This is a genomic window from Geodermatophilus sp. SYSU D01186, from assembly GCF_054050215.1.
In genome coordinates this window covers 1-57,671 of record NZ_JBJGYW010000009.1, presented here as the reverse complement: position 1 = coordinate 57,671, position 57,671 = coordinate 1, and the positions used below count along the sequence as shown (strand labels likewise).

Below are 57,671 nucleotides of genomic sequence, written 5' to 3'. Positions count from 1 at the left end.
CCGGCGCATCAGCGCGATGCTGAGCGCGGCCCGCCGGACCCGCTCCCGCGCAGTCTCCAGGACGACCCCGCGCAGGTGCCCGCCGGACGGGTAGATCCCGGGGGCGTTGCGCACGCTGTACTTGAGGTGCACCGGTGCGGCGAGCCGGACCAGGTCGGCGGCGTCGTAGTGCCGCACCGTCCCGCCGAGGTCGTCGGGAGCCTCCACGTACACGTCCAGCGGCACGTCGACCGCTGCCCGGATGGCCGCGATCTGGGCCAGTGACAGGTCGACCGGCAGGTTCAGGGTGTTCGCCCCCAGGTCCTCGAGCACGCGGGCGGCGGCCGGGTTGGCGGCGGGCAGCATCACCGACGTCTTCACCACCAGGTCAGCCGGCAGGTCGCCGGAGGCGCGCAGGTCACGGACGACGGCGAGCAGCCCGAGGTCCCCGATGAGGATGCTGCGCACTCCCAGTTCGCACCCGCGGACGATGTCCTGCAGGGCGAACCACAGCTGGTCAGCTCCCCGCAGCGAGCCGGCTGCCACCCGGCCGTTGGTGCTGGACACCTGGATGCCGGTGTCCCACCCCGCGCGTGGGCCGACGAACAGGCTGACCTCCACGTCGTTCGCGACGCCGAGGGACACCATCTCGGTGATCTCGGCGTCGCTGAGCAGCATCATCCCGCTGCCCTGGCTGACCCGGTGGACGCGCAGGTCGTGCTCGCGCGCGGCGTCGAGGACCATGCCCAGGGCCTCGGGTCCCTCGACGGAGGCGATCTCGATGTGGAAGGGGGCACCATCCGGGAACCGGCCCAGGGCGGCGCCGTCGGGGTGCTGCTCCCGCACGGGGAGTCCGGCAGCGTGGAGTGCGGCGGAGATGCGGTCGGGCACGGTCGCTCCTATCAGACGAGGGGGGCCGGGACGCGCCCGGTCAGCAGGTGGAGGCACTCGAACAGGAAGAACGAGCCGAAGATCAGTTCGGCGGAGGTCACGGCGTCCTGCGGCCGGGCTTCCGGGCGCGGGTTGAAGCAGCCGTCGAGCAGCCGGCCGGGTGACGTCGCCGCCCCGGCGCGGTGCGGCGTCAGGTGGTGGTCGACCAGGGCCTCGACGGTCCGCCGGCCGGCGTCGGTGTAGCGGCTGCCGGCCTCGCCGAGGGCGGCTCCGAGCCGCAGCAGCCCACTGGCCACGATCGCGGTCCCGGAGGTGTCACGGTGCGTCTCGGGGATGCGGGGGTCGTCGAAGTCCCAGAAGGCGACCAGGTCGTCAGGAACGGACTCGAGCCACCAGTCGGCAACGCGCACCGCGATGGGTGTCCACACGTCATCCCCCGGCATCCGGCACGCGGCCACCGCGGCATAGAGGACGGCCCACGCCTGGGCCCGGCACCACGTGCTCGTGTCCGAAAAGCCCTTGTGGGTGTGGGTGTGCAGGACCTGACCGGTCGCGGCGTCGAGTTCACTGGACTGCACCACCGATCCGTCCGCCCGGACATGGATGTCCAGGACACGGGCGGTGTGTGCGCGGGCCACCTCGGCGTACCGTGGCTCACCGGTCACGTCGTACGCCCAGATCAGCAGCGGCGTTGCCTGGAGCGAGTCGATGCTGGACGAGGCCGTGCCCACGGCATGGGACTCCTCCGCCTGCGGACCGAGGGGTATGAGCCCGAGCGCGGGGTCGTACATCTCGACGAGGCTCTGCGCCGCCTCGAGAGCGAGTGCGCGGGCGGATTCGTCGCCGGTCAGCACGTCGCCGAGGGCGACCCCGTGGAAGAACCCGAAGCCCTTGAAGGCGGTGGCCCGTCCGGCCCGGCTGCGCATCCGCTCGCACCAGTGCCGGGCCTCGGCTGTGTAGCGGGGGTTGGCCGTCGTCCGCGCGGCGTACCACAACATCCCCGGCCACGCGCCACCGGTCCAGTCGCCGTCCTCGGTGCAGAGCCACTCCCCGGTCGCGGGGTCGGCCCAGTGGGGAAAGCCCGGCAGATCCGCGGCGAGCATCTCGTCGACCCGCTGGAGCATGAGCCCGCGCGCCTCCTCCAGTCGCGCCGCATACCCAACCGTAGATTCCGTATTCTGGAAAAATGACTCCACGTGAAGGAACTGTAGTGACGTCGGCTGATGGTGACAAGCGCCACGGCGGTGAGGCGAGGGGTGCCCGGTGTCCACCCCGACGACTGCTGCGTCTGGCCCTGGACGTGGCGCACCGCCACCGACGAGCCGGGGTCGTGGCCCAGGGTCAGGGGTGCGACCTGGGCGGCCGCGGGCCGGCGCGGGACCGCCCGGCTCGGGTGGACGTCCGTGCGTTGACGGATGGCCGAGTCGCGGGGGAACCTCCGTCGCGCAATCGGTCGATCGGACGGGTCCGCCCTGCGGACTGGGGAAGGACCACCTCCACCATGGCAACCATGCGCGCGCTGCGCGGCGTCATCCCGGCCCACCTGCTGCCGTTCACCTCGGACCTCGAGATCGACGAGCCCAACCTCCGTCGTCACCTCCGGGCACTCCTCGATCTCGACGGGATCGGCGGCATCACGACGAACGCGCACGCCTCCGAGGTCGCCACGCTGACGGCCGACGAGCAGCGTCGGCTCCTGGAGATCGTCCTCGAGGAAGCCGGCGGCGACGTGCCGGTCATCTCCGGCGTCTACCAGGACGGCTCGATGAAGGCCGCCCGGATCGCAGTGGAGGCAGAACGGTCAGGCGCGGATGCTCTGCTCGTCTTCCCTTCGACGGTCTTCGAGGGCGGATCGCAGCTGCGGCCCGAGATGGTCTTCGCTCACTATGCCGAGATCGCATCGGCGACGGCGCTGCCGATCATCGCGTTCGCCTACCCGGCGACCTCCGGCCTGCGACTGACCACCGACACCCTGGTCCGGATCTGCTCCGAGATCGACAACGTGGTCGCGGTCAAGGAGTGGTCGAACGACATCGTCGTCTACGAGCGGAACCTCCGAGCGCTGAAGAGCTTGGACAAGGACGTCGCCGTCCTGTCGAGCTTCAGCCGCTCATTGCTGACCTCGCTCGTGCTCGGCGCAGACGGCATCCTGTCCGGCCACGGCAGCATCGTGGCCGACCTCCACGTCGAGCTGTGGCGTGCGGTCGAGAAGCAGGACCTGACGGAGGCCCGACGCGTCTGGGATCGCATCCAGCCGCTGGCCGAGCTCTGCTACGACGCCCCCATCCTCGACATGCACAACCGGATGAAGGTCGTCCTGGCGACGCTCGGCCGGATCGATGCCCCGCACGTCCGACCGCCGCTGCAGCCGATCCGCGACGTGGAGGTTGCACGCATCGAGTTCGTCGTGGCCCAGGCAGGCCTGCGCCACGGCTGAACCCCACAACTGTCTCGAGACGGAAGCCGGTCGGGGTACCGGACGAATCATCGGCCAGACCACCGACCACCTGGTCGTGCTCTGCGCTGACCGCTGCAGATGAGGAGACGACGTGCCACGGCAGGACTGGTCTTCAGGGGCATGGCTGAACGAACCGCTCCACCACATCGACGCACTCGGCCGCCTGGTCGTGAAGACACGAGACGGTAGCGACTTCTGGCGTCAGACCAGCTACGGGTTCACTCGCGACAGCGGTCACGCACTGCTGTGGCCTCTACCGCCCGGATCTGCCGTGGAGGTCTCGTTCGTCGGCGACCTGACGCAGCTCTACGACCAGGCCGGGATCCTGGTCCGCGTCGACGAGGCGACGTGGACGAAGGCCGGCCTGGAGTTCACCGACGGAGCAGCTCACCTGGGAGCCGTGGTCACCCGCGCGGTCTCCGACTGGTCGACCTCTCCGGTGCCGACCTGGTCGGGACGGGAGGTCACGCTCCGAGTCAGCCGCGCAGGCGATGCCATCACCATCCGCGCTCGGGTGGAACATGAGCCCTGGATCATGATCCGACTCGCGCCGCTCGACGCCGGGGCGGACGCGTTCGCCGGCCCGTACTGCTGCTCCCCTGAGCGGGGAGGATTCGAGGTGACGTTCACCGGGGCGTCGACGGGGCCGGCGGACCCGGGACTGCACCAGCCTCCCGACTGAGCCTCTTCGCACTCGGCGGAGGGTGTCCCGTGCCTTCGGGGCATCCCGCCGTCCAGCTGGATGGAGCCGGTCCGGGCTCGCCACCGGGCAGCGGGGCCCAGTCCCGAGTCCGCACGGTAGGCGGCCTGCTGCTGCCAGGCGCGACGTCGTCCACCACCCTTGTCGCTCACGGGACAGTCGGCTGTGGGTCCGCCCCGCCCAGGCGTGGGCGTCGCGCCCGATCGCTTCGCCGAGCGGTGGCCTGGAGGTGGCCGCGCCGCGACCACACGTGGCCTTGACACGCTCCAGGCGGCCTCCTAGCGTCCGTCTTCCGAGATACGGGTGGATTTTTCCGAGCTTCGGAAACGCGCCAGGAGTGGTCGGCGTGCCTCTCCTCGTCGGCGCACCTCCGGCCGACGGAACACAGGCCGGCTCCGCCGGACAGCGCCCAGCGTCTGCCGTCTGATGAGCGAAGGTGAGGAGCGCGTCGTGAAGGTGCGTGGAGCCGTCTGTCACGAGGTCGGGTCGGAGTGGTCGGTCGAGGAGCTCGAGCTCCATCCGCCCAAGGACAACGAGGTCCTGGTGAAGGTGATGGCGTCGGGCCTGTGCCACTCCGACGAGCACCTGCTCACCGGCGACCTGCCCAGCGTGTACCCGGTGGTCGGAGGGCATGAAGGCTCCGGGATCGTGGAGGCGGTCGGGCCGGGGGTGACCCGGGTCAAGCCCGGCGACCACGTCACGACGGCGTTCATCCCGGGGTGCGGCACGTGCGACTGGTGCGCCCGCGGATGGCAGTTCATCTGCGACTCCGGCGCGGACGTCTACGAGGGGAAGATGCTCGACGGCAGTCCGCGCTTCCACCTGGCGTCCGGAGAGGGGATCGGGGCGATGCAGCGCCTCGGGACCTTCTCCAACTACTTGGTGACGCACGAGTCGCAATGCATCAAGATCGACGATGACCTGCCGTTCGCCGAGGCAGCGCTGGTCGCCTGCGGCGTCACGACCGGTTGGGGCTCCGTGGTCTACGCGGGCGGGGCGCAACCCGGCGACGTCGTTCTCGTCCTCGGAGCGGGCGGGGTGGGCATGAACGCCGTGCAGGGGGCCGGGCATGCCGGGGCGCGCCTGGTGATCGTGGTCGATCCGGTCAAGCTGAAGCGCGACGTCGCCGAGACCATGGGTGCCACCCATACGTTCGCTTCCCTCGACGAGGCGCTGCCGTGCCTGCAGCACGAGACGAACGGCCAAGGTGCAGACGTTGTCATCATCACCATTGGGCGCGTCGATCCGCAGCACGTGAGCGACGCCTTCGACGCCACGCGCAAGATGGGCACCTGCGTGCTCGTGGGTGTCGGCGAGAACGACGCGCTCGTCCCCCTCAAGCTCATTCAGATGCAGGCGTACGCCAAGGTGTTGCGCGGCACCCTGTTCGGGAACTCGAGCCCGACTCGCGACATCCCTCGACTGCTCACCTACTACAAGGCCGGGAAGCTCAAGCTGAGCGAGCTCATCACGAACACGTACAAGCTGGACGAGGTCAACCAGGCCTACGAGGACCTGCGCAACGGGCTCAACGTCCGCGGTGTCATCCTCCACGATCACTGACGCGAACGGCGATCAACCGAGGGCGGCAGAGCCGGCTTGTGCGCGGGCGAGTCCCGTGCGTGACGAACATGGCGGTAGGGACGCACCCCCTCCTGTCGGCGTGCGTGTGGACCAGGCCCCAGACGGGCCGGCCGCGCCCGACTGCGTACGCCTTGAGAAGCGCGGCGATCTCCTCATCGGTCAGGATCGGCCCCGGCTCATCAGGCGGCCTGGAGATCTCGATGCCGTCGGTGGGGGCCTTCTCCAGTTCTCCTTCAGTGACCAGCCAGCGGTAGACCCGGCGCATCCCGGGCAGTCGCGTGCCGACGTTGGAGGGCTCGCACGTCTCGGTCAGCTCGGCCAGCCACGCGGCGACCGCGTGCCGGGTCAGCTCGTCCAGCGTTGCCGCCCGGCCGCGGTCGGTCAGCCAGCGGCCGTAGTACCGGACTGACTGGGAGTACAGCCCGATGGTCCGCGGCGCCTTGGCGGCGGCCCGGAGGTGCCGTCGGAACGACACCAGCAAGTCTTCCCGCCGCACGGCCACGGCGGCAGGTCATCGGGCGAGTCAGCGCTGTGCTAGATCGTCGACGGCGCCCGGATCATGCATCGTCACTGGTCACCCGCCTGGCGCGGCTGGGCTGGACCCGCATCGGCTCGCCCGGCATCTTCTGCTGCATGAGTGGTGCCCACCTGGCTCTCGGAGAGTACCTGGGTCATCTTCAGGGACACCGAGCTTCGTGACCGGCGTCGCGGAACGTCCCTGACTCGCTTTGTGTCCACCCAAAGACGCGCCCGAGCGCGGGAGAGGACTACAGCAGCCCGAACAGCAACGCGATACGAATGAGGCCGTACCGGGCCGGACGACGGCGAACGCCGCAACTGTCTGGCCTGCGCGAACAGCACAGCCCCGGATGCCGGTGAACTCCGGGCACGTGACTGGCAGGTGTGAAGGAGGTGTTGCGTGAGGTCGAGCGGTGGCCGGGGTGGGGGGTCGACGGTGGGCGCCTGGTCCACGGGCCGCTAACCGTCGGGGCCCGGGGCCGGGGTGGAGCAGCCGCGGATCCCTCCGACCGAGGAGGTGGTGACCGAGCTCGAGCCGAGCCGATCATCCACCTGTGTGGCAAGTGGCCCGGTCGTCCGCGCCCCGCTCGGAGCGCGTCGCCGCGGGACCACGGCCAGTCGCAAGGCCCGGTCGAAACGTTGGACAGTCGCCGTGCGGTCCGTCGTCCGTGCTGGTGGCCCGGGTTCTCGCCAGCAGGTGCGTTCGTCGCGCTCAGACGATGAGCGGGAGTCGCGGGTCGGGATGCGCCTCGCGGCCAGAGGCGGCGCGGACCCAGGCGACGGCGTCCCCCAGGTCCGTGGGCCGACCGGCGACGGTGCGGCGGGCCAGCACGTCGTCGAGGATCGCCGCGGTGACGTCGATGCCCTCGGGGGTCGCCACCATGGGTCGGTCCAGGGCGTCGGTGAGGTCGATGCCGTGGACCACCGCCTCGACGACCCGGGTCGGCACCCACTCGTCCAGGCGCATGAGCGCGAAGAAGCCCGAGCCGATCGTGTCCGGCGGGTGCTGCCGGATCCCACGCAGGCTGGCAGCGAAGGTGGCAAGGGTCCGCTCGACCAGGCTGGCTTGGTCGTGTGTGGCGGCGTGCCCGACGGCGTACGCGTAGACGACGGGGGCGACCTGGCTGCGGTCGGCGATGAAGAAGCTGGCCCGGTCACGGCCGGGCTGGCCCGCCTGGATGCTGTCGAGCAGCCCGAGGGTCAGGCCTATGGAGATGTCGATGTGCGCCACCAGGTCGGCCACCCGCCACCGGGGGACACCGTCGCCCTCCGGGATCAGCCGTGTGGAGCGTTCCCAGTCGGCATCGGAGAGCGCCTCCAGGAGGCTCCCCACGGCGTCGAGTTCACGGCGGAGGATCTCGACGGCGTCGACCTGACCGTGGCTCATGGCATCCTCCGGGCCCTGCGCTGGACCGTCGCGGCGCACTGTCTGCCCATCCGGGGTCACTGTCAAGGCAGAGCCGGGTCAAGCCCGCGGCGTGGGCGTCAGCGCCGGATGTCGGACCGGTAGCCGATCGGAACAGCTCCACCCACCCGCGCGTCAGGGTCCACGGGCCGCCGGGGGCCAGCAGCGTCACCACGATGGTGACACCGCCCACGACGACGAGGTGGCAGCTGCCCAGGTCGGCCAGGCCGTCCTGGAGGAGGTGGAAGACGAGCGCCCGAGCAACGGCCCCTCGATGGTCCCGATGCCGCCGATGACGACGATGACGATCATCATCGCCGAGTAGTCGACGCTGCAGATCGCGCCCGGCTGGACCCGCAGGGTGTTGGCCACGGACATCGCGCCGGCCAGCCCGCGGCCGCGTTCCGCAGCGCAGGTCAGCAACGACTGACCCGATCGGCGTGCGCATGCCCTGCCGACCGGGTTGCTGGTCGGGGGAGGGGCCGTGCCGACAGGAGCGTCGCCGGGGGCGGGTGGTGCGGACGGGACACCGGGCGATCTCAGCCTGTGGTCGGCCGGCGCGCTGACCGCCGCGGCCCCGAGCGCGTCCACCGCGTGCGCAAGCCGGCGGAGGGCACCGGCTCTGGTGAACGCAGTAGGGCGGCCAGGCGGCCGGCCACGAGATGCATGCGGTCAACACCGGGCTGAGCGGCGGTCTCGTCGCTGCCTGTGGTGACCTCCCAGAGTTCGCCGAGCTCCGCGCTCGGTCCCGGCAGTCGGCGCGACACCGCGGCGCAGGACCCGTCGACCGGCTCGGCCGGTCGTCGGGTCGGACCGGTGACCGGCCCCCTCAGCCGACAGCGTCGGAGACGTCCTCGGACGGCGGCTTCGGTGCACTCAGGCGTGACTCCCAGTCCGCGCCCACCTCGTCCTTCAACTGCTGCACGAGTTCGAGGCCGCGCTCGGCCCACTCGATCTCGGCCTGCGCCCGTCCGATGAGGCCGCTGTACACGTGGGTCTTGTAGGCGACGATGGCGTCGTGGGCGCTCTCCGGTGCCCGCCGCAACCGTTCCCGCATCAGGACCGTGTTCCGCCGCCGCAGGTCCTCGGCGTGGGCTGACCACTGCCGCTCCAGCCGCTGGTAGTGCCGCAGGTGCTCCTCGAACTGTGCGCGTGCCGCCTCGAACGAGGCGTACTCCAGGTACGTCGCCTTGAGGTAGGCGGCGTTCCGCTCCAGCACCGGGGCCTGGACGTCCTCGAGCCAGCGCTGCAGATCGGCGCAGCCGGCCGGCGTGATCGAGTACGTCCGCTTGGTGCCCCGGTTGCCCCGGGGAGTGGAGACGGCCTCGACAAGGCCCTCGTCCTCCAAGCGCTTGAGCTCGGGGTAGATCTGCGGGTGGGAGGCGTGCCACACCGAGGAGACCGACGCGTCGAAGTGCTTCGCCAGCTCGTATCCGGTCATGGGGCGCACCTCGACCAGCGCCAGCAGTGCGTGACGGAGCGACAAGGCCCGACTCCTCTCCTGCCCAGCGTGGCCGATCCGCGTGGAGTGCGGCCTCTCGGGACGCTAACGCACCGCGGGCTGCTCTAGAAGGACTTAGTAAGGATTTATGTCAGCGTTGACATACTTGTGTGACCGTCGTTACGTTCCTCGGCGTCGCACTGCCGGCGCTCGGGACGTTCGCGAGCGACCGTCCGGCGGCCCGGCGGAGGCCTCGGGCACGCGGATCCGGCGGCGGCTCGACCTGCGTCTGGCACTTCCCGGGCGCCCGACATCGGGGCGCCGTGCACCCACCGAACCCGGCCCGCCCGGCCACACATCTTGAGGAGTCGGCAATGCGCAAGGCGCTCACAGTTCTCGGGGCAGCGATGGTCGTGGTGGTGGCCGCGTGCGGCACCGAGGGAGAGTCGGCCCCGGCCGGGGAAGGGGGATCCGGGCTGCAGGACGTGACCGTGGGCGTCAGCACGGTCGTCGACGTGGCCCCGGTCTACCTCGGGATCAGCGAGGGGATCTTCGAGGAGCACGGGCTGGAGGTGACCCCCCAGACCACCTCCGGTGGCGGTGCCGCGCTCCTCCCGTTGGTCCTCAACGGCGAGGTGGACTTCGCCTACGGGAACGTGGTCTCGCTGCTGAAGGCACGCGAGGAGGGGCTCGACGTGCGGGCCGTCACCCATGGCAGCTCGTCGCCGGGCCGGCAGGCCGGCACGGGCCTGATCCTGGTCGGCGGGGACAGCCCCGTCCAGGACGCTGCCGACCTCGAGGGCAAGACCGTCGCGGTCAACTCGCTCGCCAGCCTGACCGAGGTCATGGTCCACGCCGCCATCGAGCGGGCCGGCGGTGACCCGGCGAAGGTCACCCTCGTGGAGCTCCCGGTGAGTGACATGATCCCCGCGCTCGAGCGCGGTGAGGTCGACGCCATCACCGAGTACGAGCCCTTCGGGACGATCGCCAAGCAGGCCGGTGCGCGGCCGGTCGCCTACACCTTCGACCTGACGGAGACCGACACCCTCATCGCGTCCTACTTCACCAGCGGGACGCTCGCCGAGCAGGACCCCGAGCTCGTGGAGACCTTCAAGGCCGCCATGAACGAGGCCCTGGACTTCGCGCAGGACCACCCCGAGGCGGTCCGGGAGGCCGTCGACTCCTACATGGACCTCGATCCCGCGGTCACGGCCGAGCTCACCCTGCCCGGCTTCGGGTCGGACCTCGACCAGGACGCGCTCCGGGAGATCGCCGGCATCGCGCGGGAGCGAGGGCTGCTCGAGGAGGAGCCCCAGGTCGAGCAGCTGCTGGTCGAGGACCAGTGACGGTGTCCACCACCTGCCAGGACACCGCAGTCCCGGCGCACGTCGACGAGGGGTGGATCGAGGCCGGCGGGATCACCACGCGCTACCTGGAAGCCGGCTCGCGTGCCGCTGAGCCGGTCGTCCTCCTCCACGACGGGACCTGGGGCGGGGCCAGTTCGGTCACCTGGGCGAACGTCGTCGCCGACCTGGCCGAGGAGTTCCACGTCCTGGCCCCGGACACGCTGGGGTTCGGGGGGACGGACAAGGTCGTCTACGTCGACCGCGCCCAGTACGGGCCCCGCATGCGTCACCTGGCGGCGTTCCTGCGCGCCAAGCAGGTGGAGCGCCCGGCCCACCTCGTGGGGAGTTCCTTCGGTGGGTCGCTCGCGCTGCGCATCCTGGGGGAGCGCTTCCTCGACCTGGCGTCCGTCGTGAGCATCTGTGGCACGGGCGGCCCGTGGCGCACGGCGCTGTCGCGGGCGGAGCTGGGCCGGTGGGCCGGCACGGAAGCCGACCTGCGGCGCATCGTCGACCTGCTGATCGATCCGACCGACCGCTACGAGGCGCAGGTCGCCGAGCGGCTGACCTGGGCGTCCGACCCCGGGCACTACCGGGCGCTCGCAGCCGTGTCCGCTCCGGTCCCGGAACCCCTCGTGCGGAACCGTGAGGACGACGGCTGGCCGGGTCGGCTCGCCGGGGCGACGACTCCGGTCCTGCTGGTCCGTGGATCCCGTGATCCCTTGCTGGAGCCGGACTGGCACGAGCGCCTGACCGCGGTCCTGCCGCACGCGCAGGTGCGGACGCTGGACTGCAAGCACGCGCCGCAGATCGACCACCCCCAACTGCTCATGCCGGTGCTCACCGGGTTCCTGCGCTCGTGCCGCCACCCGGGAGCCGGCGCCGGGGGCTAGGTCCAGGCGGCCCTCGATGTGCACGGATCGCCGGCGGCCCGTGCACCACCCACGGAAGGAAGGTGTTGCTTCGATGGCGATCGCGAACAGCAGGGCTGGGCTCGAGGGTGCAGTCGACGCCGAGAGGCTGGCCGAGTACCTGAAGGACGCACACCTGCCGAGCCTCATCCCCGCACTTGCGTTCGCCAGCGGGGACCTGTCCCTGCTGCGTGAGGAGTTCCGACCTGGCTCGGTCTCGGCGGCCGTGGGTCTGGGGGTCGAGGAGGACCTCTCGTGGGAGATCCAGGCCGCGGCCCGGGAGATGTGCGCGGAGGCCATCGTGCGGCTCCGCCAGCAGTCCGGCGCAGCGGCGGACGGACTGAGCGACGCCGACGTCAGCCGGATCATGGAGTACATGGTCGGGCCGGTCCCGGAGGGCTACCTACCGGTCCTGCTCCACCAACTCGGCCACCCCCGGGACGTGAGCGCGCCGACGTGGACCAAGCAGGAGCTCGCCCCCGACCGCCCGTTCCGCGTCGCCGTCATCGGGGCGGGGATGTCCGGTCTGGCGACCGCCCACCGGCTCACGCAGGCCGGCATCCCCTTCGTGGTCTTCGAGCGGCAGTCCGAACTCGGCGGCGTGTGGACGGCGAACGACTATCCCGGATGCCGTCTCGACACGAGCAACTTCGCCTACAGCTACTCCTTCTACCAACAGGGTGACTGGAAGGACAACTACTCCCGGCGAGAGGAGATCTGGGACTACCTCAAACGCTGCGCCCGAGATCTCGGGCTCGAGGAGAACATCCGGTTCCGCACCGAGGTGGTGTCGGCCCGGTGGGACGACGACACGAGGACGTGGGTGGTCCGGGTCCGCACGGACGGCCGACCGGCTAAGGAACTCCGGTTCCAGGCCGTCATCAGCGCCGTCGGCCAGCTGAGCGAACCCAACATCCCCACCATCGAAGGCCTCGACCGCTTCGAGGGCGCCACCTGGCACACGGCGGAGTGGGACAAGGACGTCGACCTGACCGGGAAACGGGTCGCGGTCGTCGGTACCGGCGCCAGCGCCTTCCAGGTCATCCCGAAGGTCGCCGAGGTGGCCGAGACGGTCACCGTGTTCCAGCGGACGCCCCCCTGGGTGGTGCCCAGCCCGGGGTACAACAGCTCACTGCCCACGGGTCAGGCGTGGCTGTTCGCGAACGTGCCGCACTACCACCGGTGGTTCCGCGTCCACCAGTTCTTCACCAGCATCGACAGCCGGCGGCCGTACGCCGTCGTCGATCCGGAGTGGGACCACCCGGTGTCGGTGTCGGCGAAGAACGAGGCGCTCCGGCAGGGGCTGCTCGCTCACCTCGAGCGTTCGCTCGGGGACCGTCCGGACGTGCTGGCCAAGGTGACGCCCGCCTACCCGCCGTACGCCAAGCGGATGCTGCGGGACGACGGCCTGTGGATGGAGACCCTCAAGCGCGACGACGTCCACATCGTCACCGAGGCCATCGCGCGGGCCAACCCCACCGGTCTCCAGACCGTGGACGGCACCGTTCACGAGGTGGACGTGATCGTCTTCGGCACGGGTTTCCGGGCGTCGGACTTCCTGTCCTCGATCAGCGTGACCGGCCGTGACGGCATCGACCTGCACGAGCAGTGGGGCGGTGACGCGCGCGCCTACTACGGGATCAGCGTGCCCGACTTCCCGAACCTCTTCTGCCTCTACGGGCCCAACACGAACCTGATCGCCAACGGCAGTCTGGTCATGTTCTCCGAGGCGGCGATCGACTACGTCCTGGCGTGCATCCGCATGCTCTTCGATGAGGGGCGGGACGCCATCCAGGTGGACCGGCGCGCGTTCGAGGAGTTCAACGAGCGCATCGATGCCGCCTGCCGCTCGATGGCCTACGGACTGTCGTCGGTGAACAGCTGGTACAAGAACGCGACCGGCCGCGTCTCGCAGAACTGGCCGCTGCACAGTCTCGAGTACTGGAAGGGCACCCACCAGCTCGACCGGGAGGACTTCGAGCTCCTGTAGTCGGTCGCAACAGCCGTGGCCGTCCCTACGCACGTGAGGACCCGACGTGAGCATCCCGACCCCCGTGGCCTGTGACGTGGTGCGGCGGACGGCGGCGTGATCACTGGAGAGGGCCGACGGGCGGAGGGTGCGGTGGGGACGGCCGGCGGAACGGCCGTCCGCGCAACCCCGGACCTCGGTGCGGCGCTGCTCGTCCCTTTGTGCGTCGGCGCAGTGCTGAACCCGGTCAACTCCACGATGATCGCGACCGCGTTGTCGCCGATCGGACGGGAGTTCGGCGTCGGCGCGGCGGCGACGGCGTGGCTGATCTCGGTCATGTACCTGTCCAGCGCGATCGGCCAGCCGGTCGCGGGCCGGCTCGCAGACCAGTTCGGCCCACGGCGGGTGTTCCTCGCCGGCGCCGTGCTCGTCGCGGTCGCCGGAGTCATCGGTGCCCTCGGGCCGACCTTCGGCTGGATCGTGGCCGCCCGTGCCGTCGTCGGCCTCGGTACCGGGGCGCTCTACCCGGCCGCCGTCAGCCTGGTGCGGGAGCAGGCCGACCGGTTGGGGATCCAGGTCCCTGCCCGGGCCCTCGGCCTGCTCAACACCACCGGCCTGGTGACCCTCGCGGTCGGCCCCCCGCTCGGCGGGATCCTGGTGGACACGGTCGGGTGGCGTGCGGTGTTCGCCATCAACGTCCCCCTCGGTCTCCTCGTGACGGCGCTCGCGCTGCGACACCTGCCGCGGTCGCGCCGGCGGGAGAGGCAGGCCGCCGCGTGGCGGATGCTGGACCTGCCCGGCGTCGCGCTGTTCAGCGGGGCGGTGACCCTGATGCTCCTCGTGCTCACCGAGCTGCCCCGCCCCCGGTGGTGCCTCGCCTCTGGGCTCGCGGTCTGCGTCGTCCTGCTCGTGGTCGTCGAGCGGCGATCCCGTGTCCCGTTCCTCGACGTCCGGATGCTGGGCCGCAACCCGGCGCTGGTCGCGACCTATCTGCGGGTGGCCCTGACGTTCGTCGTCGTCTACGGCGTGCTCTTCGGGTTCACGCCGTGGCTGCAGGAGAGCCGGGGGCTGTCGGCGAGCACGGCCGGGTCCGTCCTCCTCGGCATGTCCGCCGTCGGCGCACTCGTCTCCCTCTTCGGGACACGCGGCTCGCGGCCACTGTGGCCGTTGCTCGGCTCTGCCGTGGGACTCCTCGCCGGGAGCCTGGCCATGACGGTCCTGGGCTCCGCCACCCCGATCGCCGTCCTGGCGTGCGTGGCCGCCGTCTTCGGCCTCCCCAACGGCATGGGGCTGGTCGCCAACCAGGTCGTGGTCTACCGGGTGGCCCCAGCCGCGCAGGTGGGCGCAGCGACCGGGCTCTTCCGCACCGCGCAGTACACCGGGGCGATGGTGGCCACGAGCATCACTGGCCTCGCCTACGCCCGTTCGGTCAGTGACGCCGGGCTGCACGCCATGGGCTGGGTCTTCAGTACCGCCGGTCTGGTGCTCGTGGCCGCCACCGTGGTTGACCGGACCCTCCGCCGCAGAGGGTGACGGCGAGCCGACCGCGTGGTCCCAGCGTGGAGGGCGAGGTCGCTCGCCCGCCGTGAGATCACCAGCCCGCGGTGGGCGAGAGCGGTCGGTGGAACGCAGTCAGCGACGATGCCGGCGACTCGCCGGGCCACGATCGACTCCGTACTCGGGAGTGCCAGACGGGATGCAGGCTGCGCCTGCATCCCGTCCGGGCTGTCCTGTTGGCGTTCGAGGGGGCTGGGCGCCCTTCCCGGCGAGCAGGGCGGTGCGTGCCGCGTGGAAGACGCGTTTCGGTCGTGGTGCGCCGCCGGACAGCCGTTGCCGGTGAAGTCCCCGTGTCCCTGTACGGGGTGCACGATGGCGAAGCCGCCGGTCCTTGATCAGCGGCTGGTCCGTCCAGCAACTCCGGCGATCGCTATCCGGCGCTACGCCCCGTCACGAGTCCGCGGAACTCGGCTGCGGTCATCACGTGGGCGGTGGAGAACGCGAGGATGGACAAGGTCGCACGGTGGACGTCGTCGGCCGACATGGCACCCCAGCCGACGTCCGGGTAGTCGAAGGTGCCCGTGGCGTCGGACAGGAACGCCACCTTGTAGTTGTGGAACATCGCGTCGCGTGCGGTCGCGTGGCAGCAGTTCTCCGTGGTCGTCCCCGAGATGACGACCGAGTCGATGCCCCACTCGCGGAGGATCAGGTCCAGGTCGGTGGCGAAGAAGCCGCTGTAGCGGTGCTTCTTGATCACGTGCTCGCCGGGCGCCGGGGCCAGGGCCGGGAAGATCTCGGAGCCGGGGGTGCCGTCGACGAGGGCGGCCCGCTGGTCGATCGGGGGGTAGAGGTCGTCGTACAGCCCCATGTCCGACCCGTCCTCGCGGTGGACATGGGCCGTGTAGATCACGCGGATCCCGTTGTCCCGGCAGAACGCGAGGGTCTGCGCCAGCTCGTCGGCCATCGCCAGGGCCTGCTTGGACTGCAGGGCAGCTCCTTCGGCGACGAAGTCGTTCTGCATGTCGACGACGATCATCGCCGTCCTGGCGGGGTCGATGTGGTCGAAGGTGTAGGGCACGGGAGCCTCCGGGGTGGTCGGTGGGAGGGAGCGCGGCCGGGCGGGCGAGGTGCTGGAGCCGACCGTCGGGTGTGTCAGTTCTGCTTCGCCCGTTCGGAGTCTGACAGGGATCTGACCACGAGCAAGGGCCCCAGATCCCGGATGTGGCGATCGGCGGCTCAGCCGGAGGCGAGGCGCGCGGCGATGTCCTCTCGCAGCGCCTTCTTGTCGATCTTGCCGACCTTGGTGGTGCGCAGTTCGTCGACGATCTGGAGGTGTTCGGGCCACTTGAAGGTGGCGACACCGGCCCCGGCGAGGGCCTGCCGGATGTCGTCCAGGGTGAGAGTGGTGCCGGGCTTCAGGACGGCGTACAGGCAGACCCGCTCGCCGAGCACGGAGTCCGGCATGGCGACGGCGGCGACGTGGGCCACCTGGGGGAGGAGCTGGTAGGCGAGGTTCTCCACCTCTTCGGCACTGATCTTCTCGCCGCCGCGGTTGATCATGTCCTTGTCCCGGCCCTCGACGACGAGGTTGCCGTCGGGCCGGCGGCGGACGATGTCGCCGCTGCGGTACCAGCCGTCAGGGGTGAACGCCCGGGCATTCTGCTCGGCCGCCCGGAAGTAGCCGCGCGGCGTGTAGGGGCCGCGGGTGAGCAGGGCACCCGGCGTGCCGTCGGGGACGTCGTGGTCCAGTTCGTCGACGACGCGGACCTCGTCGCCGGCGCTCATCGGTCGGCCCTGGGTCGTGCAGATGACGTCCTCGGGGTCGTCGAGGCGGGTGTAGTTGAGCAGCCCCTCTGCCATGCCGAACACCTGCTGCAGCGTGCAGCCGAGGACCGGGCGCACGGTGCGGGCGACCTCGTCGGCCAGCCGGGCGCCGCCGACCTGCAGCAGCTGCAGCGACCGCAGCTGCTCGGAGCCGTTGTCGGTGGCGTGCGCCAGCCAGCGCTGGGCGACGGCCGGGACGGCGGTGGCCACGGTGACGCCCTCGGCCGCGATGGTCGCGAACACACGCTCGGGTTCGGGGGACGGCAGCATCACGACGCGGCCGCCGGTCAGCAGGGTGCCGAGGATCCCGGGGCAGGCCAGCGGGAAGTTGTGCGAGGCCGGCAGGGTGCCGAGGTAGACGGTGTCCGGGCCGAGGCCGCAGAGCTCGGCGCTGGCGCGGGCGTTGTAGGCGTAGTCGTCGTGGGTCCGTGCGATCAACTTGGGCAGACCGGTCGTGCCGCCGGAGAGCAGGAAGACCGCCACCGACCGGCTCGACGGCTGGTCGGCGTCCCACCGCGCGCGGACCGCGGCCGGGTCGTCGGGCTCGGCGCACAGTGCGGTGAGGTCGACGTGGCCTGGGCGCACCGGGGCGCCGACCACCAGGACGTGCTCCAGGGTGTCCGACCCAGCGCGGAGCTCCTCGGCCATCTCGGCGTGGTCGAACCCGCGCAGTGTGCCCGGCACCGCGAGCGCCGCCGACTCGCTGTGTGCGGCCAGGTACCCGAGCTCGTGTTGCCGGTGGGCCGGGAGGGCCATCACCGGCACGATCCCGGCGCGCAGGCAGGCCACGGTGAGGACGACGAACTCCCAGCAGTTGGGCAACTGGACGACGATGCGGTCCTCCCGCTCCAGGCCGAGGTCGTCGACCAGGCGGCCGGCCAGGGCGTCGGCGCGCGCGGCCAGCGATCGGTAGGTCAGCCGGACGTCCCCGTCCACCAGGGCGACCGCGTCGGCGTGTGCGTCGGCGGCGGCGAGCAGTTCCGCGCCCAGAGCGGCCCCGCGCCACCAACCCCTCTGGGTGTAGACGTTCGCGAGGTCGTCCGGCCAGGGGACGACGCCCTCGGCGATCGGGGTGATGGCGCGGGTGCGGGTCATGGACGGGCCTCCTTGCCCAGGGTCAGGACGGCGTCGAGGGCGAGCAGCCCGTCGGCGGTCACGCGCAGCGGGTTGATCTCCACGGCCTCGATCTCGGGGTGGCTGACCAGCAGGTCCCCGAGGGCGGCCAGCGCGGCGCCGAGGGCGGTGCGGTCGGCGACCGGGCCACCGCGGAAGCCGTCCAGCAGGGCGCGGCCGCCGAGCTCGTCGGCCAGCGCCCCGGCGTCCGCGGCACTCAGGGGAGCGGGGGCGATGGCGACGTCGGCGAGCGCCTCGGCCACCACGCCGCCGAGCCCGACGAGCACGATCGGCCCGAAGACGGGGTCGCGAGAGGCCCCCACGATGAGATCGATCCCGGAGGGCGCCATGGACTCGACGAGGAAGCGGCTGACCCCGATGCCCTCCAGCGCGCCGAGGGCGGCGTCGAGCCCGGCGGCGTCCCGGATGCCCAGGTGCACGCCCCCGACGTCGGACTTGTGGGTCACCGTGGCGTCGAGCAACTTGACGGCGAGCGGTCCGGGCAGCTCGGCCAGGGCGCGATGCGCCTCCGCCCGGTCGGCACAGGCCCGCCGGGGCGGCGTGGGGATGCCGAGCTGTCCGAGCAGGGTCTTGGCCTCGTCCTCGTCGAGATCCCGGTTCGGAACGGCCACCGCCACGGGCGCCGGCGAGTTCGAACGGAGCCTGCGGCCCTGCGCGCGGGCGTCGTCGACCAGCGCCGCGACCGCGACGGTCAGCGCGGTGGGGCCGTCGAGGGCGGGCACGCCGAGCTTGCGCAGCGCCTGCCGCTGTGGCGTGACCTGCTCGGGCGGGCCGCCCAGACCGACGACCACGGGCCCGGCGCCGGAGGCCAGGGCACCCTCCACCGCCGCCGGGAGGTCGAGTGCGTCGGGCTCGGAGAGGGCGTAGACGCTCACGAGGTCGACCGCGGGGTCCGCGGCGACCGTGGCCATCACCTGGCCGAAGCCGGGGCCGGGGCGGCCGGTGTCCACGGGGTTGGCCTGGTAGGTGAGCGGCGGCAGCAGCCCACCCACCGCGTTCTGCGTCGCCTGGGCCAGCGGCGGGACCGCGACGCCGCGGCCGCGCAACCCGTCGACGTGCAGCAGGGCGGGCCCGGCCTGTGCGGTGACGACCCCGACCCCGGGGTCGGCCACGGCGGGGAGCCGCAGCGACGAGAGCGCGGTGACCGCGTCCACCAGCTCGCGCTCGTCGTCGACGAGCACGGCACCGGCCGAGCGGAGCGCGGCACGGGTGGTGCGCCAGGAGGTGGCCAGCGCGCCGGTGTGTGAACGGGCGAACTCGGCGACGTCGTTGCGCCCGACGACGAGCGCGGCCACCGGAACCCGTGCGGTCAGGGCCTTCACCGCGGCGATCAGCGCTGGGCCGTCCGCGACGGACTCCACGTGCAGGGCCACCGCCCGCGTGCTCTCGTCGTCGACCAGGTGGGTGAGCACGTCGGCGGCGGTGACGTCGACGGCGTTGCCCAGTCCCACGGCGAGCGAGACGCCGATCTCGGCCTCGGCGAGCAGGAAGGCCAGCGCGTGGTTGACCCCGCCGCTGGCCGCGACCACCGCCACCGGGCCGGCCGGTACCGCGCCGGCGCCGGGCACGAAGGTGGCGGTGAGGCCGCGGGCAGGGACGAGGAACCCGGACGTGTTCGGACCCAGCAGCGCGATGCCGTTCTCCCGGGCAGCTGCCACCAGGTCCTCCTGATGGCCGACGCCCGGGCCGCCGGCCTCGGCGTAGCCGCCGGAGCTGACCAGGGCCGCCCGCACGCCGGCCCGGGCCGCGTCGGCCAGGGCCCGTGCGGAGACGGCCGCGGGTACACAGAGCACCGCCAGCTCGATCGGGTCGGGGGAGGCCGCCGCAGCATCCGCCACGGTGGCGAACCGGCCGGCCGCCGGGTCCACGTCGCGGGAGTTGACCCCCACCACGGTGCCGGGGAAGCGGCTCAGGGAGCGGGCCATCACCGCGCCGAGCTTGCTCGGGTCGCGGGACGCCCCGATGACGGCGATCCCGCGGGGCGCGAACAGCGGGTTCAGACGGCTCACGAGTCGACCTCCTCGACGGGTGCGCTCACCAGGTCGGTGCGGCCGGAGAGCACGGCGGTCACGGCGACATCCGCAGCGAGCCCCGGGTCGACCTCCTCGACCAGCAGGCTCACCGTGTGGTGCTCCAGCCGGGCCGCCTCGCTCAGCAGCCGGCGGGTCAGCGCGGTGCCGCCCCCGACGGCGACCAGGGCGGTTCCGGCGGCCACGCCCTTCGCCACGGCGTCCAGGGCGGCGGGCAACTGGTCCTCGCTGTCCGGGGCGGCCACCCACAGACCCCAGGGGCCGCCGTCGTCGGTGGGTCCCGGCCGCAGGGGGAGAGGGCCACCCGGCAGGTGGGCCGCTCCGTCGCTCACCACGACGACCCGCCCGTCAAGCCGCTGACCGGCGACCTCGAGGGGGCTGTCGAGCGGCTCGGCCTGATGGACCTCGCGCCAGCGGTCGTGGGCCCCGGCGACGAACGCGTCGTCGCGGCGGCGCAGCTTGGACTCGGTGAGGCTGCGGGTGAAGAAGTGGTAGGCGAACTGCCACGCCGGGAGAGCGTCGTGGGAGCGGCCGAAGTGCTCCCACCACGACAGGCTCGGGCGCGCGGAGTCCTGGATCTTCGCGACCTGCGGCTGCCGGATCGTCTCGTAGGTCGCCAGGGCGGCGTCGACGTCGTCCCCGTGCTCGTCGAGCGCGGCCACCAGCGCGACGGCATCCTCCATGGCCATCTTCGTGCCGGAGCCGACCGAGAAGTGCGCGGTGTGGGCGGAGTCGCCCAGCAGCGCGATCGCGGTCCCTCCCACCCGGTGTCGCCAGCGGCGGGCGCGGCGGGTGCGGAAGTTGCCCCACCGGGAGTTGTTGACCAGCAGCGGGTGTCCGTCGATCTGCTCGGCGAACAGCTCCTGCAGGTAGCTACGCGTCTTCTCGTCGCTGGGGCCGGGCGGCTGGGTGACGTCGAACTCGTCCAGGCCGGCGGCGCGCCAGGAGTCCTCGTCGGTCTCGACGATGAACGTGGACACACCGTTGCCGATCGGGTAGCCGTGCACCGCGAACACTCCGTGCGGCCCCCGCTCGTGGACGAAGGTCAGCCCGCTGAACGGGTACGTGGTGCCCAGCCAGATGAACTTGGCGGTCGCGGTCTCGGCGGAGGGGCCGAAGACGTCGGCGAACCGGTCCCGCAGGCGGGAGTTGGCGCCGTCGGCGGCGACCACCAGGTCGTAGCCGGACGCCAGGAGCTCGTCGGGTTCGACCTCGGTGGAGAAGCGGACCTCGACGCCGGCCTCGAGGGCGCGCCGCTGCAGCAGGTTGAGCAACGTCTTCCGCTCCACGGCGGCCATGCCGTTGCCGTGGCACAGGAGCCGCTCGCCGTGCAGTCGCACCTCGATCGGGTCCCAGTGCACGCCGTGCTCGGTGAGCGCGTCCCGGACGACCGGATCGGCCGCGTGGATGCCCTCGAGCGTGGCGTCGGAGAACACGACGCCGAAGCCGAAGGTGTCCTCGGCACGGTTGCGCTCGAAGACGGTGACCTCGCGATCAGGCGCGCTCGCCTTCGCGAGAGTGGCGGCGAAGAGCCCTCCGGGGCCGCCTCCCAGTACCGCTATGCGCATCGCGCGTCCCCCTCGGGCATACATGTGTCACTCCCGGTGTGGAGCAACGCAAGATTGACACACTTGGAGTGGCCTGGACAACCCCGTACCGGCGCTTCCGGCCGGGTGCAGGATCGAGACGGCGGGCACGACGGCCGACGCCTCCCGGTCGACCGCTCTGGTGGAGGACGGCGCAGGCCCCGGATCCCGCGGTGCGCGGGTGCCCAGCGGTGGGGTACCTCTCGAGAGGCACCCCACCGCTGCGCGCAGGCGCTCCGAGGTCAGTTCCTGACGCCCAACGACTCGCCGTGCGGGGTCGCCGGGACGGGCGCGATCGGCCGGCGGGGCACGGCGACGATGAGCACCGCCCCGAGCACCGCGAAGGCTGCGAACACGTAGAAGTTCCACTCGAACCCCAGCGAGCTGCCGACGACGAGGCCACCGATCACCGGCCCCAGGATGGCGCCGAACCGGCCGATGCCGAGGGACCAGCCGAGTGCGGTCGCGCGGCTGGCGTCGGGGTAGTGGGTGGCCACGAAGCCGTTGACGAGGATCTGGGTGCCGACGCTGCCCAGGCCCGCGACGGCGACGAACAGGAACAGCAGTGCCGTCGGGAGGCTGACCGACAGCAGGAGGATGGAGACGGTGGCGGCGAGGAAGGCGGCCGTGGTGACCGGCTTGGGGCCGATGCGGTCGGCCAGCCGGGAGGCGCCGATCGCGCCGACGATCGCCCCGGCGTTGAGCACGAGGAGGAAGGCCAGGGAACTGCCCAGCGCGTAGCCGGCCTCCCGCATGATCTGCGGCAGCCAGGTGTTCAGGCCGTACACCAGCAGCAGCCCGCAGAAGCTGGCCGCCGCGAACAGCAGCGTGGCGATGACGTAGCGGCGGGTGAAGAGGGTCCGGATGCCGGTCAGCCGGTCGGTCGAGGTGCCGGCCGGCGCGGGGGTCACCGTGACGTCGTCGAGCACCACGCCGTAGCGGTCGGCGAGGGCGCGTGCCTCGTCGTGACGGCCCTTGGCGGTCAGGAAGGCGATCGACTCGGGCAGGTACTTCCAGGCGATGGGGACCACGGTGACCAGCGGCAGGGCGCCGATGGCGTACATGACGCGGAAGTCGGTCTCCGGCAGCAGGGCCAGGCCGATGAGCGCGGCGAAGATGCCGCCGAACGAGTAGCCGCTGTACATCAGGGCGTTGTTGAGCTGCCGGCGTCCCTTGGGGGAGTACTCGACGGTCAGCGCGATCGCGGTGGGCACCACTCCGCCCAGACCGAGCCCGGCGATGAACCGCAGGAGACCGAACGTCTCGACGTTGGGTGCCAGGGCGGTCAGGCCCATCGCGATCGAGAACCAGCTGATCGAGATGAGCATGATCTTGCGGCGGCCGAGGATGTCGGTGATGGCGCCGACGACGAGGGTGCCGATGAGCATGCCGATGAGGGCGTAGCTGCCGATGGCGCCGGCCTCGGCGGGGGTCACCCCCCACTCCTCGAAGGCGAGGATGGAGGGCACCGTCGTGCCGTACACGACGAGGTCGTAGCCGTCGAAGACGATCGTGACGAAGCAGACGAGCACGACGAACAGCGCGCTGCGCTGACCGACGGCCCGGCCGGTCGGGGTGCTGCTGGACAGGGACATCGACGTCCTCACTCGGGAACGGGGCGGGTCAGGGGCGGATGGCCGCGACGGGGAGCATCGACAGCCGGGGGCGGGTCAGATCGCCGAGCAGTCGTTCGGCCCGGTCTCGGGCGGCCGCGGCGTTGCCGGCCTTGATGTCCTCGTAGCCGCGGATCTGTTCGGGCAGCCGGGCCAGGGCGAGGACGGTCTCGCGGGTCAGCGGGCGAAGGGCGGCCAGTCCGGTGTCGAGCAGGCCCGTGTACCAGTCGATGAGCGCGCGCTCCTCGACACGGGAGCGCTGCCGGCCGAAGGGGTCGGCCTTGGTGCCGCGCAGCCTCCGGGCGCCGCGCAGGACGCCGAAGGCCGGGACGGCGGCCCACCCTGGGACGGCGACCTTGCGGTCGTACCCGAACCGACGGAGCGCCGGGGGTGCCAGGTGGAAGGTCAGCCGCCGGGCGTCGGTGAACGTGGCGGCGACCTGCTCCCGGAACGCCGCCTGCAGGTGGAGGCGGGCGACCTCGTACTCGTCCTTGTAGGCGAGCACCCGGTGCAGGTTGACCGCAACGGCCTCGGTGAGGTCGGTGGACCCCGGGAAGCTCTCCTGCTCGCGGGCGCGGACGGCCTCGATCCGGTCGAGGTAGCGCTCGGCGTGGCGGGCGTCCTGGTAGCCGATCAGGTCGGCGATCCGCACGGCCAGCAGGCGCCGGATCGGCTCCTCCCAGTCGGCGACACGGGCCACCAAGGTGTCGTAGTCGGCGTGCCACCGGCTGGGCAGGCCGGTCCGGCGGACCTCGATCTCCTCGTCGGCCGTCGTCGGCGGCGGCTCGATGATGCGGCGGACCCGCTCCGGGTCGGCGATCCACAGCCGCCCGTATCGGAAGGCCTGGGTGTTGGCCGTCACCGCCACCCCGTTGAGCGCGATGGCCTCCTCGATGGCCGCCGCACTCAGCGGCAGCAGTCCGGCCTGGTACGCCGCACCGACGGCGACCACGTTGGTGACCATGTAGTCGCCGAAGAGGGTCTCCGCGATACGCCGCGCGGGGACCTCCACCACGGGGTCGGGGCGGCAGACAGCCTCCAGGCGGGCCCGGACGCCGACGCGGTCCACGGTGGCGTGGACGTCGCGGACCATCTCGCCGGTGGGGAACAGGTCGGTGTTGAGCACCAGTGCGGTGCGCTCCGGGGAGCACAGTCGCTGATTGGCGGGGGAGACCGAGCCGACCTCGTCCAGGGCCAGCAGGAGGTCGGCGCGCCCGGCGCCCAGCACGTTGGACGGGGCTGCGTCGTCGGTGTCGTGCAGCAGGAGGGTGGACAGCACCGGGCCCCACTTCTGCGCGGCGCCGGTCTGGTCGTAGGTGCGCACCCGGTGCCCGTCGACGGTGGCGGCGGCCGCCAGCATCGCGTTGAGGGTGAGCACCCCGGTGCCCCCGACGCCCGGTGCCATGAGCCCGAACGGCCCGGAGAGGGCCGGCGGCGCCACCTCGGGCAGCTCCTCGGCGTCCAGCGGGATCAGCGTCGGCTTCCGGTAGCCCGTCCCCTCGGCCGTCCGCACCGTGACGAACGACGGGCAGTCGCCCTTGAGGCAGGCGAGGTCCTGGTTGCAGGAGGACGTGTGGATGTGCGTCTTGGGGCCGAACTCGGTGTCGACCTTCTGCAGTGACATGCAGTTGCTCGCCGCCCCGCAGTCGCCGCAGGCCTCGCAGACGTCGGGGTTGATGACGACGTACTCCTCCGGCGGCGGGGCGATGCCCCGCTTGCGCTGCCGGCGGCGCTCGTTGGCGCAGGTCTCGTCGTAGACCAGCACCGTCACGCCCGGGACGCGCTCGAGCTCCCGGCTGACCTCGACCAGCTCGTGCGCCCGCCGGACCGTGGTCCCGCGGCCCAGCCGCTGCCGGCGGTACCGGCGCGGCTCCTTGGTGACGACGGCGCAGGCGGCGACGCCCTCGGCCTCCAGCAGCCGGGTGAGCGCGGCGACCCCCCGCTGGCCGGGGGCGGATTGTGCGCCGGTGTTCGCGACGGCGCCGTTGTAGAGGATCTTGAACGTGATGGTCGTGCCGGTCGCCACCGCCCAGCGGATGTTGAGGTGGCTGGAGTGGTAGAAGGAGCCGTCGCCCACGTGCTGGGTGAGGTGAGGGCGGTCGGTGAACGGCGCCAGGCCGACCCACGGCAGTCCCTCGCCGCCGTACTGGGTCATCGTGTCGATGTGCCGCTCGGGCTGCTCGATGACCGTGCCGAAGCAGCCGCAACCCGGCGCGCCCCAGGCCTGCTGGCCCTCGGCCAGCACGGTGGAGGTGTTGTGCGGGCAGCCGGAGCAGAAGTTGGGCGTGCGCACCGCCGGGACGGGCGCGTCCCGCTCGGTGATGACGGCGAGCTCCTTGAGCCTGGGCGCGTCGGCTGTGCCGGGCAGCACCGGCTGCAACCGGCCGGCCAGCACCGTGGCCACCTGGTCGGCGCCGAAGGCGCCGTGTGAGGGCAGCAGCCGGGCGCCGGTCTCGTCGCGCTTGCCGACGACGCGCAGGGGCCGGCCCAGGGGCTGCACCGCGGCGCGCACCTGGTCCTCGACGACGGGGCGCTTCTCCTCGATGACGACGATCTCCTCCAGGCCGTCGGCGAAGTCGCGGATCGTCTCGGCGTCCAGGGGGCTGACCAGGGCCAACTTGAGCAGCCGCACGCCTGCCCGGCGCAGGTCGTCGTCCCCGATGCCCAGGTCGGTGAGCGCCTGGCGGACGTCGGTCCAGGACTTGCCGGCGGCGACGATCCCGATCGTGTCGGACGGAGTGGACACCTCGACGCGGTCCAGCTGGTTGGCCCGCGCGTACGCCTGGACGGCGACGTGACGCTCCTCGTACAGGTGCCGTTCGTGTTCGATGTTCTTGCCGGGGTAGAAGGAGAAGTCGGTGCGCTTGGCGAAGGGGACGCCGTCGATCAGCAGGTCGGGGACGACGGTCTCGACCGGCTGGTCGTAGTCGACGGTCTCCCCGCCGTCGCACAGCGGGTTGGTGAGCTTGAGCGCCACCCAGCACCCGCTGTACCGGCTCATGGCTGCGGCGTGCAGGCCCAGCGAGCGGAACTCCGTGACCGACGCGGGGTACAGGACGGGGATGCCGGCCGAGGCCAGCGCCGGCTCCTCCTGGTACGGCATGGTGGACGACTTCGCCTCGTGGTCGTCACCGACCAGCAGCACCACCGCGCCGAGGGGTGAGGTGCCGGCGAAGTTGCCGTGCTTGAGGGCGTCGCCACTGCGGTCGACTCCGGGGCCCTTCCCGTACCAGAACGCGGTGACTCCGTCGACCCGGCTGTGCGGGTAGTCCTCGAGCATCTGCGTGCCCATGCAGGCCGTCGCCGCCTGCTCCTCGTTGCCGGCGGGGACGTGCACGATCCCGTGCTCGGCGAGCAGCTCCGCCTCGCGTTCGAGGGCCAGGTCGTACCCGCCCAACGGCGAGCCGGGGTAGCCCGAGATGAAGACCCCGGTGCGCAGTCCGGCTGCACGGTCGCGGCGGGCGACGTCGAGCGGCAGCCGGACCAGCGCCTGCATGCCGGGGACGTAGTGCCGCCCGGAGGTCGCGGTCAGCCGGTCGGCCAGCCGGAGCTTCGTGGCGATGCCTGCGCTGTTGCCGGTCGGCCCGCTCTCGGCGGGCACGAGCGAGTCAGGTCGCGACGATGTCACAAGGTCCCCTCCGGTCGTCGTCTGTGGTGGGCGCCACTGTGTGTCATTCGTCAGTGCTCCGTCAAGTGGATGACACAAATGTTCGCGGCGCGTCATGCCGTCACGGCGCAGCGGGGTGGCCGACGGCCCCAGCCGCAGGTCGCCGCCGCCCGGCTGTTCCGGCAGGAGAGGGAGGCGCGTCCTGCTGCGCGCTCCCGCGACCGGCCCCGTGTGCCCACATCGGGTGCGTGGCCCGTCACCTCATGGCGCCGAGGCGGTGCGCTGGTCGGACAATGCCCACGAGCGGCGAGATCGGTCGCCGAGTGCACCGATGGGAGCTGGATGAAACCGCGGTCAGTGGTCTTCGACCTGTTCGGGGACCACCTGCGCTACCACGGCGGCGCCGCGCGGACTCAGGCGCTGGTCGACCTGCTGGAGGTGTTCGACGTCGGGGAGCCGACCGCCCGCATCGTCCTCGCCCGCATGCGCAAAGAGGGATGGTTCGACTCCCACCGCGAGGGACGCCAGGCCGTGTACACCTTGACGGACAAGGCCTGGCGGCTGCTGAACGAGGGGCGCACCAGGATCTTCGAGCGGGCTCACCCGCCGTGGGACGGACAGTGGCGCATGGTCATCTACGCGGTCTCCGAGCAGGATCGAGCCGAGAGGGAGCGGCTGCGCGGCACGCTGTCCTGGTTGGGGTTCGGGCCACTGGCGACGGCGACGTGGATCAGCCCCCACGAGCGACTCGACGAGGTGGAACGTTCACTGCCGGACACGACGGCCAGGCTGGACCTCCTGACCTGCCGGACCCGTGGCCGCGCGACCGATCTGGACATGGTCGAACGCTGCTGGGACCTGAAGGCGCTCGGCCGCGACTACCAGGACTTCGTCACCCGCCTGACGGAGCTGCCGGCGACATCCGAACTGGCCACGCTGTCCGGCCCCGACGCGCTGCGGCTGCGGATCGAGCTGGTGTCCAGCTACCGGCAATTCCCGTTCCGCGACCCCGATCTGCCGGTTGAACTGCTGCCGGAGGACTGGCCTGGCCTCCGTGCGCACGAGCTGTTCGTCGCCGCCCACGAAGCCCTGGCGCAGCCGGCCGACGCCTTCGTGACCACCGTGCTGGGGCGGCACGAGTCCTGAGCCGGCCGCGCCGGGCCCGCGCCGTCGGGCCGGGAGTGCACCCATCGCAGCGTCCGCCCCACCGGCTGTGGTGCTCGCAGCGTCCGCCGGCACGGGCCAGGGCGGCGATCTTGTCGGCCCGGGAGGACGTTCGCACAGCGTCGCGAGGACGCCCGGATACCGGGTCGCGGAAGGTGCGCTGACCAGGACCCGCTCATCTGGTTCGCCCCGACCGACCGAGGCGGACACCGAGCCATACGGCTGACGGTCTCCAAGGCCGCCCTCCCGGCGAGCCGGTCGGTGTCTCTGAGCGGCCCACTCTGGGACACACGCCCGACCCGTCAATGGCGAGTTCCGGCGCGCTGAGACATCACACTGGGGCGCCGTAGACGTAGGAAGGTCCAAGAGTTGTCTTCAGCCGTTGTCACCCTGGTTCACGGCACCGCCCTTCTCGGACGCAAGCCAACCTGGATCGAACCCTCCGCCGGCATGACGAGCAGATTGGAGAGTGCCTCGATCCCAGTCGAGGTCTTCAAGTGGTCCGCAAGTAACACACACCGCGCCCGCATCACTGCCGGAGAGCAGTTGGCGGCCTTCCTGAACGAGCAACACCGGCGCTTCCCGGCCCGGCTGCAGGTCGTCATCGCTCACAGCCATGGCGGGAACGTGGCGCTCTACGCCGTTCGGCAGCTCCAGAGGGACACCGCGGATGCGCGAGTCCGCGTCATCACACTTGCTACGCCGTTCATCCACGTGAGGGCCCGGGCAGTCCCCGCGACGATGATCCTGGGCTGGTTGACCATCGGCGCGCTGGCCGTCTCCTCATCCATCATGAGCGCACTCGTGGGCGTCTGGCAGGGCTCCGCTCTCGCCTTGTCCATCGGTTCGCTCGTTCTCGCCGCTGTCTTCTTGTCCACCATCTCGCCGGTACTGATGAGTCTGTGGCGGAGCGGCTGGCGATTCAACATCGACAAATTGCCTCACGTCGTCGAACAGGTCAGAGACCAATGGATCAGGGATGTTCAACCCCCCGAAGTCGAGCGAGCAGACGTCCTCGTGATCAGGGCGGCCGGGGACGAGGCGACCGGCATCCTGACCCTCGGGCACTTCATGTCATGGATCACGACCGGGGCGACCGCCGTGGTCAAGGCATGGCTCGTGGCGCTGGCCTTCGCCGCCGCTTGGTTGGGGTGCTACGTCCTGGTTCCCGACATCGAGGCCGCAAGCACGCTGCTGCTCGTTGTCATGTTCTTCTTGGCGCTCCTGTTCGGGATTCCGCTCTTCTTCGGGATGGCGCTGGTCATGCTGGCGTCACTTGCCTTTGGATGGGATGGTCCGTTGCCGAGCTTCTTCGCCTTTCTCTCGACGGAGTCCACTCCTCCCGGACACGTGGAAATCCTCCAACTCCCTCCCTTCGGCGCCGATACCAAGGGTCGCCATGGCTTGGCGCACTCGCGGCTCTTCAACGACCCCACCGTACTGGAGTTCATCTCGACCAATCTCGAGCGATGGGCGATCGAGGGCGCGAATTGAAGCCCTCCGCGTGCAGCCGCGTGCGAATCCGGCGGCATGGTCCCGTCGCCGAGCGGGACGAGACTGCGTTCCGTCGCCTCGTCAGGATGGCTTCCGTCGCGGAGCGCCGAGAACGCCCACGGCAGCGGCGAGATCGCTGCGAAGACCTGGGGCCTGAACGTTGCACATGAGACCGTCATCGGCCGTACGGCGTGTCCTCCATGACGCCTTCTGTCGCAGCTTCTGGTCCACTCGTCGTCGGCACCATCGGTTCGCTGGCCCGCGATGTTCTCCCCCAGGACCGATCCGGGGCACCATCCGCTGGCCGTCCTCGCTCCGGAGCGCATGAACGGCATGAGGTCGTGCCTCATGTAGGCACTGACACGTCCGAGCGCGGAGAAGTGCTACAGCAACGGATGCAGCAACGCGCCGCGAACGGCGACGGATCGGCGCGGACGGCAGGGAACGCCACAGGCGTGTGAGCTGGGCGAACAGGACGTACACGATCCCGGGTGGACACCACGAACGTGACCGGGGTCAAGGGGTCGCAGGTTCGAATCTCGTCAGCCCGACAGCGAGAAACCGCAGCTCAGGGGCCGTGTCCGGAGAGATCCGGAACGGCCCCTGACCCGTTCCAGGGGGGGACCACCTCAGAGCCGTTTCCCGGCGAGTCACCGCAGGTCGCGTGACTGTCGCGGGCGTGGTGGGTATGGCCGCGACGTCCACGGAGCCTGCAGGACTCAGACCGGCGGTCCGGCTCCCTTCTCTTCGGCCTCCGAGTTCGGCGGCCGGGAAGAGGACCGCATGAACGCTGGCGAGCGAGTCACCTGGGAGACCTGTCCGACGTGCGGCCTGTCAGCGGCTGTCGGCTGGCGCGACGGCGCTCTGGTCGCGGTCGACTGTCCGGGTGGCTGCCGGCTGGTCGCCGCGGACTTCTCTCGGCGCGGGGCGAAGGGGCTTCGGTTCCGGCCCCCGGTCGCGCCCCGGCCGACCGTCGATGAGGCCGCGCGGGTGGCTGCTGGTCCGCGCCCGTCCCGGCTGCGGCCGCATCGGTGAGCGCCGTCGTGGTGCAGTGTCCCCGGTGTGCCTCGCCGCGGGTCGACCACGTCTGGCGGACGGACATGGCGCGGCTGGCCATGATCGACCAGTGGAAGTGCCTCGACAGTCAGTGCGGGCACCGCTGGGACACGACGACGACCTACTCGCGGCTCCAGGACGCGGGGGAGTCCGGGCCGGAACCGCCCGACGGCGATGAGGAAGCCCCGCGCCAGTCGAACTCGGCGGTGGTGTCCGATCCCGGCTGAGGCCGGAGGCGACGGGGTCAAGCCGGCCCAGCGATCCGCCGGCACTCCGCGCACCGCGAGATGGCCCAGACGTCCTGCCAGTCCATGTCGGCGACCGCGGTGACCAGGACGCCGCAGGCCGATGCCGCGAGCCCGTCGACGACGGGCCGGGCGACCGCGTGGGCCAGCGTCACCGCGCGGCGCAGGTCCCGGCCGTCCCGGAGCGGGTCGCGCTCGACCGACGCGACGTGGGTGCCGGTCACGTACAGGCTTGCCGTCATGCCCCCAGCGTCGGCTCCTTGTATGACGCCGGTGCTACGGCCGCGCAGCGATCCTGCGATGGTCCGCGGGTCGTTGAGCGGGGGAGGCGCAGCCCGGTGAGCGGGATCGCGGTGCCGGCCGAGGCGCTCGCGACCAGGCGGTCCGCGCCGTGGACGGGGACCGCGTCGTGTCGGTACTTCTGATGCCCGCCATCCGCGGGCGCGCCTGGGGGACGAGCGCCGGCGGGTCCAACAGCCCCGGCGGGCCTGCTGGCGAGGATGAGGTGTCGAACGAGGTCAACGTGGAGCGCACGGCGGGCCGTCCACAGCGACCGTGCTGTCGCGCCGGCGCCGGAAGGTCGTCGAGCCCAGGGCGGCGCGGAGCCCCTCGACCGGCCGGCACGAGGCGGACGCCGCAGGAACGACCAGCACCTCGACGAGGTCGGCGGTGCGCGCGACCTCGAGGACGGTGATCGGCCCCAGCCGCCGTGCGTGGGCGGCGGTGGCGCGCTCGTCCGGCCGCCCCTGCAGGAGCGGCAGGGCCAGCGCGGCGGCATGGCAGAGCCCGTCGGCCAGGGCGTCGATCGCGTCGGCCTCGGGACACGTCGCCCAGCTCACCGCTCCGGCCGGCAGCTCCGCGGTGCGCACGTCCACCAAGGCCTCGGTTGCGGCCGATCGCCGTCCCCGCACGACGACGGTGTCCGGCGCGCACGGGGCGCCGGCGGCGGGCACCGCCAGGACGGCGGCCCCGGCGGGGAGCTCTCCGGTGCCGGCGGGGACTCGCAGCACCGCCTCCGCCTGCACGAGCGTGGTCAGCGCGCCGGCGCCGCGGGGCAGGGGGACGGCGACCAGCCGCTCCTCGGCGGTCCGCGGGTGGGGGATGCGGGCGAGCCGGACGCGGACGTGGTCCTCGACGTGCTCCGGTGACCGGAGCGCGACGGCCAGCCGGGCGGGGATCCCGCGCTCCGTGACGGGATCACACTCGCGACCCAGGAGCCGGTCCAGCATCGGCCGCACGAAGCAGGCGAAGGCCCGCTCGGCCGATCCCGGATACCCCGGCACGCCGACGACGGGCACGATCCGCTCGCACTCCAGCACCCCGAGGAGGACCGGGTGCCCGGGCCGCATCGCGACGCCGCGCACCGCGACCCGGCCCAGCCGGTCGAGAACTGAACCGGTGTGGTCGTCGCGTCCGGCACTGGAGCCGGCGATCACCAGGACCAGGTCGGCGCGTTCCGCGGCGTGGGCCAGGGCCGCGGTGATCTGGTCGGGATCATCCGGGATGACCGGCAGGGCCAGCGCCGTGCAGCCGGCGTCCTCGGCCAGGCCGGCGAGCATCAGCGAGTCGGTGTCCAGGATCTCGCCGGGGCGCAGCGGAGAGCCGATCGGCCTGATCTCGTCGCCGGTCGGCACGATCGCCACGACCGGGCGGCGGCGCACGCTCACGGTGGTGTGCCCGACCGCCGCGAGCGCCGCCGCGTCCACGGGCCGGATGCGGTGCCCGGCGGGGAGCACGACGGCCCCGGACTCGACGTCCTCGCCGACCCGCCGCACGTGCCGGCCGGGGGAGGGCCACGGGCCGGTCACCACCGCACTCCCGCCGGGCAGGAAGGCGACCTGTTCGCGCATCACGACCGCGTCGCGGCCGCCCGGCACGGGGTCGCCCGTGTCGACGCGGTCGAACTCCCCCGGGGCCAGCTCGACCGGCCCCTCTCGGGGGTCGGGGCCGCTGGTCACCGCGATGCCGTCCATGGCCGCGGCCCGGTAGGCGGGCACCGGGTGCCGGGCGCGCAGCTCGGCGGAGGTGACGCGGTCGCGGGCGGCGCCGACCGGCACCGTCTCGCTGCTGACGGCGGGATGCCAGCCCGCGGACAGGCACGTGCGCACCCAAGCACTGAACGCCGCGGCCACCGGATCGGCCGGGCCGGCGGCCGGCCTGGTGGCCCGGGGTGCGGCGCAGTCGCACGAGGGGTGGTCGTCGAGGGCCCGTGGCTGGGTGGCGGTCACTCGCGGTCCCCGAACACGGCGTCAGCCCCGGGTGATGCGGAGTCTCTCGAACGGCTCGGTGACCGTGCGGGTGGGGCGGGCTCGCCGCCGGCCGTGAAGGCCTCGTAGTTGTCGGCGGAGACGGCCGAACGCGCGTACTCGAGGGCCTGCGGGGGCGTGGGCATCCGGTGCTCCTGCGGGTCGGGGACCGAGCGGTGTGCACCGGGGAGGAACGGCGGTCGGAATGGCGAGCCGCCCGGTGCAACAGCCGTCAGGGTGCCATTGTCCGGTCGCTGGGTGAACCGCCGCGATGTCGAGGCCGGCCGGTGGCCAGCGCGCCGAGCTGCAACGACATCCTGGCGAAACGGCGCCGCCGCGGCGATTTTCGATTCATCCCCGCACCGTCGGGTGCCGCGGAAAGGGAAACCCAGGGACGTCGTTCCGGCGGCGCGCACATCTTCATTTCTCCGATACACCTCTGAAACGCCGGATCGGCTGGACTGACGACCTCGGACCCTGCCCACGCGCGGGCCGGTGGCCGCCCATCCCGTCTCATCCGTGGAGGTCCTCCCGATGACGCTCGCACCCGACGCCGGCCTGCGCGGCAAGGAACTGACGATCGTCCGAGGCGCGTGCCCGCACGACTGCCCGGATACCTGCGCCATGCTCTACACCGTCGAGGAGGGCCGGCTCGTCGACGTCCAAGGCGACCCCAACCACCCGATGACCAAGGGGCGCCTGTGCGTCAAGCTCAAGAACTTCCCGGAGCACCACTACCAGGCCGACCGGCTGACGCACCCCATGCGCCGGGTGGGCCCGAAGGGCGCCGGCGAGTTCGAACCGATCACCTGGGATGACGCGCTCGCCGAGATCAAGCAGCGCTGGACGGCGATCATCGACGAGTACGGCAGCCAGGCGATCATGCCGCACGCCTACCTCGGGCACCAGGGCGTGCTCAACGGCCTGACCTCCGGCGACGCGTTCTTCAACCGGCTCGGGTCGACGGTCGCGGAGAAGACGTACTGCGAGTCGGGTTCCTCGACCGCCTGGCACATGACGGTGGGGGGCACCGGCGGCCTCGACGTGGAGTCGATGGTGCACGCGAAGTACATCGTCGTGTGGGGCATGAACATGACCAGCACGAACATCCACGGCTGGCCGTTCATCCTGCAGGCGCGGAGGGAGAACGGCGCCAAGATCGTCGTCATCGACCCGGTCCGCACCCGCACGGCGAACCAGGCCGACTGGCACATCCCCATCCGGCCCGGGACGGACGGCGCCCTCGCCATGGGGCTGATCCACGAGATCATCGCGCAGGGGCTGACCGACACGGATTACGTCGAGCGGTACACGCTGGGCTACGACGAACTGGCCGAGCGCGCGGCGAGCTATTCGCCGGAGCGGGTCGCGGAGATCACCGGCATCCCCGCCGAGGACATCCGCACGCTGGCCCGCGAGTACGCGACCAGCCAGCCGGCGGCGATCCGCCAGGGGGTGGCGATCGAGCGCAGCCGCGGTGGCGGCCAGGCCATCCGGGCCATCACCTGCCTGCCCGCGCTGGTCGGAGCCTGGCGGCACGTCGGCGGCGGCACGATGGAGATGCCGATCTGGGAGTTCCCCACGCTGTTCGACCGGATCTGCATGCCGCAGTGGATCCCCGAGGGCACCCGGGTGGTCAACGAGCTCGACCTGGGCATGGCGCTGAACGGCGAGATGGCCCTGGACCCGCCGATCAAGTCGTTGTTCGTCTACAACTCCAACCCGGTCTCGCAGGGCCCGGCGCAGACGAAGACGATGCAGGGGCTGATGCGGGAGGACCTCTTCACGGTGGTCAGCGACCACTTCATCACCGACACCGCGCGCTTCGCCGACCTCGTGCTGCCCGCGACCATGCAGGCCGAGCAGCTCGACATCATGGTCACCTGGGGGCACCTCTACATCTCGCTCAACCAGCCGGCCATCGCCCCACCCGGCGAGTGCGTGCCCAACGTCGAGCTGTTCCGGCGGCTGGCCGCCACGATGGGGTTCGACGAGGACTACTGGAAGCGCACCGACGAGGAGATGCTCGTCGACTTCCACGACTGGGACGCCCCGGCGCTGAAGGGCATCACGCTCGAGACGCTGAAGCAGACCGGCTGGGCCCGCCTCGACGTCGGCCTACCGGGCGAGCGGGCGCCGCACGCCGAGGGCAACTTCCCGACCCCGTCGGGCAGGTGCGAGTTCCGGTCGAGCCTCGCCGAGGGCGGCAACTTCGTCGTCCCGGTGTGGCGGTCGATGTACGAGGCCATGCAGCCCGGCGGCTACGTCGACCCGCTACCGGACTACGTGCCGCCCTTCGAGTCGCCGGAGTCCGACCCGGAGCTGGCCGAGCGGTACCCGCTCAACATCGTCTCGCCCAAGCCGCACGCCTTTCTCAACAGTCAGTACGCCAACGCCTCGGACAAGCAGGCCGTGCAGGGCGAGCAGCGCGTGTTCATCCACCCGGCCGACGCCGCCGAGCGCGGCATCGTCGGCGGGGAGACGGTGCGGGTGTTCAACGACCGCGGCAGCTTCACCGGCCCCGCCGTCATCGAGGACACGCTGATGCCCGGGGTGGTCATGGCGAACGTCGGGCACTGGCAGAGCAAGAGTTCGGGCAGCACGGTCAACTCGATCACCGCCGACCGGCACAACATGCTGGGCAACGCGGGGGTGTACTCGGACAACCTCGTGGAGGTCCGGAAGGCCGAGGACGCCCCGGCGTCCGCCGCCCCGTGACCGCGGTGACGCTGCCGGGGCATGGCGCCACCGACGCCGAGCCGGCGCGCCTGGTCGCGGGGTGCTGGCCGGGCCGTGCTGATCGGTACTCCGAGTCGCGCGGCGCGCTCGCCGACGAGACCGGACCGGCGCCGGCCCGGATCGCGACGTCCTGCTCAGTTGGTTGAGCCGCCGGCCGCGGCGACCGATCCCAGCGGCGGGTTCGTCCGGGTGCGCGGTACCCGTGTGCACAACCTGCGCGACGTCGACGTCGACGTCCCGCGCGACGCGCTGGTCGCGTTCACCGGCGTCTCCGGGTCGGGGAAGTCGTCCTTGGCCTTCGGGACGGTGTTCGCCGAGGCGCAGCGCCGGTACCTGGAGGTGCTCGCCCCGCACGCGCGCCGGCTGATCACCCAGGTGGCGGCCCCCGACGTGGACGACGTCGGAGGTCTGCCCCCAGCGGTCGGGCTGCGTCAGCAGCGCGGCGGTGGGGTCAGCGACCGCTCCACGGTGGGCAGCCTCTCGACGCTGTCGAACACGCTCCGGTTGCTGTTCTCGCGCGCCGGCACGGCGGTGGAGGGCGCGCCGCCGCTGGACTCCGAGGCGTTCTCGCCGAACACGCACGCGGGTGCCTGCCCGGCCTGCTCGGGGCTGGGCCGCACCTATCGGACCACCGAGGAGACGTTGGTCCCCGACCCGTCTCTGAGCATCCGGCAGAAGGCGATCGCGGCCTGGCCGGGTGCCTGGCACGGCAAGAACCTCCGCGACATCCTCGGCGCCCTGGGGCACGACGTGGACCGCCCCTGGCAGGAGCTGCCGCAGGAGGAGCGGGACTGGATCCTGTTCACCGACGAGCAGCCGGTGGTCACGGTGACCCCGGTCCGCGACGCGACGACGGTGCAAGGTCCCTACGCGGGCACGTACACGAGCGCCCGCCGATACGTGCTGCACACGATCGCGACGACGAAGAGCGAGGCGCTGCGGCGACGGGCGCTGCAGTTCGTCGAGACGATGGACTGTCCCGCGTGCGCCGGCCGGCGGCTGCGGCAGGAGGCCTTGGCGGTCACCGTGGGCGGGTACGCCATCGACGAGATGACGGCGCTGCCGCTCGACGAGCTGGCCGCGCTGCTGACCGGCGCCGGCCTCGCCGCCCCGGTCGCCAAGGGTCTGGTCGAGGACCTGGTGGAGCGCATCGAGACGCTGACCGGGCTCGGTCTGGGGCACCTGACGATGGCCCGCCCGGTGCCCTCGCTGTCGTCCGGGGAACTGCAGCGGCTGCGGCTGGCGGCGACGGTCCGGGCCGGCCTGTTCGGCGTCGTCTACGTGTTCGACGAGCCCTCCGCGGGACTGCACCCGGCCGACACCGCCGCCGTCGTCGAGGTGCTCCGGCGACTGCGGACGGCGGGCAACTCGGTGTTCGTCGTCGAGCACGACATGGCCGTGGTGCGGCAGGCCGAGTGGCTGGTCGACGTCGGGCCCGGCGCCGGGGTCGCCGGGGGCCGGGTGCTGCACAGCGGGCCGGTGGCGGAGCTGGCCGGCGTCGCCGCGTCGATCACCCGCCGGTACCTGTTCGGGCGAGCCCCGGTGGCGCCGCGGCGGGCGCGCGTCCCCTACGGGCACGTGACGCTGCGGGGGCTGTCCCGCCACAACCTGCGGGGCATCGACGTCGACCTGCCGCGCCGGGTGCTGACGGTCGTCACCGGGGTGTCCGGCTCGGGGAAGAGCAGTCTGCTCGACGAGGTGGCGGTCGCGGCCGAGGGCGGCGGGTGGCGTGTCGTCCGGCTGGACCAGACCCCGATCGGGCGGACCCCGCGGTCCAACCTGGCCACCTACACCGGCCTGTTCGACGCCGTGCGTGGGCTGTTCGCCGCGACCGCCGAGGCGCGCCGCTGGGGGTACGACGCCGGTCGGTTCTCCTTCAACCGGCCGGCCGGCCGGTGCCCCGACTGCGAGGGGGAGGGGTACGTCAGCGTCGAGCTGCTCTTCCTGCCGTCGCTCTACGCGCGCTGCGCCTCCTGCGACGGGGGCCGGTACAACCCGGAGACGCTGAAGGTGACCTACCGGGGAGCGACGATCGCGGAGGTCCTCGACCTCACGGTGGAAGAGGCCGCCGGGTTCTTCCGTGGCGTGCCGGCGGTCGCCGGCCCTCTCGCGGCGCTCCGGCACGTCGGCCTGCACTACCTACGGCTCGGGCAGCCGGCGACCGAGCTCTCCGGCGGCGAGGCGCAGCGGCTGAAGACCGCCACCGAGCTCGCTCGGCCACGGCGCGGCGGCGCGGAGACCGTCTACCTGCTCGACGAGCCGACCACCGGCCTGCACCCGGCCGACGTCGAGATGCTGGTGACGCACCTGCACCGTCTGGTCGACCGGGGGGCCACGGTGGTGGCGGCCAGCCACGACCTTGCGGTGGTCGGTGCGGCGGACCACGTCGTCGAGCTGGGGCCCGGCGCTGGGCCCCGCGGCGGCACCGTCGTCGTCACTGGGCCGCCGGGTGCCCTCGCTGCACACCCGCACAGCCTCACCGGCCAGTATCTCGGGGCTGCGGGCGGGTGAACCGATTCGGCTTTCGCCCATGGCGGAGGTCGGGGCTGCGGGGCGTGACCCTCCCGAGCCGTCACGCTCAGCAACGACCTCAAGGGTGGGGGAGAGGGCGCGTCCTGCGGTACGACTGAGGTGTCGGGCAGCACCTGCCGACGGTGCCGCCGGAGCGACTGTGTGTAGTCGACCAAGACCGCGTCTGCCGCCTTCACCCTGAGCGGCTACGACTGCTGATCGGCATTCGACCTTGACGCGATGGTGGAGCTGGTCCACCGCTGGCCGGCCACCTCGAGCTCGCGAACCTTGAGCGACCCGATCTCGATCTCCTCGGCGCGCAGTCTTCGGATCACCGCGTTGGCAATCGCGAGCCGGCCGACGGCCATCGCGCCGACTGCGGTCACCGCAAGAGCAAGAGGCCCCATCGCCGACGGCCCAAGGATGCGGGCGCCGACAGCCATTGCGCCGGTGACGCTCGCCGGCGTCGCGCTGGGGCCGGTCGTCTGGCGACGGATGGTGATGACCCTGGACATGGTGCCTCCTCCGGCAGTCCGTACGACTTGGCAGGCCACGGTTGCGCGTTCGCGACGGTCGGGAATCGGTGGCCGGGCTGACTCCGAGCAAGAGCCGGGAACCGCTCGGCGCGCCTCCACCGCCTGTGCATGAGCGTGTGACGAAGAACGGGCGGCGCGGCGGCCGGTGACGCGATCACCGGGCGTCGGCCTCCCGCGGAGCCAGATCGGGATCGGCGGTCTCGGCGATCACCAGGACCAGGTCGTCAAGGGCGGCGGGGGACCGGATCCGCCGTCTCCGCGGGCGCGGGCTGCTGGAGCTCCTCTGCGTCCTGCACGAGCCGGCCGGAGACGACCCGCGGCCAACCGCATGGCCCGGTCGCCGATGGGCTGGTCGTTTCGTACGGCCGCGCAGAGCACGCCCTGCACCGTGCCGCGCACGATGACGAGGACGGCGAGGACGGCGGTGAGCCGCTCCTCGTCGACGACGACGCGGTCGTGGTCGTGGGTGATGGTCGTGGTGGTCGGCGACGGCGTCGCGCGGCACCCTCGAGTCGATGGTGACGACCGTGCGGCCCCGTGCGGTGGTGGCATTCGTTGACCTCAGCGACGCCGAGCGTGCAGTCCTGACGGCTCTCGGTGTGCGCACGATCGAGCTCGCCCGGGCGTCGTCGCGGCCCGGGGGCGGGAACTGGCTCATGGGCCGCCTGGAGGCCGAGCACCTCCTGACCCGCGGCTACCAGCGCATCGCCCACGCGCGGCTCGCCGAGGCCCGCGACGATGTCTTCCTCCCGCCCGTGAACAAAGCGTGCGCGACGCGTGCCGCGCCGCCGGTGTCCCGGACCCGGACGGCAGGTGTGAACGACTTCCATGTTGTCGTGCAAGGCGGATCCACCAGATCGGGTCGTCGCCTTGACGCGTCCGGGCGGCGTGTCGAGGATCCTCGTGCCGCGCTGTCGCGTGATCGGCGCCGTCCGTCACTGCTCCTCGCACGAGGGCTGTCCGTCAGCACCGAGCACGGCCCGCAGGAAGCCGCTGACCGCGGCCAGACTCGCTGGCTCTTCGAAGGCGGGGTCCTCGTGGTTGGCCCCGTGCAGCAGCCACAGGCTCGCCTCGGCGCCCTGGGCGCGCAGCGCCTCGTACAGGCGGCGGCTGTGCTGGGACGGGATGAGGCCGTCGCTGTCTCCGTGGACCAGGAGGAAGGGCGGCGCTCCGGCGTGGGCGTGGGTCACCGGGCTGGCCGCGCGGGCCTCCTCCGGCCGGGACGCCGCAGCCTCCACGCCCAGCAGCCGCGCCTCGTGCGGCGGCTCCGGCATCGGTCCGCTCAGGAACGGCGGTCGCGGCCCCTCGGGGACGTCGGTGGCCATCCGGAGCAGGTCCGACGGGGCGAACCACGGGACGACGGCCTGGATGGACGAGTCACCCAGTTCGGCGTCCCGTTCGTCGTGGACGAGGGCCACCAGAGAGGCCAGGTGGCCGCCGGCCGAGGCGCCCCACGCCCCGATCCGGCCGGCGTCCAGGCCGTACTCGCCGGCGTGTGCCCGAAGCCACCGGATCGCTGCACGGACGTCGTCGAGCTGTGCGGGAAAGACAGCCTGACCGCTGAGCCGGTACTGGACCGCGGCCACCGCGACGCCCCTGCGGGCCATGGGAACGAGGCGTTCCTGGGCCCGATCCGTTCGGGAACCACGCATCCAGCCGCCACCATGCAGCCACAGGCACAGTGGAGCGGGACGGGCGTCGGGGAGGTACAGATCCACCTGGAGGTCGAGCCCGGCCACCTCGGCGTAGACGACGTCGCGGTACACCGTCACCCCGTCGACCGGACGGTGACCCCCGGCAGGCTCACGCGGGTTGCCGGCCGAGGATGGCGTCTCGAGAGGGGACGCCGGGCGGTCGGGCGTCGTCATGCGTGTCCTCATCGCTCAGGCTGGTGCTGTCGATCTCGTGACGGAGCCCCGCCGGCAATCCCCGGAACTGCCTCATCGGGCTGGACGGCGGCAGCCAGTGACGGGGAGTGGGACGAATCTGTGTTCAGACGAAGGTGACCCCGCCGTCGACGACCAGCGTCTGACCGGTGATGAAGTCGCTCCGGCGGCTGCACAGGAAGGAGACCGTGGGCCCCAGGTCCCCGGGGACCATGGGGCGCGGGATGGCTCGTCTCCCGGCGGATGCGGCGAGGTAGTCGGGATCGTTGAGCGCGCGGGTCGCCTCGGTCTCCACCAGGCCGGGGGCCACGGCGTTCACCGTGATGCCGTCGACCCCCACCTCCCGGGCGACGCTCCGCGTCAGGGCGATCACAGCCCCCTTGGACGCGGTGTAGTGGGCGAAGTACGGGACGCCCATGTGCACGGTCGAGGAGGCCATGTTGACGATGCGCCCCCAGCCCTGCCGCTTCATCACCGGGTGGACGGCGCGCATCCCGAGCCAGACGCCGCGGGTGTTGACCGCCATGACCCGGTCCCAGTCCTCGACCGCGATGTCGGTGAAGGGGATCTTCCCGCCCAGGTCGTGGTAGACCCCGGCGTTGTTGACCAAGGCGTCGACGTGGCCGTGGCGTTCGACGACGGTGTCCACCAGATGGCTCCATGCCGCATCGTCACTGACGTCGGTCCGGACGGAGGACGCCTCGAGCCCGGCCGCGGTCAGTTCGTCCACGAGGGCAGTCCCGTCGGCCAGGTCGGCGACGACCACGACCGCGCCCTCCGCGGCCAGGTGCCGACACAGGGCGGCGCCGATACCGCGCGCACCACCGGTCACGACGACGACGGTGCCCGGGTCCACGGTCGCGGGGGATGGGTCGGTCACGGCGTCCTCCTGCTGGTCGTCCACGCTGTGGTGGTCACTCGACGGTCCTCCCGGTCGCCGTCGTCGACGACCGGCTGCGCGCTGCGTGTCACTCGGCCGGCAGGAGCGCGTCGAGGTCGGCTGGGGTCTCGAGGATCCCGTAGCGGGCACCGACCTCCGACATGTACTCGAACGACCCTCGGTCCAGTTCCTGCGGCCACGTCGCCAGGGTGATGGCGTCGGCGAGCTCGGGGCTCAGCTCGGTGTAACTGCCCAGGATCTCGCGCGCCTCCTCGGGGTTCTCGGAGGCGTAGGCGAACGACTCCTGCAGACCGGCCACGAAGGCCTCCACCAGCTCGGGGTCGGACTGCGCGATCTGCTCGGAGGTGAAGTAGGCGCCGATGAGCAGGGGCTCCTCCTGGGCCTCGGCGAACACGTTCGACAGACAGCGCGCCCCCTGCTGCAGCGCGATCGTCTTGAACGGCTCGACGGAGGTGGCAGCGTCCACCTGTCCGCCGGCGACGGCCTGCGGGACGTCGGGGTGGGCGATCTCGAGGAACTCGATGGTCGAGGAGTCGGCTCCGGCACGGTCGACGATGTCACGGATGACCGCGACGTTGATGTTGTTCAGCGTGTTGGTGCTGACCCGCTTGCCGGCCAGTTCGGCGACGGACTGGAGCGGGCTCCCCGGCGGCACCAGCACGCAGCCGAAGTCGTCCGAGGGGTCGCCGGTGGACGCGTTGCCCGGTGCGACGACGCGGATGGGGAGCCCGGCCTCCCGGCCGACCATCAGAGACAGGGTGTTGCTGAAGGCGAAGTCCTGCTCGCCACTCACCACGGCGGGCACCAGCGCGGCTCCGCCCTGGCCGGTCACCAGTTCGACGTCCAGCCCGCGGTCCGAGAAGAAGCCCTGATCGACGCCGAGGTAGAGGGGGGCGACGTCCGCGATGGGGATGACGCCGACAGTGACCTGGCGGGGGGAGTCGACGGTCCCGGCGCCGCTGGCTTCGCCGTCGTCACCGCCGCAGGCGGCGAGCAGCACCGAGCACGACAGTAGGACGGTCAGGCGCAGACGTGACATGGAGAGCCTCTCGACGGTGGGCGGATCGCATGGCGTGTGGTGCGGGTGACGGTCGAGCTGGGGTGGAGCGGACTCCAGCGAAGGCGTTCAGGCGGTGCCGGATGTGGAGTGCGTGAGGACGGCATCTCGCGCGCTCGCTGACCGGACGGCCGGGATGACCCGGTCGCGGAACAGGCGCACCGAGGAGAGCACCGAGTCGACGTCCAGGGAGCCCCACGCGAAGGCGCCGGCGAGGTAGTTGATCTCCCCGACGATCGTCGCCTCGGCGACCTGGGCGGCGACGGTCTCGGGGGACCCGATGAACAGCTTGCGCTCGGCCACGAGCTGGTCGAAGTCCAGCGGGCCGGTGAAGCGGTCGCTGCCGTGCAGCCGCCACAGGTGGGTGAAGCTCTCGTAGTGGGCGTCGAACGCCGGCCGGGCGATGGCGGCGGCCTGCTCGTCGGTCGGGGCGACGAGGACGTGGCGCAGCATGCCGAAGCGCGGCGTCACCCCGGGCAGGCTGTAGCGGACGGTGCCGCGCTCGGCGGACTCCCGGAAGTGGGTGAAGAAGACCCGGCTCTGCTCGCGGACGACGTCCAACGGCGGGGACGCGAAGCCGAACCCGAACAGCACGTTGTAGCCCTGGTCGCCCAGCCGGGGGATCGAGGCGGCGTTGGACGACGGGTACCACAGCGGCGGGTGCGGGCGCTGGTACACCGGCACGTGCAGGGGGATCTCCTCGCCCGCAGCTCCCTCGGCGCCGGGGCGGCGGAACCGGCCGGTCTCCATCGCCTCGACGATGGCCGGGAACAGTTCCTCGAAGCGCTCGGCGGTCTCCGGCGCGGTCAGCCCGAACATGGCCGCCTCGATGGGGGAGGAGCCCTTCCCGACCCCGACGTCCAGCCGGCCGTGGCTGAGCTGGTCGAGCATGCAGATCTCCTGCACCAGCCGCAGGGGGTCGTACAGCGGCACGATGAAGGTGGTCGGTGCCAGCCGGATGCGCTCGGTCTCGCGCGCGGCGGCGGCGATGAACACCGACGGGGACGGCGCCAGGCCCAGCGGCGTGCCGTGGTGCTCGGCGATGTGATAGGTGGAGAACCCGCTCCGGTCGGCCTCGGCGAGAACCCGCAGCCGGGCGTCGTAGACCTCGGCGGCCGTCATCCCGGGGTGTGCGTCGATCCAGTCGAAGAGACCGAACTCGAGGTCGTGCAGGGAGTCCTGGTCGGCCGGCTGTGTGGACATCGTCGTGGCCCTCCTGGGTGGGGACATGGACAGGCGCGCGAGCGGTCGAGCGGGGCTCGTTCGGGCAGGGCTGCTGACACTGCGGCAGATGGACCGGCCTGTCGGCCGCGTCTCATCAAGGGCCCGTTGTGTGACGCGGCTCATTGAACAGGGTCGAAGGTTCGTACGTCAACAAATCTCCAACCTCACGGAGCGGCGATGAACTCCTCGAGGAGCTCGAGGAAGACGGTGGTCTTCGCCGGAGGCAACCGTTCCCTGAGCGCCTTGGCGAGTTCCTGCACCCGCGGTTCGACCGTTCCGTACAGGACCCGGCCACTGTCGGTGAGCCGCAACTCGAAGCGGCGGCCGTCCTCGGTGGAACGCTGCATGGTCAGGTGGCCGGCTGCCTTCAACCTGTGGACGACGGCGTGCGTGCTCGCCGGGTCCAGCGCGGTCAGTCGGGCGACGCTGGCCTGGTCGAGAGGCTCGTGGCGAGCCAGGGTCGACAGGACGGCGTACTGGACCGACGAGACCGGGCCGGGCACATAGCGCGTCCACATCTCGTTGTGGACCTGACTGGCCCGGCGGATCAGGTGGCCGGGCAGGTGGGCGAGGTGAGGGGCGACGGTCTGTGTCGCCCGATCTTCGCTGATCGCCACAGGTCGAGTCTAAGGAGCGCCGGCGGCCGACTCCGTGGGAAGGCCCCACGAGGCGAGCAGGTCGGTGCTGGTGACGACCGGCCCGATGGTGGCGGCGAACTCGGCGCAGGCGGTGGCCTGCGGGATCACCCCGACCGTGGCCGTCGCGTCGCCCACGAGCACGGCCAGGTGGCCACGGGACACCGCATCGACGCCGGTGGCCCGGACGCAGACGTCGGAGGTGAGCCCGACCAGCACCAGCGTCGGGCGGGCCAGCGCGCTCAGCACCAGGTCCAGCGGGGTGAAGGCGAATGCGGAGTACCGGTGCTTGACGAAGGTGAAGTCCTCGGGGGCGACCAGGTCCCCGTACGGCTCGGCGCCCCAGCCCCCCGCCGCCACGATCGGGTCGGTCTCGGGCTCGATGGTCGTGCCGCCCAGTCCTCGACGGCGCCACCCCGGGGTGTCGGTCCACCGCGAGTGTTGGGTGTGCACGTGCAGGACCGGGATGCCGGCGTTCCGTGCCGCCGGCAGCAGTACCCCGATCCGTTCGACGGCGGCCAGCGCCTGCGCGCAGTCCACCCCGCGCCGGCCGAGCGTGCCCTCGGGGTGGCAGTAGTCGTTCTGCACGTCGACGACGAGCACCACAGCCTGATCGGGATCGGTGAGAGCAGTGTCCAACGGGGCTCCAGCCCTGGGAGGGAAGCTGATCTCCGGGCACCCTATGTCAGCGGTTCGCGACTACTCGGCTGGATCGACCGGAGCCGCGACCTGACCGCCATCGCTGCGGGGCTCGAACAGGGCCCTGGCAGCGGCGGCGCGCAGGGGCCGGACGGCGTTGCGGGGTCGAAGGGCTCGCCGAACTCGGTGGCGAACACGAAGCCGGTCTGCCGCCACGCCGCGCTGGCGAGCCCTCTCTCATCCTCGTGCTCGGGACGTTGGTGGCTTTCCGTGCGAGCGCTGCTGACGCTGCGTCGTTGGTCGGCGTCCAGCAGCCAGGGCTCGTCGGAGCCGTTCCGACGTCGGGGTGTCGGCGGTGACGAGTGTTGTCCGCGTCACACCGGCCCCCGTACGGTCGGCTCCTGCGTCCGGAGGAGCACCCATGCGTCCCGACCTCTTCTCGGCCCACACCACCCTGTCCCGCCGCTCCGCACTCGGGGTGGCCGGCGCGGCCGCTCTCGGCGTCGTTGGTCTGACCGGCGCGTCGTCGGCCGCTGCGGCGGGACCCGGCGATGCCATCGGCGGCGGCGACTACGACGATGAGATGTTCGACGTGGCTTTCGCCGAGGGCGGCGGCTGGGCGCCGTCTCGCTACGGCCCGACTGACCAGCGAGGCACGTTCAACGAGGTGACGGCCGGCAAGACCGCTTCCGCCCTGCGGCTGCTGGCCGACGGCTCGCCGGTGAAGACGTACAACCTGGGCGAGCTGATGACCAACGGTTTTCCGGCCTACCAGACCACGCCGCCGCGGGTGTACGAGCAGCGGCTCACGGTCCTCGGTTACGAGCCTCCCGCCGGCTTCGCCGAGGGCGGCGGAATCCTGCAGAGCACGGAACCGCTGGGCCCCAACCGGGTCAGCATCCACGAGGAGCGCTTCCCCCAGGGGCACACCTACCAGATCGTCACTCAGCTCGACGGGCTGAACCACGTCGGCGTCGGGCCGACCTTCTACAACGGCTTCCGGGGCCCGGACATCGCGACGCCCAGCGGGACGACCAGGCTCGGCAACGAGCACATGGGGCCGATCGTCACCCGCGGCATCCTGCTCGACGTGCTGGGCCTGAAGCTCGCCGAAGGAGCCAGCGAGGCACTGTCGCGCAGCAAGGACGGCGACCCGGTCCTGCGCGACAACTACCGGATCACGATCTCGGACCTGAGGGCCGCGGCGACTCGGGGCGGCATCCGACACATCGACCCCGGCGACGTCGTGCTGCTGCGGACCGGCTGGAACAAGATCGCTCGAAGCGAGCCGGAGCGCTTCCTGGCCCAGGAGCCGGGCATCTACCTGGCCGAGGGGCGTTTCCTGGCTGATCGGCGCCCCGCCATCATCGGCTCGGACTCCTGGGGGCTCGAGGTCCTGGGCAACCCGGTGGTGCAGGCCGCGTTCCCGGTGCATCAGGAACTGCTCGTCAAGAACGGCATCCGGATCGGCGAGGGCATCATCACCGACGGGCTCGCGGCGGACGGCGTCTACGAGTTCGTCTACCTGACGACGCCGCAGTACGCGAAGGGTGCGACCGCGGGCAACGCGCCGCCGGCCGCGCTCGGACAGCCGGGGCGCGGCCAGGGGTGACGAGACAGCGCGGCGCGATCGGCGCGGAGGGTGCTCGTGCCGATGGTTGCAGAGGGTCGGGCCGACAGGATCTCGAGCTGCGACCCTTGACCCAGCCGTCGGCCGCGGGCCCGCGGCCGTTCACCGGAGTCCATCGGCCCGGGTCGACCGGTGAACTCGCCGTGGATCTGAGGGCCGCTTCAGTGGGACTGGAGCGATCGGGCCGGATCGCGCACCGCCATAGCACCGGTCGTCGTCGACGAGGTGGACGACCTCCGGGGCGTCAGCGGCCGACGTCGTCGTGAGCCCCGGGCAGGGCCGGTCCCGAGGGACGAAGAGCACTGGTGCGGGCCAGGACGGGCCGGGACGATCCGCGCGAGGACCCCGGTGGCAGCAGTGCGAGGCCGACACGACCAGCAGCCACCGCGGCAGGGGCGGTTCCGAGGCGCAGGGATCGCGCTGCTGAGGCCCTCGTCAGCTCCCAGCACCCGACCGGAGGAGACTCGTCATGGCATCGACGTCCACGCGGGAGATCCGGGAGATCGAGGCCGCCAACGCCTCCGGCGAGACCCCAGTCGTCTTCATCCACGGCCTCTGGCTGCTGCCGAGCAGCTGGGCCAACTGGGCGGACCTCTTCCGGCAGGCCGGCTATGCACCGCTCACGCCGGACTGGCCGGACGATCCGGACACGATCGAAGCCGCCCGGGCGGAGCCGGAAGTCCTCGCCGGGAAGTCCCTGAGTCAGATCGCCGACCACACCACCGAGGTCATCAAGGCCCTGGACAGGAAGCCGGCCCTCATCGGGCACTCGACCGGGGGTCTGCTGGCGCAGATGCTCGCGGGCCGGGGCCTCTCGGCGGCCACGGTGGCGATCGACCCCGGGATCTTCCGCGGCGTTCTGCCGCTGCCGGTCGCCACACTCCGGTCGGCGGGCCCGTTCCTGATCAACCCGCGCACTCGCGGCCGGGCGCTCACGCTCACGTTCGACCAGTTCAAGTACAGCTGGGCCAACGCGCTCGACGAGAAGGAAGCGAGGGAGCTCTACGACAGGTACCACGTCGCCGGCTCCGGGCTCTCGCTCGTGCAGATGGGCAACGCGAACCTCAATCCCCGGACGGAGGCGAAGGTCGACACGAGGAACCCCGACCGCGGCCCCCTGCTGATCATCGAGGGCGAGAAGGACCACACGGTGCCGTGGGCGATCGCGAACGCCGCCTACAAGCGGCAGCGGCGCAACCCTGCCGTGACGGAGATCGTGAGAATGCCGAACCGAGGCCACGCCCTCACGATCGACCACGGCTGGCGCGAGGTCGCCCAGACGGCGCTGGACTTCGTCAAGCGGTTCACCCCGAGCGGTCGTGCATCGACGACGTCGGTGCCCAGGGCGCGCGACGCCTCGGCGGACTCCGGGCTTCCCAGCGGCGCACCCGCCACGGAGACAGGGCGCACGTCCGGACAGTAGCCGCGTCATCTCGAAGAGAGGCTCCACGTCTCTCCTCGGAGCAGCGCACCCAACCGGCGGGCGAGGTGGCCTCCGGACGTCTCCCGCTCGGCGGTGGTCGACGCCACCGTCGTCATGATCGCCCCGTGCGCCCTCCACGACGGCCGGGCCGGTGGGACCCTCGGGAGGGCGTCACCTGGCGCAACGAGAACCGGGTCCTCCCGGCTGACCCAGCTGCGTGACGATGTCTCAGAGAGTCATGCCGGTCTCAGGGCACAGCTCCTCGTCCGACGCGAGCACGTAGTCGCCCGGGTCGGGTGCCTTGCTGCCGTTTGACCACCTCCACTTCTCCAGTACGTCGGCACTCCCGTGGTCACCGCGGGCGCGGACCGGGTCGCCCGCCGCCTGGGTCACCGTGTACTGCGACGACGGGCCGCTCAGGGCCGGATCCGTCCTCCGGCCGTGCAAGACGCGTGTGGCACATGATCTTGGTCCTCCTCCAGGAGCGACCAGGGGCAGGATGGCCCGGTGGAGCAGAGCACGAGGGTCGACGTCGGGGCCCCGGTCGAGCGGGTGTGGGAGGTGCTGCGCGAGGTCGAGCGGTGGCCGGAGTGGGCGCCGACGGTGACCTCGGTGCGGCGCCTCGACGACGGGCCGCTGGCCGTCGGGGCCCGGGTCCGGGTGGAGCAGCCCCGGATCCCCCCGACCGAGTACGTGGTGACCGAGCTCGAGCCGGGACGCTCGTTCACCTGGGTGGCCACCGGCCCGGGCGTCCGCACCACCGCTCGGCACCTGCTCGAGGACCTCGGCACCGGAGGCACGCGGGTCACGCTGGCGGTGGAGCAGGCCGGGCCCGTCGGGCGGGTGATGGGGCGGTTCTACCGCCGGCTCACCGATCGCTGCCTGACCGCCGAGGCCGAGGGGACCAGGACGAGGAGCGAGGGGCGGGTGTGGCGTCCGGCCGTGCGCGAGACCGGGGAGGGTCACGCGGCACTCTCCGAGGTCCCAGCCGTCGGTGTGCCGGCATCGGTGCCGACAGCCGTCGGGCCCGAGGCGATGCTCCGCTGCTCGCGGACGGTCGCGTGCGGTTGCCGGTGCTGTTCCTACTGCCTGTGACCCCGCCTGGACGCCTCCGGCCCCCTCGGACACCGGGAGGTCGCGACCAGTGAGCGCTCCGGTGACGCGGGCGAGGGCGGTCCAGGCGCTGGACGAGCGGCCGTTGCTCATGCTGTGGATCGGTGTCGTGCTGTTCAGCCTCGGTCCGGTGCTGGTCGCAGGCTCCACCACGTCCGGTGCCGTGCTGTCCTTCTGGCGTCTGTGGATCGGCGCCCTGCTGCTCGGGGCGCTCACGCTGTGGCAGCACCGGGTACGGGGGACGCGTGGCAGCCGACGTGGGCTGGGGTGGACGGCGGCGGCCGGCCTGGCCTTCGGCGCGCACCAGCTGTTCTTCATGATCTCGATCAAGGCGACGTCGGTGGTCGACGTGACCCTGATGCAGGTGCTGCAGCCGATCCTCGTCGGGGTCCTCGCCTTCGTGGTCTTCGGCGAGCGCCCTGGCCTGGCCTTCCGCCTCTGGTCGGTGGTCGCGGGTGTCGGCGCGGCGCTGGTCGTGGTGGCGGGTACCACGGGACCGGAGGGCAACCCGGTCGGCATGGCGTTGGCGCTGGCGAACGTGGTGTGCTTCGCCTTCTACTTCGTCTGGTCCAAGCAGGCGATGGCCCACATCGGCGCGTTGCCCTTCCTGCTGGGGGTGGCGGTCGTCGCCGGACTGGCCGTCTCGGTGTTCGCTGCGGTGGCCGGGGAACGGGTCTCGGGCATCGACCTCACGGACCTGCTGATCGCGGCGGGCATCGCGGTCGTCCCAGGTGGCTTGGGCCACTTCCTCACGACGCACTCGCTGTCGCGGGTTCCGGCCAACGTGCCGCCGGTGATGCAGCTCGCCATGCCGTTCCTGTCCGGCGGGCTGGCGTGGTTGCTACTGGGTGAGGGCTTCGCCGTGATGCACGTGGTCGGTGGCCTGGTGACCGTGGTCGGCGTCGTGGGTGCCCTGCTCTCACCTGCCGACCGGCAGCGGTCGGTCAGCGAGCCCGGGGACCGGTCACGCCGGGGGGAGGCCCCGCCACGAACGTGCACTGGTGGCAGCAGCCCCGAAACAGGTGGGTGAGCGGGAGAACGGGCGTCACATCCATCTGCCCACCGCGGTCGTCCATCGCCCGACGATGCGTGAACGGCCGTCGTGGAGGACCCGTCGGGTGAACTCGGCGGCGGTCACGCCGCAGCCACCGGGACAGTCGGCCCCGACCGGCGATCCGTCGCGCCACCCCACAGCGGCGCAGCGACCACAGGTCGGGCACGTCTCCCAGGTGACTCGCTCGTTCGTGTTCATGGTGACGTCCTCCTGGTCGCGGAAGCCGCACGCGCGACCGGAGCAGGGGAGCGGCCGACCTCGGGTTCAAGTCGAGCGCGCTCCCGGTTCGCCGCCCGCGTTACCCGCCGTCTCTTGTGCACAACCACAGCGGAGGACCCGGCGTTGGGCCCATCGGTGAGGAGTCATCTGCGGCACCGCCGCGCCACGCATCACGTCGTGGCGCAGCACGACGTGGGGAAGCACGCGTGGGGAAGCAGGAGAGGGGCCCCGGGTGGGCCGTGCCACGGCACCGCCCACCCCGGGTGGCAGGTGCGGCTCGGAGCCTCTGGTCGCGGTACTTGCGGCCCCAGATCCCGGACGTGCCCGGCGCCAAGATCGAGTTCGGGTCGAGGGCGTCCTTGATGGCCTCGTGGAACGTCCGCAGCGCGCCGTCGCCCCGGTTGTAGGCGCCCATCACCTGGTCCATGAGGGCGTTGTGGGTGCGGTACTCGCACGAGCCCTCGGTGGCGGCCTCGACGGTCGAGGCCGCCACCCGCCACTGGGGCTTCACCCACCGCGGCCGGTTCGTGGCTCGGTACCGGGATCGCTACGGCGTCCAGCCGGCGGAGATCCTCCGGCGACGCCCGTGAGCAGCGCATCGCAGGGTGGCGGCGACCGGGCTGACGTGGACGGCGTCGCCGTCCACGACGGGCCGCCGTCCAGGACCACCACGCGCGCGTGTCCCGCCTCATGCCGTACCGGTGGCCCGCGGTGCGACACGGTGTCGCCCGGGACCGGTCCCGGCCGCGAGACCCGGAAGAGGCTGTCCATCGAACCGGGCCCGCATCGCAGCACGGCTCCGCAGGCGCGTCTTCGGGGACGCGTTCGGGTATCCCTCGGGCAGCTGGTTCTCGATCGTCTCGCTCGGTGCGGCGGTGACGGACGGGCGGTGCCGCCGATCCATGGCGACGTAGGTGATGTAGTCCGACGGGTCGTAGGTGTTCATGATCGACTCCCGTTGCTCGTTGCTGCTCGTCTCGAGCACACCGGTGAGCGCGTGCACGCGGCCGTCGTGATCATCGGGATCTGAGCCGGCCGGCACCTGACCCGGCGTCGTGTCGCCGCGCGGGAGGGATCCCGCCTGTCCTGCGCCGTTACGGGCTCTCGCCGTGGGTGTCCTCGTGCAGGGTCGCGAAGACCTCGAGCAGTCGTCTCCGCGCAGGCTCGGGCAGCGTCGGGTCGGGCAGGCTCCGGAGCGCGGCAGCGGTGCGGCGGATCTGCTCGAGGTAGGTGCGGCACGGCTCGCACAGCTCGAGGTGCGCGGCGATGGCGTTCTCGACGTCCTGGGGAAGGGCCCGCTCGAGGTGTTCCGTGACCAGTTCGACGAACTCCCGGCAGGCGATCTCCAGGACGTCCCGATCGGCGGTGGGTCGTGACGCCGGAGGTTCAGCCACGGTGCTCTCCTTCCCCCGCGGCGCTGCGGCACACGCGCGCCGACCTCCCGCGGCCGCCGTCCAGCGCATCCCTGGCGGCGCCCGTCTCGTGGCGCGACCGGATCCCGGCGTCGGTGAGAGCGGGGGTCGACACGCGGGTGCCCGGCACGCGCGGCACCCCGCCGCGCGGCACCCCGCGGAGCCCCTCGGCGTCGATCGTCCTCATCACCGACCCCGCTGGGCCTGGTCGATCGCCCATGCCGCGTTCACCAGACCGATGTGGCTGAACGCCTGCGGCACGTTGCCGAGCTGCTCGCCGGTGACCGCGTCGACCTCCTCCGCCAGCAGACCCAGGTCGTTGACGAACGCGGCGGCCCGCCCGAACACGTCGCGAGCGCGCTCCACCTGGCCGGCGAGCGCGAGGGCCTGGGCCAGCCAGAAGGTGCAGAGGAGGAACGTGCCCTCGTCCCCGGCCAGGCCGTCGACGCCCTCCTCGGTCCGGTAGCGGTAGACCAGACCACGCTCGTCGGTCAGCCGGTCGGCGATGGCGTCGATCGTGGCCAGCATCCGGGGGTCGTCGGCGGGGAGGAACCCGACGATCGACAGCATCAGGTTGGAGGCGTCCAGCGCGGTGGACCCGAAGTACTGGGTGAACGCGCCGGCCTCCTCGTTCCAGCCCTGCTGCAGCACGGTGTCGGAGATCTCCTCGCGGGCCTTCGCCCACTCGTCGACGCGGTGCTCGCAGCGCAGCTGCGGGGCCAGCGCGATCGCCCGGTCCAGGGCCACCCAGCACATGACCTTGGAGTACAGGAAGTGCTGCGGCTCGCCGCGCACCTCCCAGATGCCCTGGTCCGCGTCCCGCCAGCGGACGGCGGCGGTGTCGGCGCACGCGGCGAGGAACCACCGCGTCTCGTCGTCCAGCGCGGGCAGCTGGTCGGCCAGGCGAGCCGCCGCTCCCAGCAGCTCCCCGTAGACGTCGACCTGACGCTGGTTCCACGCGCCGTTGCCCACCCGCACCGGCCGGCTGTCGCGCCAGCCTCGGAGGTGGTCGAGGGTCCGCTCGCTGAGGTCGTGCTCGCCCCCCACGCCGAACATGATCTGCAGCGACACGTCGGGGCCGATGCCGCCCGCGCCCGCGGTGGTCATGAACCCGAAGAAGTCCTCGGCCTCGTCCGGGCAGGCGGCCACCCACAGCGCCTCCATCGTGAAGCTGGCGTCGCGCACCCAGGCGTAGCGGTAGTCCCAGTTCCGCTCGCCGCCCACGCCCTCGGGCAGCGACGTCGTGCCGGCGGCGACCACGGCGCCGCTGGGCTGGTACGACAGCCCCTGGAGCACCCGGCCGCTCATGTGCACGAGGTCGGCCCACGGCCCGTCGTAGGCCTGGTGCAGGTCGCACCAGGACTCCCACGACGACAGAGTTCGGTCGAGGAGGTCGGTCAGCTCCTGCTGGGGCCAGACGTGCGCGGACACCGCGTCGCCGAGGGTGCTCCGCTGCAGCGCCAGGTGGACGACGTCGCCCGCCCGCAGGTGCAGCCGCGCCCGAGCCCGCCCGTCCTCCAGCGTCGCTTCGGCGGGCAGCGTGAGCACCAGCCAGTCCGCCCCGCCCCGAGCGGCGACCCCGCCGTCCACGTGCGACAGCAGCGGCACGATCAAGCCGTACTCCGGCCGCGGCCGGTAGTCGACCAGCACGTCCATCTCACCCGAGGTGCACTCGAGCCGGCGCACCAGGACGTGCGGGACGTCGCTGCCCAGCCGGTGCCCCTCGTTGTCCGGACCCAGGCCCAGCGCGTCGGTGAGCTGCAGCTCGCCCTCCGCCGTCCGGAAGGTGGTCTGGAGGGCCAGCGAGCGGCCGGCGTAGCGGCGGGTCGCCGTCCACTCCGCCTCCGGCCGCACCGACCAGTGGCCGGCGTCGTCGTCGAGCAGCGCGGCGAAGACCGACGGACCGTCGAAGCGCGGGAAGCACAGCCAGACGACGGTGCCCGCGCGGTCGACCAGGGCGCAAGAGTGCCGGTCGGACAGGAAGGCGTGGTCGGCGATCGGCGTGGAGCTCATGGGGTTCTCCCGGAGGTCAGCGGGTCTCGTTCCTGTGGTCCCGCCGATCGGCCGCCCGTTACGCGTAACGCCGGACGGCCGACGGGGGACGACGGCAACGAGTCCGAGGAGGCCCGATGTCCGAGATCCAGCCCGCCCAGCTCGAGGCAGACGTCGTCGTGATCGGGGGCGGTCCCGCGGGGGAGGTCGTCGCGGGCCGCTGCGCCGACCGCGGCCTGGAGACCGTGCTGGTCGAGCAGGAGCTGGTCGGCGGGGAGTGCTCCTACTGGGGGTGCATCCCGAGCAAGACGTTGCTCCGGCCCGGGGAGGCGCTCGCCTCGGCCGCGCGGGTGCCCGGCGCCGCCGCGGCCGTCACCGGTGTGGTGGACGCGACGGCCGCCCTCGCCCGCCGGGACCAGATGACCTCCCACTGGATGGACGCCGGTCAGGAGCGCTGGCTGGCCGACCACGGCGTCCGGCTGCTGCGGGGCACCGGCCGGCTCGCCGGCACGCGCAAGGTGCGGGTGGACGGTGGCGGGCAGGTGACGGCCCGCCGGGCCGTCGTGCTGGCCACGGGCAGCAGCGCCGTGCTGCCGCCGGTGCCGGGGCTGGCAGAGGTGCGCCCGTGGGACAACCGGGCCGCCACGGCGGCGAAGGAGGTGCCGAGGCGGCTGCTCGTGCTCGGAGGCGGGGCCGTCGGGCTGGAGCTCGCCCAGGCGTTCCACCGGCTCGGCGCCGCCGAGGTGACCGTGGTGGAGGGCGGCCCGCGACTGCTGCCCCGCGAGGAGCCCTTCGCCGGCGAGCAGGTCCGGGCGGCGTTCCGACGGGAGGGCATCACGGTCCGGGTGGACACCCGGCTGACCTCCGTCCGACGGGACGGCACCGACGGGCCGGTGCGCGCCACGCTCAGCGCCGGCCAGGAGCTGACCGCCGACGAGGTCCTCGTGGCCACGGGCCGCCGCCCGCGCACCGACGACCTCGGGCTGGGCAGCGTGGGGCTGAAGCCCGGGCGGCCGGTGAAGGTCAACGACCGGCTACGCGCCACCGGGGTCCCCGGCGGATGGCTGTACGCCGTGGGGGACTGCACCGGTCTGGCTCCGCTCACCCACATGGGCAAGTACCAGGCCCGGATCGCGGCCGACGTCATCACCGGCCGGGACGTCCGCGACCGCGCCAGTCTGGACGTCGTGACACGGGTGACCTTCACCGATCCGCAGGTGTGTGCGGTCGGCCTCACCGTGGCCGAGGCCCAGCAGCGAGGGATCGCAGTCCGGGTCCTCGACGTCGGCACCGGCGACGTCCCCGGCTCGTACGTGCTCGGCGACGGCCTCGGGGGCACGACACGGCTGGTGGTCGACGAGGCGTCCGATGTGCTGGTGGGGGCGACGATCACCGGCAGCGGCGTCCAGGAGCTGCTGCACTCCGCCGCCGTCGCGGTCGCCGGGCGACTCCCGCTGAGCGAACTGCGGCACGCCGTCCCGGCGTTCCCCACCGTCGCCGAGGTGTGGTTGCACGCACTCGAAGCGGCCGGTCTCTGACCCTTCCCGGAGGCTCGCGGTGCCCGACGTCTCGTTCACGAACCTGCTCGTCGTCGCCGGCGTCGCGGCGGCGGTGCCGTTGGCGCTCGGCTGGGCGCCGAGGCTGCGCGTCCCCTCGGTGGTCCTGGAGATCGTCGCCGGCGTGCTGCTCGGCCCGTCGGTCCTCGGCTGGGTCGAGGTCGACGTCGCCGTGGAGGTGCTGGCCCTGCTCGGGCTGGCCTTCCTGCTCATGCTCGCCGGGCTGGAGATCGACCTGCGCGGCCTGCGCGGCCGGCTGCTGGCGGTCACCTCCCTCGGCTATGCGGTCGGCCTCGTGCTCGCCGTCGGCGTGGGCCTGGGTGCGCAGGCCGCCGGGTGGACGTCGGCGCCGCTCTTCCTGGCCATCGCGCTCACGGCGACGTCGCTCGGGCTGGTCGTCCCGGTGCTCAAGGACGCCGGCCGCGCCCGGGACGCCGTCGGGCAGACCGTCATAGCGGCGGCATCGGTGGCCGACTTCGCCGCCATCGTGCTGCTCTCCCTGGTCTTCTCCATGTCGGGCGGCGGCCCGGGGACGACGGCGGCCTTCCTCGCCGCGTTCGGCATCCTCGTCCTGCTCCTCGCGCTGGGCGTCGGCCGGGCGGGGATGTCCATGCGGCTGGGCGACGTGCTGGTGCGGCTGCAGGACACGACGGCCGAGATCCGTGTCCGGCTGGTGCTGCTGCTGCTGGTCGCCTTCGTCGCCCTGGCCGAGCGGCTGGGTCTCGAGACGATCCTCGGTGCCTTCCTCGCGGGCGCGCTGGTGGGGCTGGTCGACCGGGACTCCGCCACCCATCCCCGGTTCCGCGCCAAGCTCGACGCCATCGGCTACGGGTTCCTGATCCCGGTGTTCTTCGTCGCCAGCGGGGTGCGACTGGACCTGCGCGGTCTGCTCGAGGACCCGACGGCCCTCCTTCAGGTGCCGGTCTTCCTGCTCGCGCTGCTCGTCGTCCGCGGCCTCCCCGCGGTGCTGTACCGCCGTTCCCTGGGATCGGCCGGGTCCCTGGCCGCCGGACTGCTGCAGGCCACCTCCCTGCCGTTCCTCGTCACCGCCGCGCAGATCGGCCTGGAGACCGGTCGGCTGTCCGCCACCACGGCCGCGGCGCTGGTCTTCGCCGGGTTGCTGTCGGTGCTGGTGTTCCCTGCCGCGGCGCTCGGCGTCCTGGGCCGGCGGCCGGCGGCCGGAGTGCCCGGGCCGCGCCACCCCCGCGACCACGGGGCAGCCAGACCCGAGCCCACCGACAGCGCCGACACGGTCGACGCCCGGCCGGCGCCGGACGGCTCGGCGAAGGGGCGTCCATGACCGTCCGGAGACGGCGATGACCCCGTCCGGCCGGCTGCGCGCGGTGTCCGTCGGCCGGCCCCGGACGGTGGAGTGGCGTGGGGGGCAGGTCCAGACCGCGATCTGGAAGGCCCCCGTGGCCGGCCGGCGGTGGGTGCGCAGGCTCAACGTGGACGGGGACGCGCAGGCCGATCCGGTCGGCCACGGCGGCGAGCACCGCGCCGTCCTCGTCTACCAGTGGGAGTCCTACGCCTACTGGGAGCGCTACCTGGGCCGCCCGCTGCCCGACCCCGGCACCTTCGGCGAGAACTTCACCGTCGAGGGGATGGCCGACGACGAGATTTGCGTCGGCGACCGGCTGGCGATCGGCGGCGCCGTCTTCGAGGTCACCCAGCCGCGGGTCACCTGTCACAAGGTGGGCATCCGCCTCGGAGAGCCGCGGATGCCGGCGCTGCTCACCGCTCATGGCCGCCCCGGCTTCTATCTCCGCGTGCTGCGGGAGGGTCAGGTCGGCGCCGGCGACCGGATCCGTGTCATCCACCGCGATCCCGCCGGCCTCACCGTCCGCCGCGTCTCCGAGTTGCTCTACACGGCCGCTCGCGACGAGGCGTCGCTGCGCTCCGCGCTGGCCGTCCCGGCGCTGTCGGAGGGCTGGAAGTGGTCGTTCCGGCAGCTGCTCGCTGCCGGTGACCGGCCCGGCAACCCGGGCCTGGCGCCACAGGCTGCCGGCGAGCCCGCGTATCCGGGGTTCCGCCCGTTCACCGTCACCCGTGTGGTGCGCGAGTCGGCGCACGTCGTCTCGGTCCACCTGGCGCCCCGGGACGGCGGCGAGGCGCCCTCCTGGCTGCCCGGCTAGTTGTAGTGCCCAGCACGGTTGCTGACGGCGACCCGGGTGATCGGGGGTTGTCCGCCGAGTGCGGTGTGGCTGCGGTGATGGTTGTAGGTGTGCAGCCAGTCGGGCAAGGCTGCGGCTCGCTCGGCTGAGCTGTCGAAGGGCCGGATGTAGGCCCATTCGTCGGCGAGGGTGCGGTTGAACCGCTCTGCCTTGCCGTTGGTCTGTGGCCGGTAGGGCCGGGTGAACCGGGCCTGGGCGCCGAGGTCAGCCAGCGCGGCGCGCCAGGCATGGCTGATCCGGTAGGCCCGGGCGTTGTCGGTCATCACCCGCTCGA

The 57,671-nt window shown here is 72.2% G+C and carries 45 protein-coding genes (1 of these 45 running past the window's edge); 21 read left to right on the top strand and 24 right to left on the bottom strand.

Annotated elements, in window-relative coordinates; all coding sequences use genetic code 11:
- On the bottom strand, positions 1–870 hold the 5' portion of the coding sequence (locus ACI784_RS09005; protein ID WP_457013201.1) for a U32 family peptidase. Its footprint begins 48 nt before the window's first position; the window shows 870 of its 918 coding nt (coding positions 1–870); its start codon is at positions 868–870; the stop codon falls past the left edge of the window.
- 11 nt (positions 871–881) lie between these two features.
- Complete coding sequence (locus ACI784_RS09000) at positions 882–1,994, bottom strand: glycoside hydrolase family 88 protein (protein WP_457013200.1); 1,113 nt, start codon at positions 1,992–1,994, stop codon at positions 882–884.
- Between the two features lie 386 nt (positions 1,995–2,380).
- On the opposite strand from ACI784_RS09000, the gene ACI784_RS08995 reads away from it, so the two are divergent.
- From ACI784_RS08995 to ACI784_RS08985, 3 genes are all read left to right on the top strand, one after another.
- A complete protein-coding gene (locus ACI784_RS08995) occupies positions 2,381–3,307 on the top strand; it encodes a dihydrodipicolinate synthase family protein (RefSeq protein WP_457013199.1) in 927 nt (308 codons plus the stop codon).
- 112 nt (positions 3,308–3,419) lie between these two features.
- The gene (locus ACI784_RS08990) at positions 3,420–4,010 is read left to right on the top strand and encodes a DUF1349 domain-containing protein (RefSeq protein WP_457013198.1); all 591 of its coding nucleotides are present in this window, start codon (positions 3,420–3,422) and stop codon (positions 4,008–4,010) included.
- A 444-nt stretch (positions 4,011–4,454) separates the two neighbouring features.
- Positions 4,455–5,591, top strand: coding sequence for an NDMA-dependent alcohol dehydrogenase (locus ACI784_RS08985; protein ID WP_457013197.1), 1,137 nt, complete (start codon positions 4,455–4,457; stop codon positions 5,589–5,591).
- Here the strand turns inward: ACI784_RS08985 and ACI784_RS08980 are convergent.
- Complete coding sequence (locus ACI784_RS08980) at positions 5,572–6,114, bottom strand: phage integrase N-terminal SAM-like domain-containing protein (RefSeq protein ID WP_457013196.1); 543 nt, start codon at positions 6,112–6,114, stop codon at positions 5,572–5,574. The two genes, ACI784_RS08985 and ACI784_RS08980, sit on opposite strands and share 20 nt — an antisense overlap.
- 729 nt (positions 6,115–6,843) lie before the next feature.
- Entirely contained in the window at positions 6,844–7,518 is a 675-nt protein-coding gene (locus tag ACI784_RS08975; protein ID WP_457013195.1) for a maleylpyruvate isomerase N-terminal domain-containing protein, read from the bottom strand.
- 220 nt (positions 7,519–7,738) lie between these two features.
- On the opposite strand from ACI784_RS08975, the gene ACI784_RS08970 reads away from it, so the two are divergent.
- Entirely contained in the window at positions 7,739–7,861 is a 123-nt protein-coding gene (locus ACI784_RS08970) for a hypothetical protein (RefSeq protein ID WP_457013194.1), read from the top strand.
- Between the two features lie 504 nt (positions 7,862–8,365).
- On the opposite strand, the gene ACI784_RS08965 is transcribed toward ACI784_RS08970, so the two are convergent.
- Positions 8,366–9,022, bottom strand: a complete 657-nt coding sequence (locus tag ACI784_RS08965; protein ID WP_456924305.1) for a PadR family transcriptional regulator — start codon at positions 9,020–9,022, stop codon at positions 8,366–8,368.
- A gap of 329 nt (positions 9,023–9,351) precedes the next feature.
- On the opposite strand from ACI784_RS08965, the gene ACI784_RS08960 reads away from it, so the two are divergent.
- The 4 genes from ACI784_RS08960 (at position 9,352) to ACI784_RS08945 (ending at position 14,733) form a co-directional block, all read left to right on the top strand.
- Complete coding sequence (locus ACI784_RS08960) at positions 9,352–10,323, top strand: ABC transporter substrate-binding protein (RefSeq protein ID WP_457013193.1); 972 nt, start codon at positions 9,352–9,354, stop codon at positions 10,321–10,323.
- A gap of 2 nt (positions 10,324–10,325) precedes the next feature.
- Complete coding sequence (locus tag ACI784_RS08955; protein WP_457013192.1) at positions 10,326–11,213, top strand: alpha/beta fold hydrolase; 888 nt, start codon at positions 10,326–10,328, stop codon at positions 11,211–11,213.
- A 73-nt stretch (positions 11,214–11,286) separates the two neighbouring features.
- Positions 11,287–13,221 carry a flavin-containing monooxygenase gene (locus ACI784_RS08950; protein WP_457013191.1) on the top strand — a complete coding sequence of 645 codons (1,935 nt, stop codon included), beginning with the start codon at positions 11,287–11,289 and terminating at the stop codon, positions 13,219–13,221.
- Positions 13,222–13,317: 96 nt separating this feature from the next.
- On the top strand, positions 13,318–14,733 hold the full coding sequence (locus ACI784_RS08945) for an MFS transporter (RefSeq protein ID WP_457013190.1): 1,416 nt from the start codon (positions 13,318–13,320) through the stop codon (positions 14,731–14,733).
- Positions 14,734–15,127: 394 nt separating this feature from the next.
- Here ACI784_RS08945 and ACI784_RS08940 read toward each other — a convergent pair whose 3' ends face one another.
- The 6 genes from ACI784_RS08940 to ACI784_RS08915 form a co-directional block, all read right to left on the bottom strand.
- Positions 15,128–15,775 carry a cysteine hydrolase family protein gene (locus ACI784_RS08940; RefSeq protein WP_457013189.1) on the bottom strand — a complete coding sequence of 216 codons (648 nt, stop codon included), beginning with the start codon at positions 15,773–15,775 and terminating at the stop codon, positions 15,128–15,130.
- A 158-nt stretch (positions 15,776–15,933) separates the two neighbouring features.
- Positions 15,934–17,616, bottom strand: coding sequence for a (2,3-dihydroxybenzoyl)adenylate synthase (locus tag ACI784_RS08935; RefSeq protein ID WP_457013188.1), 1,683 nt, complete (start codon positions 17,614–17,616; stop codon positions 15,934–15,936).
- The gene (locus ACI784_RS08930; protein ID WP_457013187.1) at positions 17,613–19,664 is read right to left on the bottom strand and encodes an acetate--CoA ligase family protein; all 2,052 of its coding nucleotides are present in this window, start codon (positions 19,662–19,664) and stop codon (positions 17,613–17,615) included. Before ACI784_RS08930 ends, ACI784_RS08935 begins: the two co-directional genes overlap by 4 nt.
- Complete coding sequence (locus tag ACI784_RS08925) at positions 19,661–21,253, bottom strand: FAD-dependent monooxygenase (RefSeq protein ID WP_457013186.1); 1,593 nt, start codon at positions 21,251–21,253, stop codon at positions 19,661–19,663. Before ACI784_RS08925 ends, ACI784_RS08930 begins: the two co-directional genes overlap by 4 nt.
- 260 nt (positions 21,254–21,513) lie before the next feature.
- Positions 21,514–22,866 (bottom strand): MFS transporter, encoded by a 1,353-nt coding sequence (locus ACI784_RS08920; RefSeq protein ID WP_457013185.1) that lies wholly within the window; start codon positions 22,864–22,866, stop codon positions 21,514–21,516.
- Positions 22,867–22,894: 28 nt separating this feature from the next.
- Positions 22,895–26,485 carry an indolepyruvate ferredoxin oxidoreductase family protein gene (locus tag ACI784_RS08915; RefSeq protein ID WP_457013184.1) on the bottom strand — a complete coding sequence of 1,197 codons (3,591 nt, stop codon included), beginning with the start codon at positions 26,483–26,485 and terminating at the stop codon, positions 22,895–22,897.
- 363 nt (positions 26,486–26,848) lie between these two features.
- Between ACI784_RS08915 and ACI784_RS08910 the strand changes: the two genes are divergently transcribed.
- From ACI784_RS08910 to ACI784_RS08900, 3 genes are all read left to right on the top strand, one after another.
- Positions 26,849–27,637, top strand: coding sequence for a PaaX family transcriptional regulator (locus tag ACI784_RS08910; RefSeq protein ID WP_457013183.1), 789 nt, complete (start codon positions 26,849–26,851; stop codon positions 27,635–27,637).
- Positions 27,638–28,105: 468 nt separating this feature from the next.
- The gene (locus ACI784_RS08905) at positions 28,106–29,149 is read left to right on the top strand and encodes an esterase/lipase family protein (protein WP_457013182.1); all 1,044 of its coding nucleotides are present in this window, start codon (positions 28,106–28,108) and stop codon (positions 29,147–29,149) included.
- Between the two features lie 1,100 nt (positions 29,150–30,249).
- Complete coding sequence (locus tag ACI784_RS08900; RefSeq protein WP_456924317.1) at positions 30,250–30,432, top strand: hypothetical protein; 183 nt, start codon at positions 30,250–30,252, stop codon at positions 30,430–30,432.
- Positions 30,433–30,449: 17 nt separating this feature from the next.
- Here the strand turns inward: ACI784_RS08900 and ACI784_RS08895 are convergent, their stop codons facing one another.
- The gene (locus ACI784_RS08895; RefSeq protein ID WP_456924318.1) at positions 30,450–30,692 is read right to left on the bottom strand and encodes a hypothetical protein; all 243 of its coding nucleotides are present in this window, start codon (positions 30,690–30,692) and stop codon (positions 30,450–30,452) included.
- A gap of 276 nt (positions 30,693–30,968) precedes the next feature.
- On the bottom strand, positions 30,969–32,678 hold the full coding sequence (locus tag ACI784_RS08890; protein WP_457013181.1) for a molybdopterin molybdotransferase MoeA: 1,710 nt from the start codon (positions 32,676–32,678) through the stop codon (positions 30,969–30,971).
- A gap of 552 nt (positions 32,679–33,230) precedes the next feature.
- Here ACI784_RS08890 and ACI784_RS08885 point away from each other — a divergent pair.
- Together ACI784_RS08885 and ACI784_RS08880 are read left to right on the top strand one after the other, a co-directional pair.
- Positions 33,231–35,414, top strand: coding sequence for a molybdopterin-containing oxidoreductase family protein (locus tag ACI784_RS08885; protein ID WP_457013180.1), 2,184 nt, complete (start codon positions 33,231–33,233; stop codon positions 35,412–35,414).
- Positions 35,415–35,573: 159 nt separating this feature from the next.
- On the top strand, positions 35,574–37,946 hold the full coding sequence (locus tag ACI784_RS08880) for a hypothetical protein (RefSeq protein WP_457013179.1): 2,373 nt from the start codon (positions 35,574–35,576) through the stop codon (positions 37,944–37,946).
- 206 nt (positions 37,947–38,152) lie between these two features.
- On the opposite strand, the gene ACI784_RS08875 is transcribed toward ACI784_RS08880, so the two are convergent.
- From ACI784_RS08875 to ACI784_RS08845, 7 genes are all read right to left on the bottom strand, one after another.
- The gene (locus tag ACI784_RS08875; protein ID WP_457013178.1) at positions 38,153–38,461 is read right to left on the bottom strand and encodes a hypothetical protein; all 309 of its coding nucleotides are present in this window, start codon (positions 38,459–38,461) and stop codon (positions 38,153–38,155) included.
- Between the two features lie 956 nt (positions 38,462–39,417).
- Complete coding sequence (locus ACI784_RS08870) at positions 39,418–40,254, bottom strand: alpha/beta hydrolase fold domain-containing protein (protein ID WP_456924324.1); 837 nt, start codon at positions 40,252–40,254, stop codon at positions 39,418–39,420.
- A 220-nt stretch (positions 40,255–40,474) separates the two neighbouring features.
- A complete protein-coding gene (locus ACI784_RS08865) occupies positions 40,475–41,248 on the bottom strand; it encodes an SDR family NAD(P)-dependent oxidoreductase (RefSeq protein WP_456924325.1) in 774 nt (257 codons plus the stop codon).
- A gap of 88 nt (positions 41,249–41,336) precedes the next feature.
- Positions 41,337–42,269, bottom strand: a complete 933-nt coding sequence (locus tag ACI784_RS08860) for an ABC transporter substrate-binding protein (RefSeq protein WP_457013177.1) — start codon at positions 42,267–42,269, stop codon at positions 41,337–41,339.
- A gap of 126 nt (positions 42,270–42,395) precedes the next feature.
- A complete protein-coding gene (locus ACI784_RS08855) occupies positions 42,396–43,529 on the bottom strand; it encodes an LLM class flavin-dependent oxidoreductase (protein WP_457013176.1) in 1,134 nt (377 codons plus the stop codon).
- 185 nt (positions 43,530–43,714) lie between these two features.
- Positions 43,715–44,167, bottom strand: a complete 453-nt coding sequence (locus tag ACI784_RS08850) for a MarR family winged helix-turn-helix transcriptional regulator (RefSeq protein WP_456924328.1) — start codon at positions 44,165–44,167, stop codon at positions 43,715–43,717.
- Between the two features lie 9 nt (positions 44,168–44,176).
- Complete coding sequence (locus tag ACI784_RS08845) at positions 44,177–44,824, bottom strand: cysteine hydrolase family protein (protein ID WP_456924329.1); 648 nt, start codon at positions 44,822–44,824, stop codon at positions 44,177–44,179.
- 421 nt (positions 44,825–45,245) lie between these two features.
- Between ACI784_RS08845 and ACI784_RS08840 the strand changes: the two genes are divergently transcribed.
- The 5 genes from ACI784_RS08840 to ACI784_RS08820 all read left to right on the top strand — a co-directional run bounded on the left by ACI784_RS08840 (position 45,246) and on the right by ACI784_RS08820 (position 50,853).
- Entirely contained in the window at positions 45,246–46,436 is a 1,191-nt protein-coding gene (locus tag ACI784_RS08840; protein ID WP_457013175.1) for a cyclase family protein, read from the top strand.
- A 487-nt stretch (positions 46,437–46,923) separates the two neighbouring features.
- Positions 46,924–47,877 carry an alpha/beta hydrolase gene (locus ACI784_RS08835; RefSeq protein WP_457013174.1) on the top strand — a complete coding sequence of 318 codons (954 nt, stop codon included), beginning with the start codon at positions 46,924–46,926 and terminating at the stop codon, positions 47,875–47,877.
- Between the two features lie 507 nt (positions 47,878–48,384).
- Complete coding sequence (locus tag ACI784_RS08830) at positions 48,385–48,972, top strand: SRPBCC family protein (RefSeq protein ID WP_457013173.1); 588 nt, start codon at positions 48,385–48,387, stop codon at positions 48,970–48,972.
- A 49-nt stretch (positions 48,973–49,021) separates the two neighbouring features.
- Entirely contained in the window at positions 49,022–50,020 is a 999-nt protein-coding gene (locus tag ACI784_RS08825; RefSeq protein WP_456924333.1) for a DMT family transporter, read from the top strand.
- A 668-nt stretch (positions 50,021–50,688) separates the two neighbouring features.
- Positions 50,689–50,853, top strand: a complete 165-nt coding sequence (locus ACI784_RS08820) for a hypothetical protein (RefSeq protein ID WP_457013172.1) — start codon at positions 50,689–50,691, stop codon at positions 50,851–50,853.
- Between the two features lie 98 nt (positions 50,854–50,951).
- Here ACI784_RS08820 and ACI784_RS08815 read toward each other — a convergent pair whose 3' ends face one another.
- The 3 genes from ACI784_RS08815 to ACI784_RS08805 form a co-directional block, all read right to left on the bottom strand.
- Positions 50,952–51,266 carry a hypothetical protein gene (locus ACI784_RS08815; protein WP_456925470.1) on the bottom strand — a complete coding sequence of 105 codons (315 nt, stop codon included), beginning with the start codon at positions 51,264–51,266 and terminating at the stop codon, positions 50,952–50,954.
- A gap of 91 nt (positions 51,267–51,357) precedes the next feature.
- On the bottom strand, positions 51,358–51,657 hold the full coding sequence (locus ACI784_RS08810; RefSeq protein ID WP_456925471.1) for an anti-sigma factor family protein: 300 nt from the start codon (positions 51,655–51,657) through the stop codon (positions 51,358–51,360).
- Positions 51,658–51,861: 204 nt separating this feature from the next.
- Positions 51,862–53,688 (bottom strand): glycoside hydrolase family 15 protein, encoded by a 1,827-nt coding sequence (locus ACI784_RS08805; RefSeq protein WP_457013171.1) that lies wholly within the window; start codon positions 53,686–53,688, stop codon positions 51,862–51,864.
- Positions 53,689–53,804: 116 nt separating this feature from the next.
- On the opposite strand from ACI784_RS08805, the gene ACI784_RS08800 reads away from it, so the two are divergent.
- From ACI784_RS08800 to ACI784_RS08790, 3 genes are read left to right on the top strand one after another with little or no spacing between them, the layout of a single operon-like run.
- Positions 53,805–55,205: a dihydrolipoyl dehydrogenase family protein gene (locus tag ACI784_RS08800; RefSeq protein ID WP_456925473.1), complete on the top strand. Its 1,401-nt coding sequence runs from the start codon at positions 53,805–53,807 to the stop codon at positions 55,203–55,205.
- Between the two features lie 19 nt (positions 55,206–55,224).
- On the top strand, positions 55,225–56,523 hold the full coding sequence (locus tag ACI784_RS08795) for a cation:proton antiporter domain-containing protein (RefSeq protein ID WP_457013170.1): 1,299 nt from the start codon (positions 55,225–55,227) through the stop codon (positions 56,521–56,523).
- A 16-nt stretch (positions 56,524–56,539) separates the two neighbouring features.
- Positions 56,540–57,358, top strand: a complete 819-nt coding sequence (locus tag ACI784_RS08790) for an MOSC domain-containing protein (RefSeq protein WP_457013169.1) — start codon at positions 56,540–56,542, stop codon at positions 57,356–57,358.
- Here ACI784_RS08790 and ACI784_RS08785 read toward each other — a convergent pair.
- On the bottom strand, positions 57,355–57,671 hold a 317-nt coding region (locus ACI784_RS08785; protein ID WP_457013168.1), incomplete at its 5' end, for an integrase core domain-containing protein. The two genes, ACI784_RS08790 and ACI784_RS08785, sit on opposite strands and share 4 nt — an antisense overlap.

What these genes read in the sequence shown, in the direction of transcription:
- ACI784_RS09000 (WP_457013200.1), bottom strand. Translation starts at nt 1,994, where the DNA reads ATGCTCCAGCGGGTCGACGAGATGCTCGCCGCGGATCTGCCGGGCTTT.
- ACI784_RS08995 (WP_457013199.1), top strand. Translation starts at nt 2,381, where the DNA reads ATGCGCGCGCTGCGCGGCGTCATCCCGGCCCACCTGCTGCCGTTCACC.
- ACI784_RS08985 (WP_457013197.1), top strand. Translation starts at nt 4,455, where the DNA reads ATGAGCGAAGGTGAGGAGCGCGTCGTGAAGGTGCGTGGAGCCGTCTGT.
- ACI784_RS08975 (WP_457013195.1), bottom strand. Translation starts at nt 7,518, where the DNA reads ATGAGCCACGGTCAGGTCGACGCCGTCGAGATCCTCCGCCGTGAACTC.
- ACI784_RS08960 (WP_457013193.1), top strand. Translation starts at nt 9,352, where the DNA reads ATGCGCAAGGCGCTCACAGTTCTCGGGGCAGCGATGGTCGTGGTGGTG.
- ACI784_RS08950 (WP_457013191.1), top strand. Translation starts at nt 11,287, where the DNA reads ATGGCGATCGCGAACAGCAGGGCTGGGCTCGAGGGTGCAGTCGACGCC.
- ACI784_RS08935 (WP_457013188.1), bottom strand. Translation starts at nt 17,616, where the DNA reads ATGACCCGCACCCGCGCCATCACCCCGATCGCCGAGGGCGTCGTCCCC.
- ACI784_RS08925 (WP_457013186.1), bottom strand. Translation starts at nt 21,253, where the DNA reads ATGCGCATAGCGGTACTGGGAGGCGGCCCCGGAGGGCTCTTCGCCGCC.
- ACI784_RS08920 (WP_457013185.1), bottom strand. Translation starts at nt 22,866, where the DNA reads ATGTCCCTGTCCAGCAGCACCCCGACCGGCCGGGCCGTCGGTCAGCGC.
- ACI784_RS08905 (WP_457013182.1), top strand. Translation starts at nt 28,106, where the DNA reads ATGACGAGCAGATTGGAGAGTGCCTCGATCCCAGTCGAGGTCTTCAAG.
- ACI784_RS08900 (WP_456924317.1), top strand. Translation starts at nt 30,250, where the DNA reads ATGGCGCGGCTGGCCATGATCGACCAGTGGAAGTGCCTCGACAGTCAG.
- ACI784_RS08895 (WP_456924318.1), bottom strand. Translation starts at nt 30,692, where the DNA reads ATGACGGCAAGCCTGTACGTGACCGGCACCCACGTCGCGTCGGTCGAG.
- ACI784_RS08885 (WP_457013180.1), top strand. Translation starts at nt 33,231, where the DNA reads ATGACGCTCGCACCCGACGCCGGCCTGCGCGGCAAGGAACTGACGATC.
- ACI784_RS08875 (WP_457013178.1), bottom strand. Translation starts at nt 38,461, where the DNA reads ATGTCCAGGGTCATCACCATCCGTCGCCAGACGACCGGCCCCAGCGCG.
- ACI784_RS08855 (WP_457013176.1), bottom strand. Translation starts at nt 43,529, where the DNA reads ATGTCCACACAGCCGGCCGACCAGGACTCCCTGCACGACCTCGAGTTC.
- ACI784_RS08840 (WP_457013175.1), top strand. Translation starts at nt 45,246, where the DNA reads ATGCGTCCCGACCTCTTCTCGGCCCACACCACCCTGTCCCGCCGCTCC.
- ACI784_RS08835 (WP_457013174.1), top strand. Translation starts at nt 46,924, where the DNA reads ATGGCATCGACGTCCACGCGGGAGATCCGGGAGATCGAGGCCGCCAAC.
- ACI784_RS08820 (WP_457013172.1), top strand. Translation starts at nt 50,689, where the DNA reads ATGAGGGCGTTGTGGGTGCGGTACTCGCACGAGCCCTCGGTGGCGGCC.
- ACI784_RS08805 (WP_457013171.1), bottom strand. Translation starts at nt 53,688, where the DNA reads ATGAGCTCCACGCCGATCGCCGACCACGCCTTCCTGTCCGACCGGCAC.
- ACI784_RS08800 (WP_456925473.1), top strand. Translation starts at nt 53,805, where the DNA reads ATGTCCGAGATCCAGCCCGCCCAGCTCGAGGCAGACGTCGTCGTGATC.
- ACI784_RS08790 (WP_457013169.1), top strand. Translation starts at nt 56,540, where the DNA reads ATGACCCCGTCCGGCCGGCTGCGCGCGGTGTCCGTCGGCCGGCCCCGG.